40 protein-coding genes, 3 tRNA genes and 1 pseudogene (2 of these 44 running past the window's edge) are annotated in these 57,671 nt (G+C 38.7%); 24 read left to right on the top strand and 20 right to left on the bottom strand.

Going from position 1 to position 57,671, the window contains the following annotated elements; all coding sequences use genetic code 11:
• Positions 1 to 1,866: the 3' portion of a TonB-dependent ferric acinetobactin receptor BauA gene (gene bauA, locus J655_RS09530; protein ID WP_032005229.1), read on the top strand. Its footprint begins 435 nt before the window's first position; 1,866 of the gene's 2,301 nt are visible here — the last part of the coding sequence; its start codon lies off the left edge, out of view; its stop codon occupies positions 1,864 to 1,866.
• A 64-nt stretch (positions 1,867 to 1,930) separates the two neighbouring features.
• On the opposite strand, the gene basC is transcribed toward bauA, so the two are convergent.
• Together basC and basD are read right to left on the bottom strand one after the other, a co-directional pair.
• Positions 1,931 to 3,241 carry a putative histamine N-monooxygenase gene (basC, locus tag J655_RS09525; RefSeq protein WP_032005231.1) on the bottom strand — a complete coding sequence of 437 codons (1,311 nt, stop codon included), beginning with the start codon at positions 3,239 to 3,241 and terminating at the stop codon, positions 1,931 to 1,933.
• 47 nt (positions 3,242 to 3,288) lie between these two features.
• Entirely contained in the window at positions 3,289 to 6,231 is a 2,943-nt protein-coding gene (gene basD / locus J655_RS09520; protein ID WP_032052299.1) for an acinetobactin non-ribosomal peptide synthetase subunit BasD, read from the bottom strand.
• Between the two features lie 161 nt (positions 6,232 to 6,392).
• Between basD and basE the strand changes: the two genes are divergently transcribed.
• The 8 genes from basE to basJ all read left to right on the top strand — a co-directional run bounded on the left by basE (position 6,393) and on the right by basJ (position 16,492).
• A complete protein-coding gene (basE, locus tag J655_RS09515; RefSeq protein ID WP_032052298.1) occupies positions 6,393 to 8,021 on the top strand; it encodes a (2,3-dihydroxybenzoyl)adenylate synthase BasE in 1,629 nt (542 codons plus the stop codon).
• 17 nt (positions 8,022 to 8,038) lie between these two features.
• A complete protein-coding gene (gene basF / locus J655_RS09510) occupies positions 8,039 to 8,908 on the top strand; it encodes an acinetobactin biosynthesis bifunctional isochorismatase/aryl carrier protein BasF (protein ID WP_017480700.1) in 870 nt (289 codons plus the stop codon).
• A 117-nt stretch (positions 8,909 to 9,025) separates the two neighbouring features.
• Entirely contained in the window at positions 9,026 to 10,177 is a 1,152-nt protein-coding gene (gene basG / locus J655_RS09505) for an acinetobactin biosynthesis histidine decarboxylase BasG (protein WP_017480701.1), read from the top strand.
• Between the two features lie 245 nt (positions 10,178 to 10,422).
• Positions 10,423 to 12,033: an acinetobactin export ABC transporter permease/ATP-binding subunit BarA gene (gene barA / locus J655_RS09495; protein ID WP_017480703.1), complete on the top strand. Its 1,611-nt coding sequence runs from the start codon at positions 10,423 to 10,425 to the stop codon at positions 12,031 to 12,033.
• Entirely contained in the window at positions 12,030 to 13,625 is a 1,596-nt protein-coding gene (barB, locus tag J655_RS09490; protein WP_032005237.1) for an acinetobactin export ABC transporter permease/ATP-binding subunit BarB, read from the top strand. The genes barA and barB overlap by 4 nt, the downstream gene beginning before the upstream one ends.
• A gap of 71 nt (positions 13,626 to 13,696) precedes the next feature.
• The gene (gene basH / locus J655_RS09485; protein ID WP_032005239.1) at positions 13,697 to 14,431 is read left to right on the top strand and encodes an acinetobactin biosynthesis thioesterase BasH; all 735 of its coding nucleotides are present in this window, start codon (positions 13,697 to 13,699) and stop codon (positions 14,429 to 14,431) included.
• 10 nt (positions 14,432 to 14,441) lie between these two features.
• Positions 14,442 to 15,197: a 4'-phosphopantetheinyl transferase family protein gene (locus tag J655_RS09480; protein ID WP_032005241.1), complete on the top strand. Its 756-nt coding sequence runs from the start codon at positions 14,442 to 14,444 to the stop codon at positions 15,195 to 15,197.
• A 125-nt stretch (positions 15,198 to 15,322) separates the two neighbouring features.
• Positions 15,323 to 16,492, top strand: coding sequence for an acinetobactin biosynthesis isochorismate synthase BasJ (basJ, locus tag J655_RS09475; RefSeq protein ID WP_032005243.1), 1,170 nt, complete (start codon positions 15,323 to 15,325; stop codon positions 16,490 to 16,492).
• Between the two features lie 118 nt (positions 16,493 to 16,610).
• Here basJ and J655_RS09470 read toward each other — a convergent pair whose 3' ends face one another.
• Positions 16,611 to 17,852, bottom strand: a complete 1,242-nt coding sequence (locus J655_RS09470) for a L,D-transpeptidase family protein (protein WP_017398631.1) — start codon at positions 17,850 to 17,852, stop codon at positions 16,611 to 16,613.
• A gap of 301 nt (positions 17,853 to 18,153) precedes the next feature.
• Between J655_RS09470 and hemE the strand changes: the two genes are divergently transcribed.
• The 4 genes from hemE to J655_RS09450 all read left to right on the top strand — a co-directional run bounded on the left by hemE (position 18,154) and on the right by J655_RS09450 (position 22,598).
• Positions 18,154 to 19,227: a uroporphyrinogen decarboxylase gene (hemE, locus tag J655_RS09465; RefSeq protein ID WP_032052297.1), complete on the top strand. Its 1,074-nt coding sequence runs from the start codon at positions 18,154 to 18,156 to the stop codon at positions 19,225 to 19,227.
• Positions 19,228 to 19,233: 6 nt separating this feature from the next.
• Entirely contained in the window at positions 19,234 to 20,028 is a 795-nt protein-coding gene (locus tag J655_RS09460) for a DUF817 family protein (protein WP_002118932.1), read from the top strand.
• Between the two features lie 145 nt (positions 20,029 to 20,173).
• Complete coding sequence (locus tag J655_RS09455; RefSeq protein WP_002118800.1) at positions 20,174 to 20,644, top strand: DUF3015 family protein; 471 nt, start codon at positions 20,174 to 20,176, stop codon at positions 20,642 to 20,644.
• A 61-nt stretch (positions 20,645 to 20,705) separates the two neighbouring features.
• Positions 20,706 to 22,598 (top strand): DUF4105 domain-containing protein, encoded by a 1,893-nt coding sequence (locus J655_RS09450; protein ID WP_032052296.1) that lies wholly within the window; start codon positions 20,706 to 20,708, stop codon positions 22,596 to 22,598.
• Positions 22,599 to 22,666: 68 nt separating this feature from the next.
• Here the strand turns inward: J655_RS09450 and J655_RS09445 are convergent, their stop codons facing one another.
• The gene (locus tag J655_RS09445) at positions 22,667 to 23,818 is read right to left on the bottom strand and encodes an extended-spectrum class C beta-lactamase ADC-245 (RefSeq protein WP_032005249.1); all 1,152 of its coding nucleotides are present in this window, start codon (positions 23,816 to 23,818) and stop codon (positions 22,667 to 22,669) included.
• A 151-nt stretch (positions 23,819 to 23,969) separates the two neighbouring features.
• On the bottom strand, positions 23,970 to 24,518 hold the full coding sequence (gene folE, locus J655_RS09440) for a GTP cyclohydrolase I FolE (RefSeq protein WP_002118643.1): 549 nt from the start codon (positions 24,516 to 24,518) through the stop codon (positions 23,970 to 23,972).
• A gap of 261 nt (positions 24,519 to 24,779) precedes the next feature.
• On the opposite strand from folE, the gene xdhA reads away from it, so the two are divergent.
• The 3 genes from xdhA to xdhC are packed head-to-tail and all read left to right on the top strand — an operon-like array spanning position 24,780 to position 29,646.
• Complete coding sequence (gene xdhA / locus J655_RS09435) at positions 24,780 to 26,279, top strand: xanthine dehydrogenase small subunit (RefSeq protein WP_032005251.1); 1,500 nt, start codon at positions 24,780 to 24,782, stop codon at positions 26,277 to 26,279.
• A gap of 1 nt (position 26,280) precedes the next feature.
• Entirely contained in the window at positions 26,281 to 28,656 is a 2,376-nt protein-coding gene (xdhB, locus tag J655_RS09430; protein ID WP_032005253.1) for a xanthine dehydrogenase molybdopterin binding subunit, read from the top strand.
• Positions 28,657 to 28,662: 6 nt separating this feature from the next.
• The gene (gene xdhC, locus J655_RS09425; protein ID WP_032042320.1) at positions 28,663 to 29,646 is read left to right on the top strand and encodes a xanthine dehydrogenase accessory protein XdhC; all 984 of its coding nucleotides are present in this window, start codon (positions 28,663 to 28,665) and stop codon (positions 29,644 to 29,646) included.
• Between the two features lie 10 nt (positions 29,647 to 29,656).
• Here xdhC and J655_RS09420 read toward each other — a convergent pair whose 3' ends face one another.
• From J655_RS09420 to trpD, 3 genes are read right to left on the bottom strand one after another with little or no spacing between them, the layout of a single operon-like run.
• Positions 29,657 to 30,352, bottom strand: a complete 696-nt coding sequence (locus J655_RS09420; RefSeq protein WP_005068085.1) for a Smr/MutS family protein — start codon at positions 30,350 to 30,352, stop codon at positions 29,657 to 29,659.
• Between the two features lie 9 nt (positions 30,353 to 30,361).
• Positions 30,362 to 31,168, bottom strand: coding sequence for an indole-3-glycerol phosphate synthase TrpC (gene trpC, locus J655_RS09415; RefSeq protein WP_017480714.1), 807 nt, complete (start codon positions 31,166 to 31,168; stop codon positions 30,362 to 30,364).
• Positions 31,169 to 31,177: 9 nt separating this feature from the next.
• Positions 31,178 to 32,227 (bottom strand): anthranilate phosphoribosyltransferase, encoded by a 1,050-nt coding sequence (gene trpD, locus J655_RS09410; RefSeq protein WP_002118605.1) that lies wholly within the window; start codon positions 32,225 to 32,227, stop codon positions 31,178 to 31,180.
• A gap of 357 nt (positions 32,228 to 32,584) precedes the next feature.
• On the opposite strand from trpD, the gene J655_RS09405 reads away from it, so the two are divergent.
• Both J655_RS09405 and J655_RS09400 read left to right on the top strand, forming a co-directional pair.
• Positions 32,585 to 35,317: a TonB-dependent receptor plug domain-containing protein gene (locus J655_RS09405; protein WP_032052295.1), complete on the top strand. Its 2,733-nt coding sequence runs from the start codon at positions 32,585 to 32,587 to the stop codon at positions 35,315 to 35,317.
• A 7-nt stretch (positions 35,318 to 35,324) separates the two neighbouring features.
• Positions 35,325 to 38,095: pseudogene (locus J655_RS09400) on the top strand (M1 family metallopeptidase).
• Between the two features lie 96 nt (positions 38,096 to 38,191).
• Here J655_RS09400 and J655_RS09395 read toward each other — a convergent pair.
• The 3 genes from J655_RS09395 to J655_RS09385 all read right to left on the bottom strand — a co-directional run bounded on the left by J655_RS09395 (position 38,192) and on the right by J655_RS09385 (position 42,427).
• Positions 38,192 to 38,776, bottom strand: coding sequence for an anthranilate synthase component II (locus J655_RS09395; RefSeq protein ID WP_000925675.1), 585 nt, complete (start codon positions 38,774 to 38,776; stop codon positions 38,192 to 38,194).
• Between the two features lie 292 nt (positions 38,777 to 39,068).
• Positions 39,069 to 40,871 carry an aminopeptidase P family protein gene (locus J655_RS09390; protein WP_032005261.1) on the bottom strand — a complete coding sequence of 601 codons (1,803 nt, stop codon included), beginning with the start codon at positions 40,869 to 40,871 and terminating at the stop codon, positions 39,069 to 39,071.
• A complete protein-coding gene (locus J655_RS09385) occupies positions 40,868 to 42,427 on the bottom strand; it encodes a peptide MFS transporter (protein ID WP_080759597.1) in 1,560 nt (519 codons plus the stop codon). Before J655_RS09385 ends, J655_RS09390 begins: the two co-directional genes overlap by 4 nt.
• A gap of 762 nt (positions 42,428 to 43,189) precedes the next feature.
• On the opposite strand from J655_RS09385, the gene glnA reads away from it, so the two are divergent.
• The 5 genes from glnA (at position 43,190) to J655_RS09360 (ending at position 47,836) form a co-directional block, all read left to right on the top strand.
• Positions 43,190 to 44,605, top strand: coding sequence for a type I glutamate--ammonia ligase (gene glnA / locus J655_RS09380; protein ID WP_002052696.1), 1,416 nt, complete (start codon positions 43,190 to 43,192; stop codon positions 44,603 to 44,605).
• Between the two features lie 125 nt (positions 44,606 to 44,730).
• On the top strand, positions 44,731 to 45,240 hold the full coding sequence (locus tag J655_RS09375; protein ID WP_032005265.1) for a chorismate--pyruvate lyase family protein: 510 nt from the start codon (positions 44,731 to 44,733) through the stop codon (positions 45,238 to 45,240).
• Positions 45,237 to 46,115 (top strand): 4-hydroxybenzoate octaprenyltransferase, encoded by an 879-nt coding sequence (gene ubiA / locus J655_RS09370; RefSeq protein ID WP_000205468.1) that lies wholly within the window; start codon positions 45,237 to 45,239, stop codon positions 46,113 to 46,115. The genes J655_RS09375 and ubiA overlap by 4 nt, the downstream gene beginning before the upstream one ends.
• A gap of 109 nt (positions 46,116 to 46,224) precedes the next feature.
• The gene (locus J655_RS09365; protein WP_032052294.1) at positions 46,225 to 47,532 is read left to right on the top strand and encodes an alpha/beta hydrolase; all 1,308 of its coding nucleotides are present in this window, start codon (positions 46,225 to 46,227) and stop codon (positions 47,530 to 47,532) included.
• 103 nt (positions 47,533 to 47,635) lie between these two features.
• Entirely contained in the window at positions 47,636 to 47,836 is a 201-nt protein-coding gene (locus tag J655_RS09360; protein ID WP_000082753.1) for a hypothetical protein, read from the top strand.
• Between the two features lie 4 nt (positions 47,837 to 47,840).
• Here J655_RS09360 and J655_RS09355 read toward each other — a convergent pair whose 3' ends face one another.
• The 6 genes from J655_RS09355 to J655_RS09330 all read right to left on the bottom strand — a co-directional run bounded on the left by J655_RS09355 (position 47,841) and on the right by J655_RS09330 (position 50,434).
• Positions 47,841 to 48,284, bottom strand: coding sequence for a DUF2726 domain-containing protein (locus tag J655_RS09355; RefSeq protein WP_005068176.1), 444 nt, complete (start codon positions 48,282 to 48,284; stop codon positions 47,841 to 47,843).
• 56 nt (positions 48,285 to 48,340) lie between these two features.
• A tRNA-Asn gene (locus J655_RS09350) sits at positions 48,341 to 48,416 on the bottom strand.
• 181 nt (positions 48,417 to 48,597) lie between these two features.
• A tRNA-Asn gene (locus J655_RS09345) sits at positions 48,598 to 48,673 on the bottom strand.
• Between the two features lie 8 nt (positions 48,674 to 48,681).
• A tRNA-Asn gene (locus J655_RS09340) sits at positions 48,682 to 48,757 on the bottom strand.
• Positions 48,758 to 48,903: 146 nt separating this feature from the next.
• On the bottom strand, positions 48,904 to 49,530 hold the full coding sequence (locus J655_RS09335) for a superoxide dismutase (protein ID WP_000208083.1): 627 nt from the start codon (positions 49,528 to 49,530) through the stop codon (positions 48,904 to 48,906).
• A 145-nt stretch (positions 49,531 to 49,675) separates the two neighbouring features.
• Complete coding sequence (locus tag J655_RS09330) at positions 49,676 to 50,434, bottom strand: Nif3-like dinuclear metal center hexameric protein (RefSeq protein ID WP_001284932.1); 759 nt, start codon at positions 50,432 to 50,434, stop codon at positions 49,676 to 49,678.
• A gap of 194 nt (positions 50,435 to 50,628) precedes the next feature.
• Here J655_RS09330 and J655_RS09325 point away from each other — a divergent pair, with 194 nt between their 5' ends.
• Positions 50,629 to 51,804, top strand: coding sequence for a S1C family serine protease (locus J655_RS09325; RefSeq protein ID WP_005068179.1), 1,176 nt, complete (start codon positions 50,629 to 50,631; stop codon positions 51,802 to 51,804).
• Between the two features lie 42 nt (positions 51,805 to 51,846).
• On the opposite strand, the gene J655_RS09320 is transcribed toward J655_RS09325, so the two are convergent.
• The 3 genes from J655_RS09320 to J655_RS09310 form a co-directional block, all read right to left on the bottom strand.
• Positions 51,847 to 53,085 carry a multifunctional CCA addition/repair protein gene (locus tag J655_RS09320; RefSeq protein ID WP_017480721.1) on the bottom strand — a complete coding sequence of 413 codons (1,239 nt, stop codon included), beginning with the start codon at positions 53,083 to 53,085 and terminating at the stop codon, positions 51,847 to 51,849.
• Between the two features lie 91 nt (positions 53,086 to 53,176).
• The gene (locus tag J655_RS09315) at positions 53,177 to 55,447 is read right to left on the bottom strand and encodes an NADP-dependent malic enzyme (protein WP_002118176.1); all 2,271 of its coding nucleotides are present in this window, start codon (positions 55,445 to 55,447) and stop codon (positions 53,177 to 53,179) included.
• A gap of 236 nt (positions 55,448 to 55,683) precedes the next feature.
• On the bottom strand, positions 55,684 to 57,671 hold the 3' portion of the coding sequence (locus tag J655_RS09310) for a putative bifunctional diguanylate cyclase/phosphodiesterase (protein WP_017480722.1). It continues 865 nt past the right edge of the window; 1,988 of the gene's 2,853 nt are visible here — the last part of the coding sequence; its start codon lies off the right edge, out of view; it ends in the stop codon at positions 55,684 to 55,686.

The raw sequence follows: 57,671 nt of genomic DNA, 5'->3' as shown, positions 1-57,671 counted from the left end.
GCAACTGATCCATCGATATATACCAACGGTGCAAGTGGTGGTTGGAGTGAAAACTATTATATTCGTGGATATGCTTCGAGCACGAATGATATGTCAATGAACGGACTTTTTGGTATCACACCGTTTTATCGAACTTCTCCGGAAATGTTTAGCCGCGTTGAGGTGTTGAAAGGTCCTTCCGCTTTGTTAAATGGGATGCCGCCAGCAGGATCGGTGGGTGGAACGGTAAATCTAGTGACCAAATATGCGGCTGATGAACCGTTTGCACGATTGACTACGACATATATGTCGGATGCTCAGTTTGGTGGACATGTCGATGTTGGAAGAAGATTTGGTGAAAATAAAGAATTCGGCGTTCGTATCAATGGGATGTATAGAGATGGTGATGCAGCAGTTAATGATCAATCGAAAGAAAGTCGTTTATTTTCGCTTGGCTTAGATTGGCAAGGTGAAAAAGCACGTGTTTTTGTTGATGCTTACGATGCCTTAGATCATGTTGATGGTGTGACACGTGGTGTTAACGTCTCTACAGCAGTTGGAATTCCGAAACCACCGAAAGCGGATACCTTGCTTAGTCCGGATTGGGGCTCTGTGGAAACCAAAGATAAAGGTGCCATGATTCGTGGCGAATATGATTTTTCTGATCAGTTGATGGCATATGCGGCTTATGGACAAAGTACAACCAAATATAAATATAATGGGGCAAGTGCAGGGACGATTACGAGTAGCACTGGAACACTGAGTTCAATGCTTGGACAACTTGCTTTTGAAGTCGATAAAAAATCAGCAGATGCAGGTTTTAAAGGCAAGTTTGAGACGGGGCCTGTGAAACATCAATGGGTCGCCAACGCAACTTACTATAATCATGCACAAGATGATTATGGTTATAGAATTATCCCAGGTTTTAGTAAGCCTGTTATTACGAATATTTATGATCCAAATCCAAATTGGGGGCCTAAACCGGAGTTTACACCGCCGTTTCTATTTCATTCGACACTCTCTACCTCTAGCTTCGGTTTAGCCGATACATTGTCGTTTGCTCAAGATAAAGTACAGTTGACTTTAGGACTTCGTCATCAGACTGTAAAAGCAACAAGTTCTGTTAATACATTACCTGAAAATGCTAAATCAGCAACCACGCCTGGTGTCGCGTTACTGATTAAAGCGAATGATAAAATTTCTGTTTATGCAAACTATATTGAAGGTTTGACAAAGGGTGATCAGGCGCCTGCAACTGCATCAAATGCGGGGACAATATTTCCTCCTCAAAAAACTAAACAACAGGAACTTGGTTTGAAGGTTGATTTGGGGACATTTGCGCATACATTGAGTGCATTTGAAATTACCAAACCAAGTAGTTATTTAGATGCTTCACAGCTTGTGGATAACTTACCTACCTTTGTTTCGGATGGAGAACAACGAAATCGTGGTATTGAATGGTCATTCTTTGGTTCACCAATTGAACATGTGCGTTTAATGGGTGGCTTTACCTATCTTGATCCTGAACTTACTAAGACTAACGGTGGAGGAAACGATGGTCATACAGCAGTTGCTGTGCCAAAAAATCAGGCTAAGCTTGGAGCAGAGTGGGATACTCAAGTAGCACAAGGGACTTTAACCTTATCAGGAAATATCAATGCAGTTTCCAAGCAATATATTAATGCAGAAAATACCTTGTCCGTACCTGGACGTACGCTCTTAGATGTTGGCGCACGCTATAGCACGAAAGTCGAGAACCACCCAGTTACTTTCCGTGCCAATATCTATAACTTAACCAACAAAGCGTATTGGGCACAGCCACAATTGACGAATTTGGCTTTAGGCGCACCAAGAACGTATATGCTATCTGTATCATATGACTTTTAATTTGTTGTAATCTTCAACCGAATAAAAAAACCCGCAATCGCGGGTTTTTTATGATATTCATATTTTATTCTGGCAAACCATAGTGCTGGAAAGAAGACTGTTTAGGAATTCGATAAGCATTACGCCCTAGTAATTGATTAATAATGACTGAGTTTCGGGTTGCCCCGATCCCTAAGTCAGGAGAACCTACACCTTGCTGAAAAATCTCGGCATTCTGAATGAAAATACGACCTTTTCCTTGATCACAACGTAAAGCGGTAAAGTCTTCTTGAACAATACAATCATTTTTATCATCAACAGATAAAATAGAACCTTTCATATTTTGGAACCATTCAGGCCAATCATGAACATAGCCTGTAGCTGCGACAAGGGCATCAGTTTCTAATTCGCATCGTTGATCGAGTTGGGTATGCAAACAGTTTAAACGCAGAGAACCCGATTCAAGTTCTTCAACCGATTCAACCTCACAGCTTGTGTATAGGCTTAAACCGGATTTTTCACCTGCCACTGAACGCTCATAAAGTACATCATATATATCACCAATGGTTGAGAAACTAATTCCTTTATAGATCAGGCCCTGACTAGCAGCAATATCGCGGCGTTTATCTCTAGGCAGGCTTTGGAAATATTGCATATATGCAGGGGTAAAACATTCTTGCCCAAGTTTAGAATATTCCATTGGGTGAAAGCCAGCAGAACGTGTGATCCAACGAATAGATGCACCTGCTTTTACTTGTTCTGGTGTAAGTGAATTAAATAAAGCAAGTACACATTCTGCTGCACTCTGGCCCGAGCCAATAACCGTGACTTGTTTACACTGTTTGAGTTGTTCCTGAATTTTTGCAAACTCCGCAGAATGTTTTACTAAAGGGTGTTTGCATGTTTCAAGCCACGTAGGAATTCGAGGTTTAGTCCCAATACCAATCGCCAGATTTTGGCTTATATATTTTTGTTTTTCGCCCGAGGCTGATTCACTTTCTATAATAAATTTATCGAGCTTGCCGTCATATTCCACATGACTTACGTTTTCTCCAAATCGACAATCCGGCAATTGTTTTGAAGCCCAACGGCAATAATGGTCGTATTCACGGCGTGGAATTAAAAAACTGTCGTAATAATAAAACTGATGTAAGCGATCATGTTGATGTAAATAATTAATATAGCCTAAGGGATGGCAAGGGTTGGCCATAGTAACCAAGTCGGCAAAGAAAGGAACTTGTAATGTCGTACCTTGCAATAGCAACCCTTCATGCCATCGAAATTCTGGTTTACGTTCTAAAAATACGCTTTTGATTTCGGGATGATGAGACAAAAGAGCAGCTAAACCTAAGTTGAATGGTCCAATACCAATTCCGGTAATATCTATTTTTTTCATGTTTATACTTTATCTGTTTCCAAAATGATGAAAGTTAAAAAGACGAATTAATGTGGTGTTAGTAATTTCTCTACATCAGCAATATTGCGACATTGAATAAGTTGAACAGGTGAGAGCTGAATCGCGTATTTTTCATTAATACGTTCTGAAACGACCTTTAAATGATGTGGACGCAGCCCGAGATGAGTAAAATGAGTTGAGTTGTCCACTTTCTTATTTGGCGTGTGGCCTATCACTTCTAAATAAATGTCGAGTAATTGATTTTGCTGTTTAGCATTATTTTCAAGTGGTATAGATGAGTGGTCAGACTCATTATTCTTAAAATATAGTCGTTTATTTTGAAGCTCACTGAAAAAATTACTGAGATCAAAACTGAATATTTCTGAACCAATAATTTGCTTGATTGCTAATTGTAGTGCATTCAAGAAATCTTCAATCATGTGAGGTGGAAATGCTTCTTGAGCATAATCAATATCGAAAATTAAAGCGCCGTCATTTCTTGTGCTAAAGCGAATATCAATTGCAACTTGAGGTGTTTGAGTAAGGCCATCTTGTTGCTGAATAGGATGAGATTCAGATAATACAGGCCATGATAAACCATTTGTAATTACAATCGGTAATACTGGAGCAGTGCCAACTTTTTCAAATAATAGCCGAGCGAGATCAACGCCTGAAAATGAAAGATGCTGTAAACCCTCTAAAACTTCAGTTTGCAAACGGTTTGCTTGTTCAACAAGTTGATCTGAAGTTTTCCATTCAACAGCAATAAACGTAGAGCTATTGGAAAATGGTCCGGCATAGAGGGGAAGTGTAGGGACAGCAACGCATAGAGATTTGTCCGTGCTCCAATGAGATAGCACTTCCAAAATAATCGCCATGATGATTGAGTTTTTAAACAGCGAATGTTTTGCACCTATTTTAGACAACTGTTTAAATTGAGCTTTCTCTATAACCAGACTATTACGTTGGTAACGTGAAGTCGGTAAATGCTGTAAGGGTGTTTTCCACGGAAGCGCTGGAATGTTAGATAATTTAGCAAATTTTCTTTCCCAGTAAGCCATATCTGTCTGATGAACAGATAAGCTATTTTCAACTTCATTTTTTTCTATTTGTGTTTGGATATCATTTTGTTGTCCATCAAACAGCTCTAACATAAGTGAAGCTATAGATCGGCCATCTAAAATTAATGCATCAAAGCGGACAAAAATCGTTAATAGATTATTTTTTAATAAAAATACAGTGATATTCCAAGGTGACTGATTTAAATCAAATAGCTCATGCGTATAACTATTTTTATAGGACTGGATGTGGTGAGAAGCACGTTCAGGTTCCCATGTAGTTAGGTCTATTTCTTTTAAATTGACACTCACTTGATCGCTTACATATTGTACTAACCTATTTTTATCAATATAGGTTCGTAAGCTGTCATGCCGCCGTACCATTTCTGTCAATCGTTGTTTTAATAAAACAATATCCATTTTGCCGTGATACTGCCTAAACTCTTGCATGGCAACACCACCTAAAGGAAGGGCTTGAGTTCGGCCTAATAGGTAGGCTTGCTGTAATGCATTTAATGGTTTTTGAGACGTACGATCTGATGGAGTATTTTGGGCTGGGCTTATAATTTGTGTATTAAGTTGTTCAGGGTGCACTGCAAGATTTTTAAGTAAATGAATGAAAGATTCAAATAAATTCGTAATCCATTCTTTGGGTAGAGCATCTAAACGGATGTCCCAGTTAACTAAAATACCGTCATCTACATGAGCAACTTGTGCATCAAGTGCAACTTGCGGCCCTTGTGAAATGACCCAATTCATTGAGCCAAAAACACGGCGGACACGTTCGGAAAGTAAATTATCATTTTCTAAGTCGAGTGCCGCTGTAAATACCACGGGAGCAATCTGTGCACTACCATGATAACGGGATAAGTCACGTAGAACATTAACACCCGAATAATGTGAATGCTCTAATAACTCAAACATTTGATTTGCTATTTGTTTGCAGAATGCGGCTAAGGTAGTCGTCTCATTCATATCGACATCAAGGATGACTAAATTAGCAAAATCACCAATAGTGCCTTCGACATTTTTTAAAACCGGCTCACGCCAAAAAGTAGGAATATTTAATCGGAAGCTGTGATCTTTGGTTGCATCACCAAGCGTATAGGCAAATAAACCTAATATCAGGTTAGTCACAGTAATGTGTTGTTCTCTAGCAAGTTGTTGTAATGCTTTTCGTTCTTCCGGCGATAACCACGTACTTAAACGATCACTTTTTGCTGTTTTGAATTCTTGATGTATGAAAGGTAGAGACGGAGCAGGGCTAATATGAGGCAGACGTTGTTTCCACCATAAGCGGTCTCGTTGGTTTAATTTTTTTAGGTCAGGGTCTGTCCGTTTTTTTTGATACCAGTCAAAAAAATTAGGCGGACGGGAGAATGATATTTCTAGGTCTTCATAAAACAAAGAAAGATCTTCCATTAAATTCAAGAAGCTGGACGGATCTATAGCAATCATGTCCGTATCTACATGAAAACGAAAAATATTCTTTTTAAGAACACTTACAGAAAATCTTACAGTCTGGCCCTGACTTAAATCAAGTTTTTGATGGGTCCATTGCTCCCGTTTTTGCATGAGCATTTGCTCAATTTGATGATCGCTAAGCTTTGAAAAATCATCGACTTCTAATATCTGTTGAGCCTTCTCAGCCATGATGTTTGCGATGCCATCGGCACTCAAACTTAATCTCAAAATAGCGTGTTCTTTATAAAGTCGTTGAAGTGCTAAATGTAATTTTTGTAGATCAATAAATTGACCGTCAAATTCTGCATAGAGGTGGGCAGCAACCCCACCTAAAGTTGCGTTGCCAGAGCGACCAAACCAGCAGGCCGCTTGCATCGAAGTTAATTCACACATTGAACGATAACTCGGTTGACAAATTAATTTTGTTTCAGCATCATACAAACAAATGAAAATGATTACCAGTTGCATTTGTTAATCATTTCCAATTTTGCTGTGAATATATAGCTTGTCCGTCTTAAGAGTTTTCTTTTGTCGGTATTCAAATTAAATATTTATGCCGATATGTAAGAAAATTTACGAAGAATCAATAGCTTGATAACCATTAAATTAAATTGAATATTTAGAATGTCATGAAAAAACAGTTGATTGAGTTTGTTCGCTGGTCTCCAGAGAGAGCGCAACACTATCGAAATAAAGGTTATTGGATTGACCAACCTTTGACGCGCATTTTAACGGTAGGGGTTCAATCGCATCCGCATTCGCCGGCAATTATTTGTGGTGAGCGTCAGTTGAGTTATATCGAGCTGGACCAGCTATCAACAAATTTAGCTTCTCGACTAGCTGAGAAAGGCTTGGGCAAGGGTGATACTGCTTTAGTACAACTTCCCAATGTTGCAGAGTTTTATATTGTCTTTTTTGCCTTGCTTAAGGCTGGTGTGGTCGTACTCAATGCGCTATATAGCCATCGCCAATATGAACTAAATGCCTTTATTAAACAGATTCAACCTAAGCTTTTAATTGGTTCGCGTCAGCATGAAGTCTTTAACAATAATCAGTTCATTGACTCACTTCATGATGTAAATTTAAGTCCTGAAATTATTTTGATGCTCAATCATCAAGCTACCGATTTCGGACTATTAGACTGGATTGAAACACCAGCAGAGACCTTAGTCGATTTTTCATCTACACCTGCTGATGAAGTTGCTTTCTTTCAGTTGTCAGGTGGAAGTACGGGAACACCAAAACTTATTCCAAGAACGCATAATGACTACGACTATAGTGTGCGGGCCAGTGCCGAGATTTGCGGTTTAAACTCAAATACCCGGTTATTGTGCGCTCTGCCAGCTCCGCATAACTTTATGTTGAGTTCACCCGGTGCATTAGGCGTTTTACATGCAGGTGGATGTGTTGTGATGGCACCAAATCCTGAACCGCTCAATTGCTTCTCTATTATTCAAAGACATCAAGTCAATATGGCATCTTTAGTGCCGAGTGCTGTCATTATGTGGCTAGAAAAAGCCGCTCAATATAAAGATCAAATCCAGTCTTTAAAGTTGCTTCAAGTAGGTGGAGCTAGCTTCCCTGAGTCTTTAGCGCGTGAAGTTCCTGAAGTCCTCAATTGCAAATTACAACAAGTATTTGGAATGGCCGAAGGCTTGGTCAATTACACCAGACTAGATGACTCCGATGAGCAAATCTCTACGACACAAGGGCGTCCTATCAGTTTTGATGATGAAATCAAAATTGTGGATGAACAGTATAAAGAGGTTCCAGAAGGTGAAATAGGGATGCTTGCGACTCGGGGACCTTATACCTTTTGTGGTTATTACCAAAGTCCTGAACATAATTCACAGGTCTTTGATGAGGACAACTATTACTATTCGGGCGATCTCGTACAGCGTACTTCGGATGGTAATTTACGTGTAGTAGGAAGAATTAAAGACCAGATTAACCGTGGTGGTGAAAAGATTGCTTCGGAAGAAATAGAAAAACTTATTCTTCTACATCCGGAAGTTATGCACGCAGCTTTGGTCGCAATTGTTGATGACCAATTCGGTGAAAAAAGTTGTGCCTTTATTGTTTCTCGGAATCCTGAACTTAAAGCTGTTGTGCTCAGACGCCATCTCATGGAGTTGGGTATTGCACAATACAAACTTCCAGACCAGATCAAATTAATCGAAAGTTTGCCACTGACTGCAGTCGGTAAGGTGGACAAAAAACAACTTCGCAGCATTTTAAATACATCTACAACATCTTAATAAATATTGAGCAGCATATGGCTATTTCAAAAATTTCTACTTATCTCATGCCCGAAAGAGAGAGTTATCCAAATAATAAAACAGACTGGCAGTTAGATCCTTCTCGAGCAGTTTTATTAATTCATGATATGCAGCGTTACTTTTTAAATTTTTACGATGCTGAAAGTGAATTAATTAAAACGGTTGTTAATCATTTAGTTCAACTAAGAACTTGGGCACATCAGAACAATGTTCCTGTTGTCTATACAGCACAGCCTTATGAGCAACCAGAGGCAGATCGTGCATTACTGAATGCGATGTGGGGACCGGGTTTGCCAGCCTCAACAATCGATCAGCAAAAAATTATTGATCAACTTTCTCCTGCTGAACATGACATTGTCTTAAAGAAATGGCGTTATAGCGCGTTTAAACGTTCGGATTTGCTTGAAAGAATGCAAAACTGGAATCGTGATCAGCTCATTATTGGCGGTGTCTATGCCCATATCGGTTGTATGGTTACGGCAATTGAAGCTTTTATGAGCGACATACAACCCTTTCTGGTTGGGGATGCAGTTGCCGATTTTTCAGAAGAAGAACACCGCTTAGCTTTGAAATATGTGTCTTCACGTTGTGGTCAAGTCATTGATACCGAATCTGTAGTGGGGCAGGTGGCAACAGGCATTACACGACCTTGGCTAGAGCAAAAGGTCCAGCAACTGATTGAAGAAGATGAATTAGATCCCGAAGAAAACCTGATTCTTTATGGATTGGACTCATTACGAATTATGCAGTTTTCTTCGGAACTCAAAGCACAGGGAATCAATATTAGTTTTGAAGAATTAGGACGCACACCCACTTTATCAAATTGGTGGTCATTGGTTGATGCACGGCAAAGGATTGCAGGGTAGAGGGTTGCCATCATAAGGCATACGACAAATCCTGGTCGCTAAATTTATACATAAAATTTATATCTTTGATAGCGACTCCTTAGACGACTTGTAATCGTCATATTAACGGAGCAAAAAATGATTTTATCGCCTGCTGATCAAGAGAAAATAGAGACATTCTGGAATTACTGTTTAAAACATCAATACTTCAATATTGGGTATCCTGAATCTGCAGATTTTGATTATTCCGCTTTATTTCGTTTTTTCAAATTCTCTATTAATAATTGTGGTGATTGGAAAGACTATAGCAATTACGCATTGAATTCTTTTGATTTTGAAAAAGATGTGATGGCATATTTTGCTGAAATTTTTCAAATTCCTTTTGAGGAAAGCTGGGGATACGTAACCAATGGTGGCACAGAAGGTAATATGTTTGGCTGCTATCTGGCGCGTGAGCTATTTCCAGATTCCACATTATATTACTCAAAAGATACGCATTATTCGGTGGGAAAAATCGCCAAATTATTGCAGATGAAATCTTGCGTGGTTGAATCATTGGATAATGGTGAAATCGACTATGATGATTTAATCCATAAAATAAAAACCAATAAAGAAAGTCATCCCATTATTTTTGCAAATATTGGTACGACCATGACCGGCGCAATTGATGATATTGAAATAATTCAAGAGCGCTTAGCGCAAATCGGAATCATGCGCCGAGATTATTATATTCATGCCGATGCTGCCTTGAGTGGCATGATTTTACCTTTTGTTGATCATCCTCAAGCGTTTTCCTTTGCTCATGGCATCGACTCGATTTGTGTGTCTGGTCATAAAATGATTGGCTCACCGATTCCATGTGGCATTGTTGTGGCCAAACGTCAAAATGTAGAGCGTATATCGGTAGATGTTGACTATATCTCTACACGTGATCAAACCATTAGTGGTTCTCGCAATGGCCATACTGTCTTGTTGATGTGGGCGGCAATACGTAGCCAAACCAATTTACAAAGACGGCAGAGAATTCAACATTGCCTCAAAATGGCCCAGTACGCAGTTGATCGCTTTCAGGCTGTTGGGATTCCTGCTTGGCGGAATCCGAATTCAATCACTGTGGTATTTCCATGTCCTTCTGAACACATCTGGAAAAAGCATTATCTGGCAACCTCCGGAAATATGGCTCATTTAATTACTACGGCACATCACCGAGATACACGTCAGATTGATAGCTTAATTGACGACGTTATTTTTGATCTACAAGGTGCCTCTAAACGTACAGTTGGTTTTTAGTCATATCAAACAAGATGATTTAGACAAATCCCTATTAATTTTTACAGTCTAGAAAATGATCTAAAAATATTTTGATAGGGTGGTTAGGAAGTTTTTGATGCAATTAAAGTTTTTTAAAAAATACTTTTTATACGATTTTCTTATTCATGCTTTTTTAAAGCCGAAAAAGGCAATTCTTGCTGGTCAATTGAAGCGAGATTTCATTTTAAGTACCGCTTTTTTTATGAATATAAAGAGAGATAAGCATGTCTGATTTAAAGTTATCTCATCTGATGACAGACTCTTCCTTGGCACCTGCACTCAAGCCAGCATTTCCTAAATTATTTGCAGGAACACTTGCTGCCGTATTTTCTGGTTTAGCCATTTTAACAGCCCTGTGGGGCATGATTCAGTTGATTGGTTATTTATCTTCTTATTGGGTGATCTTTTCAGCGGTTTTTTGGATAGTCGGGGCAGCATTGGCAGCACTGGCTTCATGGTTAGTACATGATGCAGAGGCTGGATTTTCGGCACGATTACGTCGTCAAATTGCTCATCATTTAATTCGGTTACCGACCACAACCCTATCAAAACAGGGTGACCAAAGCTTAAAACGACTGGTTTCAGACGATATCGCAACTTTACATCATATGGTGGCGCATTTACCGTCGGAAATTGCGATTTTTGCTGTAATCCCTTTAGTTTCTATTGTTTTATTAGTTGTGTTAGTTGGCCCGATGGCTCTTTGGGTATTATTACCTGGGGCAATTGCTTCACTTTATTATTTAATTATTGTCCCCCATGTATCAAAACGGGATGGTGCTGCACGTATGCAGGTCATGTTAGATATTATTGGTTCTGCTGATGATTATGCGCGCGGCATTCGTGATAATCGAATATATGGGCAACAATCAGGCGCTTTAACTGCCTATACCCAATCAGCACAAAATTTCACTCAAAATATGGTGTCTTGGGTGAGTAAAGTCGCAACACTCGCTGCTGTTGCCACTGCATTACTACAAGCTGCTGCAACCTTTGCCATAGCCTATCTCGTGGCTTATCAATACGACAGCATGACCTTGGCTGCAACACTTTTCTTTAGTTTGGCCATCGTGACACCTTCACTACGTTTAGGGCATGGTCTTGATTATGTTGCTGCTGGGCGAGCTGCAGCTAGTCGTTTATCTGCATTCTTAAAAGAGCCAGTACTCTCATCGGGCAATCTACAACAGATTGAGCAAGATGTAACACTCGAAATAGTTAATGCAAGCTTTACAATTGAAAATCAAAAAGTATTGGATCGATTAAGTTATTCATTTCCAAAAAATTCAATGACTGCAATTACAGGGCCAAGTGGAGTTGGGAAAACAACCTTACTGCGAGCACTTGCTGGGTTCGCTGTATTGCAAGAAGGTGTCGTTCAATTAGCAAAAACAGATATTTTGCAATTACATGAAAAACTAAGACATGAAAAGGTTTTGTTTATTCCACAAGGTGGAGATGTATTACCGGCCACAGTAAGAGAAAACTTATCCTTATCTGCCGTTAATGCAAATGATGAACAACTTGAGCAGGCATTACTCAAGGCCCAATTAAAAGTAGATTTAAATGCAGATGCAACTTTACTTTCAGGTGGTGAAAAACAGCGCATAGGAATAGCGCGTGCGTTTTTATCCTCAGCTCCTATTATTTTATTAGACGAGCCAACGAGCGCACTCGACCAGACCAATGCGACAAAAATAATATTGGAATTAAGCCACTTAGCTAAAAACCAGAATAAAACCATCGTCATGGTCACTCATGATCTTGCCTTAGCTGCTCATGCCGACAACAGGTTAGTGCTTAAAGGCCCAACTGACTCAGGGAAATCTTTATGAATACTCCTGCTAAATTAAATAAAGATCAGATTTTTTCGATGCTTCCTCGTGCAGCCAAGCAAAAATTAATTATTGTTGGTATCGGATGGATCATTGTTGCCGCAATTGAAGCAATCGCATATACCGTCTTGGCATTTGCAATTGTCAATCAATGGTCTCCAAGTTGGGTTCTCATCAGTGCAATTGCAGCAATATTAGTGACAGTTATAGTCACTCGTGCTGGCTTCCTTACTGGTGTGCGTTTAGCAGGAGACCTATTTGCTGAGTTAGGCAAATCTTTAGCTCGTGCCAAGCTCTCTTGGTTTACCAATGAACAGCGTGCTCAGATTAAGACAATTGCTGGACAGGGAATTCCTGGGTTTATGAGTATCCCTGCTCATCAATTGCAAACCTTTTTACATGCGCCTTTTATGCCTTTATTTCTAACAATAGGAATAGGCCTGCTTGCTGGAGCAGGCGTAGCATTTGTCGCTTTAGGCTTACTTTTACTCTCTTTATTTGCTCAATTCCTAGCACAACGTGCACTCATGCATATTGATAAAAAACGTAATACTGCCGATTTAGCTGCTTCACAAGCAACGTTGGAATTGGTTGATCATGTTGAGTTATTACGCACAGCCTCGGGACCAGAACGTGCGGTCCAAAGGCTAGAACATCGTTGGGAAGAGCAAGAAGAGACTTTAGTACGGATTAATCGTGCTGCTGCATTTGCAAGTTTTGTTGCAACCTTGGCAAGTGTTTTACCGATTGCTGGGATGGCAACATATCTGGTGATCGCTGGAGTCAATCATGCTGCTTTGGTATTGGCATTACTCGTCTCAATTGGACGTGCAGCAGCGCCGTTAGGTGAACTTGCTACCGCAGGGTTGCATATCAATGATTTGTTTGCCGCACTGCGCAATTTTAATCAGATCACCCATCCACCTGAGTTGCCTGAGCCATTACACCCTCAAATTCCTACTGGCCATCATATTTCGATACAAGACGTTAGCTATGCGCCAGCAATTGAAAATATATCTCTCGACATCGCATCGGGGAGCAGAGTATGGGTTACCGGACCAAGCGGTAGTGGTAAGAGTACTTTACTTGAATTGCTTACAAGGTTTGATGATCCACAAAGAGGAAAAATTACCCTTGGTAGCATAGCTCTTGATCAAATGAAATATGAAGATTTGGTTTCGAATATCGCTTATGTCACACAAGAACCTATTTTGTTCACAGGAACACTGGCTGAAAATATCCGTTTAGGAAAACCTGATGCAACTGATGATGAAATAGAAAAGGCTGCAAGAGATGCCGCATTAGGCGCAATGATTGACCGTAGTTCAGAAGGAATTAATCAATCGGTGGGTAAGCAAGGCACCGCATTGTCTGGTGGTGAACGTCAGCGGGTCGCAATTGCGCGAGCATTACTCAAAAATGCGCCGATTTTAATACTTGATGAAGCTACCTCTGCTTTGGATGAAGAGACTGAGCAGGAAATCGTTACAACGATACGTACTCTTTCTTCTACGGTTATTTTTGTGACACATCGTGATTCAGCCATTTGGCAACCGACTCAAACTATAAATTTAGCTTCAATTTCTGTTTAAAAAATAGCGCAGAAACCTGATTTAAGCATTTTTTATAAAAGAAAAATGCTTAATATTTGGAGAATTCTTAAATGAATAAACCTCAATATAATATGTTCTGTTTACCGCCTGCGGGGAGTAGCGCGAGTATTTATCATCCATGGAAAAAGCAGATCTCTGACAATATTCGTATTATTCCCATTGAATATTCGGGGCATGGTATAAAAATAAATGAACCACTGATCGATGATCCTGATCTATTGGCTATGCAAATTGCCAATGAAATACAAGCTTATTCAGACACACCGTTTATTTTATTTGGACATAGTGTAGGAGGTGGCTTGATTTGGAAAGTACTCAATTATTTGAATGGAAAAACCATAATTGATCAGTTGAGATTAATCGTTATAAGTAGCCGACCTGAGCATCACTATATTCAACATATGCGGTACAAGCATGAGTTAACTGATGAAAAAATTATTGATGAATTAAAACGATACAATAATTTTCCTGATGAAATTTTAAATAATCAGGATGCACTCACATTCTTTCTCAAAATCATTCGTAACGACTTCTATCTTAGTGATCAATTGCTTAGCGAGAACATACACAAGACTGAGGTTCCGATCGTTGCATTTTATGGCAAACAGGACCCTGATATTCCTAACAAAAGAATAATGGATGCATGGCAACAACACACAGAAAATTGGTTAGGAAGTATTGAGTTTGAAGGGGACCATTTCTACTTTCTCAATCCCGAGACCCGACTAAAGATGCTTAAAAACATTGCTGCCATCGTTGAAACATTGACCGTGAATATTGAATAAAGTACAGGCTATGAATACGGAGAAGCAGTTAAGTAGAAGGGCTAACTCATGTCTGGATGAAATAAATATTCAATATGAAAAGCTAACAGCTTTCGGGCTAGATATACATAAAGTCCAGCTCAGTGAAATCAAAGAAATACCTCAGCTTGATCATATCTATCAGGAGCTGAATATATTTCTTCCACCGAAGATAAAAAACTCACGCTTCATTCGACAATTAGAATTCTTGACGGGACGCTTAGCAGCAAAATATGCATTACAAAGCCTCAATTTAGAACATTCTATTGTCTATCAAGGTAGACATGGGGAACCCCTATGGCCCGAAGGAGTGATAGGTGGGATTAGCCATGTTGGATCAAAAAAATCATGTCATGCCATCGCATATGCTAGAAATACCACGGCTAAAGAAAAAATATTTGGAATCGATATAGAGTCTCAAAAACATCATATTTTTTTTCAAAAGAAAGATGAGTTTTATGATGTTTTTCTAAATAAAAATGAACAAGCAGAAATTGAAAAGCTGCAAAAAAAACAAGCATATTTATATTTGGTAATATTCTCTGCTAAAGAAAGTATCATTAAAGTAATTTATTTAAAATATAAGCAAATTATTGATTTTAAAAATATAAATTTTAAACAACTAGATGGCGAGTTTCTTTATTTTTATCTTAGTCAAGAAAGTTCAATCGGGATAAATCTAGAGATTAAAGTTCAATTTTTTTATACAAATAACGAGATAATTACAATTTCTTGCATTGAAAACTAATTTTATTATTGATAATAATAATCATTTGCATTAATGTGTGTTTCAGTATTTTTATACTCCTATATTTAAAAAGAAGTACTACAGAATTTGCTTGAAAAAAAATCAATGTGAGAGGTGATATACAGATGATGCAGACTCAAATATCAGTAGAGCAAAATTTAGATCATATCGGTCAAAAGAAATTTTCATGTTTCTCTACGAAAAATTATTATCTCGAAGTGAACGAATTCGTTAAAACGCTAAATACACCTGCAGCAAATACCGCACTATTTAATGATGAGATTGCAAAATGTTTTGAAGAAATTAAAAAGCAAGGCCATCAAAATCCAGTTTTAATTGGTGCTATACCTTTTGATATTACAAAGAAAAGTAGCTTAAATTTTTATGCTGATCATAAAAAAATAACACAAGCATCTTCTACGATTAACTCATTAAAAAAACGTAATAACATTGAGGTAATTAATAAATCATTACTCATTCAACGCCAAAAATTTGAAGGTACAGTACAGTTAGCTTTAGATGCTTTTGAAAAAAAGAAGGTAGAAAAAGTTGTTCTTTCTCAGGCTGTTGAATATGAGTTTAACCATCATCAAGAGCCAGAAAATTTATTGGCTGCTTTATTAAAACAAAATCCAAATGCTTATAATTTTGTGATTCCAGTAGAACATAATAATTATATTCTAGGCGCAAGCCCAGAACTGCTTTTATCAAAACAAGGTCGTATTGTAACCAGTAATCCTTTGGCCGGTTCTAGGCCCAAATCACCGATTTCTGAAAAAAATTTCGTCAGCCAACAAGAATTAAATCATTCTGAGAAAGACCAACATGAACATCGAATTGTGGTTGAAAATATTATTAGAAATTTAGCCACTCATTGTGTAGAGCTTAAGGTTTCTGAATTTCCAGATATTTTAGAAACATCAACAATGCTGCATTTATCATCAGAATTCCAAGGTATGCTCAAACAACAGGCACCGAATGCATTAAACCTTGCATTAGAATTACATCCAACACCAGCGGTTTGTGGTTCACCAACTCATGTTGCTAAGCAGTTTATTTTAGATCATGAAGGTTATGACCGACATTATTACACGGGGTTAGTAGGCTGGATGGATGCCGAGGGTAATGGAGAATGGGTAGTGACGATTCGATGTGGTCTACTCAGTGAAAATAAAATGCGCTTATATGCTGGTGCGGGGATTGTGGAAGGATCAGATGCTGAAGCTGAATGGTTAGAAACAGAAGCTAAAATGCAAACCATGTTGAATATTCTAAATACAAAAATTGCTGTGTAATTAGTAAACCTAGGCTGGTTTTATTTTTATAATCAAAACAATAACTAAGTATTCTAGTGAGATATAGTAAAAATTTAATAAAAAAGCCTGCGTAAAGCAGGCTTTCTTTTTAGATGGATTACTCAAGGAATTTAACAGTTACGCCTGAACGTACTTTATTACCTAAATCGTTAGCATCCCAGTTCGTTAAACGGATACAACCGTGAGAAGCTGTTTTAGAAATTAAAGACGGGTTTGGTGTTCCGTGAATACCAAAAGATTTTTTACTTAAACCAATCCAGATATTACCTACAGGTGCATTTGGACCAGGTGGTAAAGAAAGAGGTTTCAAGTTTTTACCTTGAATAAAGTTTGATGGTGAGTAGCTATACCAAGGATTACGAGCCACACCAACTACCTTGTAAGTACCGGTCGGAGAAGGCGTATCAGTACTGCCAATTGTTGCAGGAAATGACGCAATCATTTGGTTACGGCTATTGAAGAGATACAATTGTTTTGCACCTTTATGCGCAATAATCAAATGAATGTCTTCTGGTAAATCATTGCGTACGTTTGGAACAATGATTTTTTCACCCGCTTTTTTGAATGTTGCTGTTGGATTGATTGTTTTTAAGAAAGCTTCATCGATATGAAACTTTTCGCCCAACATTTCGCTAACACGAGTGTAATACAAACCTTTCATTTTAGCCTGTAAAGCATAATCAGAAGGAATTGATTGTGCATATGGGCCTTTTAAATCAGCATCAGTAATGGTGTATTCAATAAATGAAGGTTTTGTTTGCTTAGCAACTAATGCATCCCAAGTTTCTTTAGTCAGTTCACCAGTAGGTGATAAACCATTCATTTGCTGGAATGAAGAGATTGCTTTTAAAGTGTTTTTGCCACTCATACCGTCAATTGCACCTGGTGATGCATGTGCATTATTTAGCATGACGTGAGCACGAGCGTAAACTGGAAACTGGCCTTTACCAATATTTTCATACCATTCAGCCGAATTTAAGCTATCTAATGTCCAAGAAACTGCTGGAGCTGAAGTCTTTGCAGTTGTTGTGGTCGTTTTAGCTACGGCTACCGGTGCTGAAGCGGCAATACCTGAATCAGCATTTTGGTCTTCAGTTTTTTGCAAATTTTGTAATGTTGTTGACGCTCGATTTAAGTCACTTTGTTCTTGAGCGGTAATTTGTGTCGAAGCTTGAGCTTTTACAGTTGAAGCTGCATCTACTGCTAAAGGATCAATCGGATCTTCTACAGGAGCTGATACCTTTTTAGGGTTCAGGGGTTGCTCAGTTGTTGAAGCAGCAAAAGCAACATTAGCAATAATACAACTTAAACTCATAGCGAGTAATGAGCGAACAAACATGTAATTCAACCTTAAGAATTTTCATATAAGCAATAGGGGCATGATCTAATCTAAAATTGCATAAAATTACCAATAACTCATCTCTATGAGCCCAAGATTGGCAATTTAGTGGTTAAAAGAATATCAATAGACCCGATGTAACATGTTGCAAGTATTGCAGAAAACCTTGCTGCTTGCAGTAGACTTTTGTGTAAATATGCATTTTTTAGTAGATTGACGAGTTTTTTGTGTGAAATTGAAATTATAAAAATCTCTATGTTTTTGATATGATGCTGCCACATAAAGAATATAGAGATTGGTAATGACGACTTTGAAAAATGATCGTTTCCTACGAGCTTTGTTACGCGAACCTGTAGATACCACACCGGTATGGATGATGCGTCAAGCAGGACGTTATTTGCCTGAATATCGTGAAACACGTTCAAAAGCAGGCGACTTTCTATCTCTATGTAAAAATACAGAATTTGCTTGTGAAGTGACTTTGCAGCCTTTACGCCGTTACGATTTAGACGCAGCAATTTTATTTTCAGATATTTTAACAATTCCTGATGCATTAGGCTTAGGGCTTTATTTTGAAACGGGTGAAGGCCCTAAGTTTCAAAAAACTGTTCGTACTGAACAAGATGTCGCGAATTTACCCAAGCTAAATGCAAAGTCAGACCTTGATTATGTGATGAATGCAGTAAGCACAATTCGCTCTGCTTTAGGTGGCCAAGTTCCACTGATTGGTTTTTCTGGTAGTCCTTGGACATTAGCAACGTATATGGTTGAAGGGGGTTCAAGTAAAGAGTTCCGTTTTACCAAGCAGATGATGTACGCGCAACCAGAAATTTTGCATGCTTTACTTGATCATCTAGCAGATTCAGTTACTGACTATTTAAATGCTCAAATTGATGCAGGTGCTCAGGCTATCCAGATCTTTGATAGCTGGGGTGGGGCATTAGCACATCGTGAATATGTCGAATTCTCTTTAAACTACATGAATAAAATCATTGCTGGTTTGCAACGTGAGAAAGATGGTCGCCGTATTCCTGTTATTGTTTTCACTAAAGGTGGCGGTCAATGGTTAGAGCCAATGATTACGACTGGTGCAGATGCATTAGGTTTAGATTGGACTACTCCACTTAATACAGCTCGTAATATTGTGTCGGGACGTGTAGCGCTACAAGGTAATCTTGACCCTGCTGTTTTATATGGCTCGGCTGCTTCAATTGAAAAAACTGTAAAAGCAATGTTAGACGATGCTTATGCAAACGGTGAAAAAACAGGTTACGTTGCTAACTTAGGCCACGGTATTACCCAGTGGGTAGACCCTGCGCAACCAAAAATCTTTTTAGATACAGTACATGAGTATAGTGCTAAATATCTAGGATAGTTTTTTGTGCGCCATCTCACTTTACCAATTCATTTTATCGGCAAGGCTGTTTCGGCAGCCTTGTTTGGTATTCTACTTTTAATTGCTTTTGCTTTAACAGCACCGATGGGAAGCCATGAATATATGGGTTTTTATCGTTATGATTATTTACTCATCTATGCAGTGCTGATTCAGATCTGTCTTTTATATTTAAAACTTGAATCATGGGCAGAAGCTAAAGTTATTGCTTTATTTCATGTCATGGCGATGGTCATGGAAATATTTTTAACGCATCCTGCGATTGCATCATGGCAATATCCTCAGCCTGCGGTATTTAAAATTTTAACTGTGCCTTTATTTGCAGGCTTTATGTATTCGGCTGTAGGTAGTTTTTTTGCGCGATCACTCCGATTATTTAAGGTTTCTTTTGAAAAACTTCCAAGTTTTGGAACGATGCTTTTACTCGCATTTTTCTCATATATAAACTTTATGAGTAAATTTTTTGTACCTGATATTCGCTATATTTTATTTGCGATCAGTATTTTTATTTTTTGGAAGACCAAACTTTATTTTCAGCTAAATGAATATAAATTTAAAATCCCGATGTTACCTGTATTGTTGACCCTCGCTTTTCTAATCTGGATTGCTGAAAATATTAGTACTTTTTATAAAATCTGGCTCTATCCAAGTCAGGTAGATGCTTGGCATATGGTAGGTTGGGGTAAACTGGGGTCATGGTATTTATTATTACTTTTAAGTTTGGTTCTCGTGCTTAAAATATTAGGTCATCGAGATAATCAAGGTAACTGGAATCTAAGGTAAATTTTTTCGTTAGCACTTTTCATCATATTATTTATTTTTTAATTGCTAAATCACAGCCTTCTCGCTATCTTTAATATCGTGTAATAAGAATTACACATAACAATACATAAGAAACAATCAATAATGATTTTGGAGATATACATCTATGTTAAAAAAATTAGCTTTAGCTGCTTTGTTAGCAGCTGGTTCAAGTGTTGCTATGGCTGATAACGATGTAGGTTGTGGTGTGGGTACGCAAGTATGGGCTGGCCAAAAAGGAGTGGTGCCTAAAATTCTTGCTGCAACAACAAATGGTATTTTTACTAACCAATTACTAGGGATTACTTTTGGTACTTTAGGCTGCCGTCAAGGCGGAACAGTAACTGCGCAAGTGGTTACATTCACAAATGAAAATGCTGAAGCTTTAGCACGTGATATGGCAGTAGGCCAAGGTGAAAGCCTGAACGTACTTGCTGAGTTAATGCAAATCAAACCTCAAGACAAAGATCGTTTCTTTAAAGTTTCAAAAGCAAACTTTGGTGAAATCTATTCTGCAAATAATCAAAATACGCTTCAAGTTTTAGCATCATTACAAACAGTAATGGCTAAAGATGACGTTTTAAAAGCTTACGTATAAGTTTGAAACTGAAAACCCTGTCGTATGGCAGGGTTTTTCTTATATTTAATGATAAAAATTGATGAGCTTAATGAAGTCAGTTGTTTTAGTTTTTGCCTCTTTGGCAGTGAATATTGCTTATTCAGCAGATATAAATCCATCTATTCAAAAATATTGGTCAATTGCAGAACAACAAAATCTAGATCAAGACATTACATGGCAAAGGCTGATGTATGCCAATAAAAATCAGAAAAGTGAGGTTACTTATTCTGGCTATTTCTTATCAGAAAATGGAAAAAATAACTTAAAAGAAGAACTAAAAGCTGACATTTCAGCATTATTTGTGCCTGCTCAAGATAATCAGTCGATTCGTTGTAAGTTTCCGGCACGTAGTCAATGGCTCATGCAAAAAGTCGGCATTCAAGAAAATGAATTGCCTCAAGTAAAGTGTACCGAATTTGAAAACTGGATTGGGCAGATTAAGCCTCATAAAGCGACCTTAATTTATGCGACCGATTTTATGGGCAATCCTAGCTCAATGTTTGGTCATACGTTATTGCGTTTGGACCCAAAAGATCAACAGCAGTTAAACCTTGTCTCTTACGCCGTAAACTATGCAGCAACTGTGGCAGGCAACGACAACTGGTCATATGCATGGAAAGGTTTAACGGGGCAGTATCCAGGCGAATATTCATTGATGCCTTATTATCTTAAGGTAAAAGAGTATGGTGATTTTGAAAGCCGCGATTTGTGGGAATATGAGTTAAATCTATCACCTGAAGAAACTCGGTTTTTAGTAAGCCATATTTGGGAAATGCAACATGTGAGCTTTCCTTATTATTTTGTGAGTGATAACTGTGCCTATCGATTGTTGGGGTTAGTGGATTTAGTAAAACCTGAATCTAACTTGCAAGAGAAATTCACCTATGCATCGATTCCAATGGAAACCATTAAATCGATGCAGCAGCAGGGGCTCACCAAAGCTCCTGTATATCGACCTGCTTTAGAAACCCAATTATTGGCCCAAGCTCATCAGCATGGCGCCTCACTGGCGAAGGTGGCTCATCAAATTGCGATGCTGCCTATACAGCAGTCTTCTCAGATTTTAAAATCATTTACTGAGCAGGATCAGGCTAAAATCCTCGAGATGGCTTACGATGATTTATATCTACAGTTTATTGGTCGTAAAGTTGAAGAAAGCATTGCTCAGCCGCAGTTACGTCAGCTTTTAGCACTCAGAAGTCAGATTGATTTAGATAAGCAACGTCAAGAACCAAAAAGACCAACAAAGGAGCCGACTCAAGGCCATAACGCACGTAATCTTTCATTAAAAGCTGGTGAGGTTCAAGGCGATAAGTTTATCGAACTTGGTCATCGCCAAGCCTATCATGATTTAATAGATCCTCAAGGAGGCTATCGTGCAGGTACTCAATTACTATTTTTAAATGGTAATGCACAGTGGCGAGATGACCATTTAAAACTAGAACGTCTTGATCTGTTAGAAGTGAACTCTTATAACCCGATTCAACCATTTAAAACACCACTGAGTTGGGGTTTTAACTTAGGTTGGCGTCAAGAAGCTATTCATGATGGAAGCTTTAGTGAAGACAAACAACACGGCGTAGCAAGCTTTAATGCTCAGGTCGGTTACAGTCTTGCAGACTATGGGCGAAAGCATATTTGCTATGGACAAGTACAGACCTACGTACAAACAGGTTCAAATCTAGATAAAGGGTGGCGCGTAGGTATGGGGCCAACTTTAGGTTGTATGAATCAATGGTTTGAGCGTTTCAACTCTGTGGTGCAAATTGAATTGCCATATTGGGAAGATCAAAACCAATGGAATTTGAGAGTAAATACTCAGTGGCAATATGTGATTAATCGCAATAATGCTGTTCGATTGAATTGGGACTATGAGCAACAAAACCATCAAGACTGGATGAAATCAAGTCTAGGATATGTTTGGTTCTTTTAAAGAATAAATGTATAAAAAAAGAGAAATGAGTTTATTCATTTCTCTTTTTTTGTTTTTAAACAAGACGATTATTTCTTTATTGCATTTAATACTGCATACGCTGCCTTAATGCGTTCTTCATTTGGAATACGTTTATTGGTTAACATGACTAAGCCAATATTTTCTTTAGGAATGAACACGACATAAGTTCCGAAACCATTGGTTGAACCAGTTTTGTGGAACATCTTAACTGAAGGTTCTTTTGAAATGGCAGTCACTTTATTAGGCTTCATCACAATTTGTTCTGAATTACTGTCTAATAAAGTTTGTAAAAGCGCTGGATAAGAAAATTCTTCCCAACCAAGTGCCTGATACATCGTGCCGACTTGGTAGAAACCTTGATGTGTTTCATTAATTGCACGTTGAATATCTTTCGGATATTTCTGTGGGTTGAGGTTGGCATTAATAAACTTAAGCATATCGGGTAGCGTCGATTTAACCCCATATGCTGGAGCATCTAGTGGACCAGGGTTAACACGAATTGGCTGATTTTCTTGGTTATAGCCAAAAGCATAGTTTTGCATCTGAGTTTTAGGAACATTTACATAGCTATGTTTTAAGCCAAGATCTGGAAAAATTGTTTTTTCTAAGACTTGGTCGAAAGGTTTATTCATAGACAATGCCACAACTTTTCCAAATAAACCAATGCTTGGATTTGAATATTGTCTATATTCACCGATTGAGTTTTTAGGTTTCCAGTCTTTGAAAAAAGTTAAAACTTGTTGGTCTGTTTGTACTTCATCTGGGAACTGCAAGGCAAGGTTACCACTTGTATACGTTGCGAGTTGAAGTAAGTTAACTTGGTCAATCGGTGTGTTTTTTAGTTTTTTCCAATATTTACCAGGCGTATCGTCAAAAGAGATTTTTCCTTTATTTTTTGCATATCCACCTGCTGTTGCGGTAAATAATTTACTAACTGAACCTAGCTCAAAAATGGTACTGCTATTTACAGCTTTTTTATCTTGAACAGATTGAAGACCATAATACATTTCATACTTTTTATTATTTTGAATAACACCCACAGCCATACCTGGCACATCATATTTTTCTAATAACGGTTTAAAGTTCTGATCTACCAGTTTTTTAATTTCTTGTTCTTTTGATGTATTGCCCGCATAAATTGATGTATTAAAAATAAAAAGAGGAGATAAAAGTAAGCAAGAAATCTTGTTAAATCGCATGATTAACTCATAAATTATTTAAAATTAAAGATGCGTACTTTTATAACAAAAATCACCTAATTTAATTGTTATGTTTTATAGGTTAAGTACTTTAAATAGATATAAAAAAAGCCCAACTTCGGCGGGCTTTTATTTTGGCAGTAAAACCGGATTAATAGCTTTCTGGTACTGCACTTAAAAATTCACGACGCGCTTCTTTGTCGGTTTTAAAATCGCCGACAAATGAAACTGTACGGGTTGTAGATTCTTGTTTACCTACACCACGCATCATCATACACATATGTGCTGAATCGATGACTACAGCAACACCGCGAGCACCAGTCACTTCTGCGACAGCTTCTGCGATTTGTTGAGTCAGATTTTCCTGAATTTGCAAACGGCGAGCAAACATCTCGGTAATTCGTGCAAATTTAGATAGACCGAGAACTTTGCCTTCCGGTAAATAGGCAACATGAACACGGCCGTAGAATGGGAGGAGATGATGTTCGCAAAGCGAATAGAATTCAATATTCTTCACCAATACCATTTCATGGTTATCTGATGGGAAAACAGCATTATTGGTGACTTCTTCTAAAGTTTTACTATAGCCAGAAGTTAAATATGAAAAAGCTTTAGCCGCACGCACAGGCGTATCTTTAAGGCCGGGACGATCAAGATCTTCACCGACGGCAGTCAGGATATTTGCGTACGATTGCTGCATTGACATAAGACGTATAAATTTACTCTATTAGACAAGCTCGGCATTGTATCAGAAACATGACCTGATGTTCATAAATCCTCGCACTATATTTATTTTGGTTTTGCGCAAGCTTAATAAAAGATGAATAAATTTCATGTTTTTTATCGTTAATAGTCAAGTGTTTGGACATGAAATGTGCGCTTAATATTGGTAAGTTCTAAATGATCGCGTAATGGCATCATATTTGCACAGAAGCATTATTATAAAGCATAAGGATAAAACATGTTAGAACGTCCAATCACCTTCTTTTTCCGTGGTGGTCAGCAGCAAGTAGAAAATGTAGTACCCACAATGACGGTTTTACAATTTCTACGAGAATATACCCAAACTGGTAAGACTAGGCAGACTGGTACAAAAGAGGGATGTGCTGAGGGCGATTGTGGTGCATGTACAGTAGTGATTGGTGAACTGGTCAATGACAACCTGCAATTACGCAGTGTGAATGCGTGTATTCAGTTTTTACCGACTTTAGATGGTAAGGCCCTATTTACAGTAGAAGACCTTCGTAGCTTATTGCCTGTACAAGATGGGACACTTCATCCGGTACAACAGGCAATGGTCGATATGCATGGCTCACAATGCGGTTTTTGTACACCCGGTTTTATCATGTCGTTATGGTCAATGTATGAAAATGAACAAAATTCTCCAAGCAAAGATAAAATCAGTGATTATCTTTCTGGAAACTTATGTCGCTGTACAGGCTATCGCCCTATTTTAGATGCAGCACAAAAAGCATATGACTATCCGCGCGTTTTATTAAACCGTCAAAAAATAATTGATGTATTAAAAGAGATCAGAACATTACCTGCATTGCATTTAAATGATCATGGTCAACAATTTTTTGCACCAAAGACTTTGCAAGATTTTGCCGTATTGCGCTTGCAGTTGCCGCAAGCGCGTATTGTTGCGGGTAGCACAGATGTCGGTTTGTGGGTAACAAAGCAGGGCCGTGATTTGGGCGATATGCTTTATATTGGCCAGGTTGAAGAACTCAAAAAAATTGTAGTCACAGATAATGCTTTAACGATTGGGGCAAACGTCAGTTTGAGTGATGCACTCATTAAAATTTCAGATTTTTATCTCGACTTTCAAGAATTGCAGCGCCGTTTTGCTTCCATGCCGATTAAAAATGCAGGAACTCTAGGTGGAAACATTGCCAATGGTTCGCCTATTGGCGACTCAATGCCAGCATTAATTACGCTAGGTACACGATTGATTTTGCGTGTAGGTGTGCAGACCCGTGAAATTGCCTTGGAAGACTTTTATTTAGATTATCAAAAAACAGCATTACAACTTGGTGAGTTTGTTGAGACGATTGTTATTCCGCTTCGCGAAGGGCAGACGCGTTTTAAATTTGCTAGCTATAAAATTGCCAAACGTTTTGAGCAAGATATTTCTGCGGTATGTGCGGCCATTTCATGTGAGTTAGATATTCATCATGTCGCTCACAATGTCAGAATTGCTTTTGGTGGCATGGCGGCTATTCCCAAACGTGCAAAATATGCAGAAACCATATTGGAAGGTCAGCAAATTACAGCAGAATTGATCGTTCAGGCACAGCAGGCCTTGTCGCAAGACTATCAGCCTTTAGATGATGGACGTGCTAGCTCGGCATATCGATTACACGTCGCGAAAAACTGTTTACAGCGTTTTTATGTAGAAAAAGTTCTGTCTCAAACGATCACTCGTGTGAATGACTTGATTGCTATGGTGGAGATCTAAGATGAATCAAACCATTGACTTAAGTGTTTCTAAAAAATCTGCTAAAGCAGGCGACTCGATTCCACACGAAAGTGCACATTTACATGTGACTGGGCAAGCAACCTATATTGATGATTTACCCGAGCTTGAAAATACCATGCACCTAGCTGTCGGATTTTCAAATTGTGCCAAAGGCAAAATCAGTAAGTTTGATTTGGATGCAGTACGTCAGGCTGATGGTGTCTATGCAGTTTTTTCTGCAAAAGATATTGAGGTTGAAAATAATTGGGGGCCAATTGTTAAAGATGACCCAATTTTTGCCGAAGAGCAGGTCGAATTTTATGGACAAGCCTTGTTTGTGGTTGTGGCCGAGAGTTATCAGCAAGCCCGTCAGGCAGTTTGCTTAGCAAAAATTGAGTATGTGCCCGAAACTCCAATTTTAACGATTCAAGATGCGATTGAAAAAGAATCGTGGGTGTTGCCACCTGTTGAATTTAGCCATGGTGAAGTTGAACAGGCTTTTCAAAACGCAGCCCATCAACTTTCAGGAGCGATTGAGCTGGGTGGGCAAGAGCATTTTTATCTTGAAGGACAGATTTCATATGCGATTCCACAAGAAAATCAGAGCTTAAAAATTTATTGCTCGACACAACACCCAACCGAAATGCAGTTACTGATTTGTCATGCATTAGGCATGAATATGCATCAGGTCAGTGTGGAAAGCCGTCGTATGGGCGGTGGTTTTGGTGGTAAAGAGTCGCAGTCGGCACAGTGGGCATGCATTGCATCTTTGGCAGCGAAAAAAACAGGTCGTCCGTGTAAATTACGCTTGGATCGTGATGATGACATGAGTGCTACAGGCAAACGTCACGGTTTTGCTTATGAGTGGTCTGTAGCTTTTGATGACAGTGGTGTTCTGCAAGGCTTAAAGGTACAACTGGCTTCAAACTGCGGTTTTTCGGCTGATCTTTCTGGGCCAGTGAATGAACGTGCGATTTGCCATATTGGCAACGCTTATTATTTAAATGCAGTTGAGCTACGTAACTTACGTTGTAAAACCAATACTGTTTCTAATACCGCATACCGTGGTTTTGGTGGACCGCAAGGCATGTTTGTCATCGAAAATATTATTGATGACATTGCTCGTTATTTAGATTGTGATCCGGTTGAAATTCGGCAACGTAATTTCTTTGCCGAACAGCCTGGCGCTGGACGTGACCGTATGCACTATGGGGCAGAAGTCCGTGATAATGTTGCACCAAAATTGGTAGCCGAATTATTGCAAAGTAGTGATTATGCGAAACGCAAACAAGACATTTATGCCTTTAATCAGAACAATGACATCATTAAGCGTGGTATTGCGTTAACCCCATTAATGTTTGGTATTTCGTTTAATGCCGTACATTACAATCAGGCAGGTGCACTGGTGTATGTGTATATGGATGGCACTGTTGCGATTACGCACGGTGGTACAGAAATGGGACAGGGGCTATATACTAAAGTACGTCAGGTTGCTGCGCATGAGTTGGGTTTACCAATCGATAGCGTTCGTTTAATTGCAACCGATACTTCTCGTGTGCCAAATACTTCGGCAACTGCAGCATCGAGTGGCGCGGATTTAAATGGTAAAGCTGTTCAAAATGCTTGTATTAAAATTCGTGAGCGTCTGGCAAAACTTGCAGCTGAAATAAGTGACAGTGACGCTAACCAAATCCACTTTGAAGATAGTATGGTTTCAACAGTGAATGGTCATTCATGGACTTTTCCTGATTTGGTTCAACGGGCATATATGGCACGTGTACAACTATGGGACAGCGGTTTTTATAAAACGCCAGAAATTCACTATGATCAGGTCAACCATTTGGGGCGTCCATTTTTCTATTATGCCTATGGTGCAGCAGTCAGTGAGGTCGCAATAGATACGCTAACTGGGGAAATGAAAGTATTACGTGCTGACATTTTGCATGATGTCGGGCAGTCAATTAACCCTGCAATTGATATTGGGCAAATTGAAGGTGGTTTTGTTCAAGGGATGGGATGGCTTACGACAGAAGAGCTGTATTGGCAGCCGCATGGACCACACGCAGGCCGTTTGTTTACCCATGCGCCTTCAACTTATAAAATCCCGACGAGTGTAGATATTCCTCATATTTTTAATGTCAAACTATTCAATAATCAAAATCAGGCAGACACCATTTACCGCTCCAAAGCGGTAGGTGAACCCCCATTTATGTTGGCATTATCTGTTTTCTCTGCAATTCGTCAGGCGGTACAGGCGGCTATTCCCGAAAAAGCTCCGCTCGTGCTCAATGCTCCAGCAACTGCCGAAGAAATTTTACGTGCAATTGCTATTGGACGGGGACAAGCTTTGGCTGCTCGCCCACAGGCTAAAATGTAGAAGATTATGCAACATTTACAATGGTGGACTGATTTTGTAGCGTGGCAAGTTGATGCTCTGCCTATGGTATTGGTCACAGTAGTCCGCGCTGATGGTTCAACCCCGCGAGAGGTTGGTGCATCCATGTTGTTGCGGTTTAATTTGCAAAAGCAATGGCAGCAGTCAGATACGATCGGTGGCGGGCATTTAGAGTTTCAGGCGATTGATATTGCTAAAGCAATGTTAAAAGAAACGGAAACTTGTGTGAGGCGTATTGAACGCTTTAACCTCAGTGCTCGGTTGGGGCAGTGTTGTGGCGGAGTAATGTGGTTATTGTTTGAAAAAATATCACCCGCTACGGTCACATCGGATTTATCCGTGAGTTTGCAAGCATGGCGAGTTGGAAAGCGTATATCGCGTACCGTCTCACATCAATATGCATCCACTTGGCAGACTATGGATATGAAGCAACAACCAAGTTTCGAGTTTGATTCTGACAGTAGTGAGCAATGGCAATTTAGCCAGCAGATTCAACCAAATACCATGCAAGTACTGATTTGTGGTGCAGGGCATGTGGGGGAATCAATTGTCCGTTGTTTATTACCTATTGGTGTTCGGGTGAAATGGATTGATCCACGTGATGATATTTTTCCACCAGATTTACTGCAACAGGTGCAATGCTTAACGACTGATACCTTAGAAGCCGAGATCGAGCATTTTGACCGTTTAGGCGCAATTTTAATATTAACTCATGACCATCAATTAGATTTGCAACTATGTTTTTCAGCCTTGAAACCTGCGGCAAAACCATTTGCTTATGTTGGGATGATTGGCTCAAAAAGTAAAAGGGCTATTTTTGAAAAGCGTATGCAAATACGTGGTTATACTCAGGAAACATTACAACGTTTGGTTTGCCCGATCGGGGTAGAAGGAATTTCATCGAAACAACCTGCAATGATTGCCATTGCAGTAGTTGCTCAATTATTACAGGTATTTGATGTAAAAAAATGATCCCAAAGGATCATTTTTTTTGTTCGAACTTAGGATTTTTTTCTGCACGTTTAAGCAGTACGAGAACGGCACCTGTACCACCTTGATTTTCAGGGGCACTTACAAAGGCCAAAACATCGCGGTGCTGACGTAACCATCCGTTGACATAGGTTTTTAAGACCGCTTCTGGGCCTTTACCATGCACAATTTTGATGACATTTTGATTTTCATCTTTTGCCATCTGGATAATCTGTAAAACTGCGTCACGTGCTTGTTCAATGGTACAGCCGTGTAAATCTACAGCTTCAAACCAACGCATCTTGCCTGCTTTTAAGTCTTCAAAAACCTTATGTTGCAGAGTCGCGATGCGATAGCTTAGCGTTGCTTGGCTTGCGACCGGATTTAAAGCAGCTTGCGTATCTGATAACTCGGCATGTTCGGTATCACGACCACCTTCAGCAGCTGCACGTTTCGCTAGCGTTTGTGCGTCGACTTTTCTGGCACGAGGTGTTTTTACATCGGCAACATTGCTATTGTTGATGCGTTTAACACCTGCAACAGCCTGTTGAAACAGATGGGTATCTTCCAATTCTTCAGGCTCAGCCTGAGATTTTTTAGTCTCAGGCTGATTTGTGATTTTGCTTGAATGAGGATTGGAGATTTGCTTTTTAAATTGCTTCAATAACTTTTGTTGCTCTTTAGAAAGCGATGAATCTTTATTACTCATATATCTTCATTAAACCGTTTGAGGTTGTCCAAAAAGGGCAGTAAAAGCTTGATCTGGACGTGGTTGTTTCATAAAACTTTCGCCGACCAAGAAGCTGTGAATATCATGCTCTTGCATCATGCGCACATCATCTGGTGTCGCTATACCGCTTTCAGTAATTAATAAACGTGAGGCCGGAAGTAATTTTTTCAATCGAATGGATGTATTTAAATCTACATCAAACGTTTTTAAATTACGGTTATTCACACCTAATAAACATTGCTCAGAAAGCTTTAAAGCGCGTTCCATTTCTTCTTCATCATGAACTTCAACTAGTACATCGAGTTGATGTTCAAACGCAGTTTTAGACATTTCTTCGAGTTGCTGGTCAGACAAACATGCAACAATTAATAAAATACAGTCAGCATGCAAAGCACGTGCTTCAACTACATTATATGGGTCAATCAGAAAGTCTTTACGTAAAGCAGGCAGGGCACAATGACTGCGGGCAATCGCAATATTTTCATCTGCACCCTGAAAGAAATCAACATCGGTCAGTACCGATAAACATGCTGCTCCAGCTTGCTCATAATGCTCTGCAATTTCAGCAGGATTAAAATCTGCGCGAATAATCCCTTTTGATGGAGACGCTTTTTTAATTTCAGCAATCACACCCGGACGTTTATGTTTTAAAGCATTTGCAAAGCCACGCACTGGAGTCGCAGCTTTTGCTAATTCTTCAACATCTTGCAAATTACGTTGTTTTAAACGCGCAGCAAGTTCCTCATGTTTACGGTCAACAATTTTACCTAAAATGGTATTTTGAATATTAATCATGAGAAATCCTTAATCTGCCTGAGATTGCTTTAATGTTTTGGTAAATTCAGCCAAAACACTCATTTTTTCTAAAGCCTGTCCGCCATAGATAATATCTTGAGCGAATGTAACAGCCTGAGCATAAGTTTTGGTAATGCCCGCCACATAGATGCCTGCACCTGCATTAAGCGCAATCATGTTTGCTGCTTTTTCACCAATATCGGATTTATTTTTGCTTAAAGCATCTTTAATTAACTTTAGACTTGCTGTTGCATCAGCGACAACCAAACCACTTAAAGTTTGCGACTCAATTCCCACATCTTCAGGATTAAGCGTCCACTCAGTAATTTCACCATCTTTGAGTTCGGCAATAGCAGTAGGAGCAGCAAGACTGATTTCATCAAGACCGTCTTTTGAATGAACAACCATCACGTGTTCAGCACCTAGTTGTTTCATTACTTCGGCAATTGGACGGCAAAGTTCATCTGAAAATACGCCAATCACAAATCGCTTTACACCAGCCGGGTTGGTCAGTGGGCCAAGTAAATTAAAAATACTTCGAATACCAAGTTCACGACGTGGGCCAGCAGCATATTTCATGGCTTTGTGATGGTTTGGTGCAAACAAGAAACCTACACCCATTTCACGGATACAGCGCTCGGTTTGTTGCATATCTAAATCAAGATGAATACCTGCTTGTTCAAGTAGGTCTGATGAACCTGATTTACTTGAAACGCCACGGTTACCATGTTTTGCAATGGTTGCGCCTGCTGCTGCAATGACAAAGCTTGACGCTGTAGAGACGTTAAATAAATTTTGGCCATCACCACCAGTACCCACAATATCAACTAAATGTTTGATATCACTAACATCGATCTTGATCGCAAATTCGCGCATGACACGTGCAGCAGCTGTCATTTCGTCAATGCTTTCACCTTTCATGCGTAGGCCCATCATCAAAGCACCAATTTGTGCTTCGGTTGCCTCACCTTGCATGATGCTGCGCATAATTTCTTCCATTTGAGGCTGAGTCAAATGAATGTTCTTGGTAATGTGGTTGAGCGCCTGTTGGATATTCATAGTCATGATTTACAGCATTAATGATTAAAATTTTTAGGTGAAGTTGATCAAGAGTGGGATGTTCAGCTTGTTGCGTTCCATGTTTCACTAGCTACGGGGAGCTATGTTAGCAGAAAATAACCAAAGATTTTTGTTGTTCGATACGAGTTTTAAAAAATTTGCTGGTTTATTACTTTAGTTTGATTAATAAACAGAATTTATTCATTGAAAAAGGTTTTAGTTTGTTGTGAGTTTTTATGATAAATAATTAACCATTTGGTATATCTTAAACATAAATATATCTAGGAAAAATGCGTATAAATCAGTCAAATAAAAGTGGATATAGTAGGGCGATCTTTATTTTGTCTATTAATAAATATGTATTTAAATAACTTGAAATATGTAGGAGCTTTAAAAAATAAGCGCTCATTTATTTTTGTATTTGTTGCACTGTTTCATCCACTGGAAAGCTATGCGCAAGAAGCTGTAGAGCAACCACAAAAGCAAGCTAAAACAGATAAAGTAGTCCGTGTTGCTGTGACAGGGTCTCGGATTTCAAAAGCACAAAAAGATGGCCCGACGAGTGTGACCGTAATTACCGCAGCCGATATTGAAAAACAAGGTTTTAGTAATGCATTTGATGCACTCAATAATTTGACGCAGAACACGGGTTTTGTACAAGGCGCCGATTATGGAAATACTTTTACGCCTGCGGCTAATGCTATTAGTTTACGGGGCTTAGGACCGAATCATACTTTGACTTTGATTAATGGACATCGGGTTGCAGACTATCCTGTACCGTACGATGGGTCTGTCAATTTCGTGAATTTAGCCAATATTCCCACTGCCATTATTGACCGTATTGAAATATTAAACGGTGGTGCCTCTGCAATTTATGGTTCAGATGCAATTGCAGGTGTGGTAAATATTATTCTGAAAAAGAAAACAGACGGCACACAATTTAATATTAAGGCAGGCGGAACAAAAGAAGGTGGTGAAAACTTACGTTTACAACTGAGTGGTAGTAAAACTTTAGACAAGCTCAGCCTTGTTTATGGGGTTGAACTCAGTGGCCGTGAACCGATTTGGGCAGCCGATCGAGATTTTATGTCGAGCCGAACTCGTTTGGGAGAAAAACCAGATACGGTTGTAGGTCGTAAAAATGCCAATACTGGAAAATATCTTTCCATTGGTGGGTGTCAGGCCTTTAATGGTTTATTCAAAGGTTCAGTCAGTAATATAGGACAAGCTGGTGCAGACAATTGTGCTAGTGGTTTGGCACGACCAACCTATTGGACGGTCCAAACCCAAAACCGCAGTCAAAATGGTTATCTCGGTTTAGACTATGAGTTAAATGATAAAACTCAATTGTTTGCCGATTTTTTAATTGGCGCCAATCAAATTGAAAACAATACGCGTGGTCCGACATGGACATCTTTAGGTGGATCAAGTGGTTATTTCCTCAATCAAGATTCGGGAAATTATGAAATTTGGAATCGTCGTTTTGCACCTGAAGAATTAGGCGGGGTAGAGCGAGTAAATAAAAAATGGAAAGAACTTTCTTCAAACTTAAATTTTGGAATTCGAGGCGATATTGGGGAGACGAGCTGGAGTTATGAGGCGGCCTATAATGGTTCCATCTATACCAGTCAGCTACGCCGCCAAGGCTTATTACGTTCGAATGTTGATGAATATTTCTTAGGTCAGCAACTTGGTACAGATGCAGATGGTATTCCTATTTATTCCCCTCATTTAGATCGTTTAAGTCGACCACTAACAGCAAGTGAATTTGAAAGTATTTCGCGCACAACAAAAGAAAAAGATAAATCGTGGGCACAAAGTTTAACCTTAAGTGCGAATGGTGATGTGTTTAAGTTACCTGCGGGAACTGCCAAACTTGCAGCAGTGGCTGAAATTGGGCGTCAAGGCTTTTCGATTAAGCCAGATCAGGCACTTGAAAATGGTGAGTTTTATAATGCGAGTTCTACTGGCGAATATAGCGGCACACGTACACGCCAAGCACTTGGTGCAGAATTATTCTTGCCTTTAGCAAAACCATTAAATTTAACGCTGTCTGGACGTTATGACCGTTATGCTTTGTCAGATAACAGTATTGATAAGTTAACTTTCGGTTCGGGTCTCGAGTTTAGACCACATCCGACTTTATTGGTGCGCGGTAACTACGCGACTAGCTTTCGTGCACCAGATATGAACTATCTGTTCTTAAATAAGCAAAAAGGTTATTTCGCAAGCACGACCGATTATTTACGTTGTAGCCAAACGGGACAACCTTTAGATAAATGTAGCTTTAAAGATTACTCGCCTGAGGCAAACTACACTTTAACCGGAAACAAAGAATTGAAACCTGAAGAGGGTAAATCTTATGGTGCAGGTTTTGTTTGGTCGCCAACCAGTAAGTTTGATATCAGCGTCGATTACTGGGATATCAAAATTGATAATCTTGTGACCAACTTAAGTGAGGACAAAATTCTACGTTTAGAAGCAGATTGTCGTTTAGGCAACCAAGATATTAACTCTGCGGCTTGTATTGATGCATTAGCACGTGTGGAGCGTAACCCTGCAAATGCAGTTGTCGACCCAAATGTGATTAAGAATATAAATATCGTTCCGATTAATGCTGCATCAGACCATACCCGCGGGATTGATTTCACTAGCAGATGGCGCTGGAAAACAGAGAGCTTTGGTAACTTTCTCTGGACGATCAATTATAGCCGTGTACTAGAACATGAATATCAACAATCAAAAGATGGCGAGAAAGATGACTACTTAAAAGATTTAACTATTCCAGATTGGCGTGACCGTTTTAATACCAGTCTCAGCTGGAGCTTTGGAGATTGGGCATCAACAGTATTAGTTAATCGTTATGGCAAAATTCCAAACGGTGACCAAACTGTCTACCTAAGCCCAACCTATTTAGTGAACTGGAGTGGTACTTATCAAATCTCTCCAAAAGCGTCTGCTTCAATCATTATTAATAACTTGTTTGACAAAGTGAAACGAGATGACACGGGCGGTTGGCCGTATTATCCAGTAGGATCATATTCACCATTTGGCCGTCAAGGTTGGTTGGAGTTTAACTATAAATTCTAAGAATGATGTGTGGATGCAGCGAAGTGGTACAGCATTTGCTGCATCTTTTTATTTAAAACTACAGAGGATAAATCCCTTATGTTGGTCAAGCCTTCATTTAAAAAAAGATTACTACTTACAACATTATTATCTTTATCGGCGACACAGATTTTTGCATCGAATAACAGTGAACAAATCCCGATTGGTAAATTACCCGAGTGGGTCGTACCCGAATCTTATGATTTAGATTTTAAGATTGATCCCGCACAAAAAGGCTATACCGGTAAAACCACTATTCATTTAAAGCTGGCTCAAGCCATAGATCACATTTGGATTCATGGTAAATCTTTGATGGTGAAAGATGTGAGTATTACATCGGCAGAGGGCGTCAAAACCAAAGCAAAATATGAGCAAGCCTCCGAGGTAGATGGGGTGAGTAAAATTAAATTTGCCAAAACCTTGCCCGCAGGACAGTATCAACTCGTTCTAGATTTTAATGCAGCGTATGACCAGCAACTTGACGGTATTTATAAAATTGAGTTTGAGGGTAAACCTTATGTGATGACTCAAATGGAAGCAATTAGTGCACGCCAGTCATTTCCGTCATTTGATGAGCCACGTTTTAAAACGCCGTTTAATATTCGTTTGACGATTCCAAGCAAATATTCAGGTTTTGCCAATACTCAACAAACATCTGAGCAAGCAGATAAGTCAGGTTGGAAAACACTCAGTTTTGCACAAACTAAACCACTACCCACTTATTTACTTGCGTTGGCTGTCGGTCCTTGGCAATTACAAAAAGGGCCTGATATTGGTGCAACTTCATGGCGTAAGCAGCCGATCCAGTTACGTGGTATTGCACCCGATGCAAAAGCTGAAAAAATGCAGCATGCCTTATCTGAAACGCCAGCCATTTTAAAAACTTTAGAAGATTATTTTGCCTTTGGTTATCCATTTGACAAGCTAGATTTACTGGCAGCACCAGACTTTGCTGCTGGGGCAATGGAGAACCCGGGGTTAATTACTTTTAGAGACTACTTGATGTTGCTAGATAAGGACTCGCCAGTCTCTTTTGTACAGAATTCATTTAATGTCAATGCACATGAGCTTGCACATCAATGGTTCGGTGATGTCGTCACGATGCCGTGGTGGGATGATTTGTGGCTAAATGAATCTTTTGCCACATGGATGCAAAGTAAAATTACTCAAAAATTACATCCCGAATTTAATGCTGACCTAGAACGTATTACAGACACTGCAGATGCGATGAAAAGTGATAGCTTGGTGAGTGTGCGCCGTATTCGCCAGCCTATTTTAAGTAATGCCGATATTCAAACTGCTTTTGATGGTATTACTTACCAAAAAGGTGCAGCTGTTTTAAATATGTTTGAAAGCTATTTGGGTGAAGAAAAATTCAAACAAGGGGTGCGCAATTATATTAATAAGCACCAATATGGTAATGCGACAGCTAATGATTTAATTAGCGCTTTAGCAGAGCAGTCTGGACAAGGTGAGCGCTTTACTAGAGCGATGAAAAGTTTTCTTGATCAACCAGGTGTGCCTTTAATTAACACCGCATTACAGCAAGAAGACAATAAAGTCTTTTTAAATGTGAAGCAAAGCCGTTACTTACCTGTTGGCTCAAAAGGTGATGCAAGAAGCCTGTGGGGTGTACCATTATGTGTACGTTATGAAGTTCCAAATGCAGGTAGTAAAGTGCAATGTGAATTGGTAGACCAAGCAGAAACCAAGATTGAACTCAAAGGTGCCAGCCTTGGCAGTTGGTATATACCAAATGCAGATGCGGCAGGATATTACCAATTTAGTTTGCCACAAAAAGAGTTTACTCGTCTGACTGCCGCTACAGAAAAGCTTTCTAACACTGAACAGTTGGCTTACGCCTACGCGATTTCAGCGGCATTTAACCACGGTGATATTAATTTATTGGCTGTCGTAGATGCTGCGAAGAAATTTGCCAATTCAAATAGCCGACAAATTAGTACAGCGCTGTTTTCCCAGTTAAGTACGATTTATCGTCATGTATTGAAAACAGAAGCTGAACGTGAACATTTTAGAAAAGTCTTAGCTAATTTATATTTACCTAAATTAAATCAGTTGGGTTATGTCAGCAAAACAGGTGAACCAGCTGAAGACAGTTTATGGCGTAGTGAGTTGGTTAGATTTCTTGCTTTAGATATTCAAGTTTCAGAAGTTCGTACACAACTGTTAAAACAGTCAGATGCTCTCTTTGCTCAAAAGCAGCTTAATTTTGCGCAAGTAACACCTGAATTATTGCCAACTATTTTGGCTGTACGTGTACAAGAAAAAGGTCAACTAGCTTTTGATCGTTTATCTGGAGAGCTACAACGCGTGACTCAACCGACACAACGTCTTGCAATACTTACAGCTTTGGGTTCAGCAAACCAAGAAGCAACACGCCAACAAGCACGTCAGTTGATTTTGAACCCTCGTGTTAAAGTCGGTGAAGTTCATACCGTGATTAACTCCATCAATAATTATGGAGATGAACAAGGTGGCTTATGGTCTTGGTTTAAGGTAAATCATGACGCCGTGTTTGATCGTTTAGGTAAATCTTCGGCTGGGCGTTTTCCTGCAATGTTCAGTGGAGCAGCATGTAGCCAACAAAAAGCGGCACAGTTAAATGACTTTTTTGCACCACGAACTAAAGAATTGGTCGGGGTTGAAAGAGGATTGAAACAAACCAAAGAACGTATTCAACTCTGCGAATCTTTGGTGGCAAAACAAGATGGATCGATTGTGCAGCAGTTAAAGTTGTAATTGATTCAGCCATAAAAAAAGCCAACTGATCGTAGTTGGCTTTTTTATTAAGGATTCTTATCAAATTACTTTTAAAACAATCTATTTACGGCTGGCTTATGCGTAGATCTCTAAAAAGTTTTTAAAGATTTGATGGCCATGCTGACTCAAGATTGATTCAGGATGGAACTGCACGCCTTCAACAGGCAATGTCTTATGTTTAACACCCATGATTTCTTCTATTGAGCCATCTGCTTCATTAGTCCAGCACGTTACTTCAAGGCAATCAGGCAGTGTTTGCTGATCAATCACCAAAGAATGATAGCGAGTTGCCGAGAATGGGCTAGGAAGATTACTGAAAATACCCTTATTGCTGTGGTACATATCAGATAAACGCCCGTGCATCACCGTTTTGGCTCTTACAATTTTTCCGCCAAAAGCTTGCCCAATACTTTGATGCCCTAAACACACGCCAAGCAAAGGAATTTTTCCGGCAAAATGATTAATTGCAGGAATTGAAATACCTGCTTCACTTGGAGAGCAAGGGCCAGGACCAATCACAAGATATTTTGGTTGCCATCGTTCAATATCCTCTAATGTGACTTGATCATTGCGAACTACTTTTACTTCCTGATTCAACTCGCCAAAATACTGGACGATGTTGTAGGTAAAAGAGTCGTAATTGTCGATCATTAGAAGCATGATGAACTTAACCTCATGATAGTTAATATATATTTAATAAGTGACTAGAGTATTACTCAAAATGTTACTCACTTTTTAAAAAGTACTTTTATTTGATCAAATAAAAAGCCGCTTTCTAAACGGCTAATATAACAAAAAAAGAAGTAACCAGTTTAACTATTTCATTCGTTAGAAATTTGCAGAAAAAAGGCTTTGTGAAGGGGAGCTTTTTAAAATTACAGATAAGTACAAATTAGGCAGAATAAGCTTCTATTGGAAATAAAAATTATTCTGCCTTGTTCGTAAAAGAAGATTAAATCTTACGTGTGTTATAAATCAACCAATCTAAAACATCGCCAGACAAATGTTCAGCTAGTCTTTCTTGAACAGTTTGATGATAACTATTTAACCAGTCTTTCTCTTCATTCGTTAGCAGATCAACAACGATACAATCTAAATGAATCGGACAAAGGGTCAGCGTTTCAAACTCTAAGAAATCGCCGTAGGTTTTCACAAAGCCAGAGTGAAGTTTGTTTGCAACCAGATTCTCAATACGAATACCGTATTGTCCCTCATGGTATAAGCCCGGCTCGTTGGAAAGAATCATTCCTTCACGCAATTTACTGTAGGCATGTACAGGCGCGTAATAAGAAAGAACTTGTGGACCTTCATGAACATTAAGCGCAAAGCCTACACCGTGGCCTGTTCCATGTCGATAATCTAAACCATGTTGCCATAAAGTATGGCGACAAATTGAATCGAGTAGAGGAGCAGCTAAACCTTCCGGATAAATCGTTTTTGCCAAGGCAATGTGACATTTTAAAACCAATGTGTAGTCACGTTTTTGTTGCCCTGTTGGCGTGCCTACAGGAACAACACGAGTAATATCCGTTGTTCCATCAACATACTGGCCGCCAGAGTCAATGAGTAATAGACCATCACCTTCGATAAATGAATAGTGCTCTTCAGTTGCACGGTAGTGGGGTAGAGCACCATTAGCATTAAAGCCAGCAATCGTTGAAAAACTCGGTCCTATAAATCCATCTTGCTGAGCACGGAAAGCCGTAATTTTCTCATCAATAGTCAATTCTGAAATGCTTTCACCATGATGAAGCGTTTTTTCTAACCAGTGAAAAAAGTGACAAAGTGCAACACCATCTTTAAGCATGGCATGACGGATATGAGCTATTTCACTTTCATGTTTACGCGATTTAAAAAGTGTACTTGGGTTGATGTCGTAGACAACCTGAATATCTTTTGCGATAGCTTGCTCATGAAAAATCGAGACTTTGGCTGGATCTAAAAGTACAGAGGTATCAGAGATATTCGATAAAAACTTAGCGGTATCTTCGTAGTTACGAATTTCAATACCATCGGCTGCTAAAGCTTGTTGAATGCTTACATTAACTTTTTCAGCATCAATAAAAAGAATAGCTTGCTCTGCATTAATATATAAATGAGAAAGAAAAACAGGGTTATATTCTACATCTTGCCCGCGTGCATTTAGGACCCATGCAATATCATCTAAAGATGAAATAAAATGACCCGCAATATTCTTGTTAGCTAAGCTTTCGCGAATTGCCTGAATTTTTTCTTTACGAGAGAGGGCATTTAATCCTTCAGGCATCAAATGGATTTTTTCTGAGGGAAGTTCTGGACGGTCTAACCAAATCTCTCCAACTGAATCTTGCTGGGTTTCAAGTTTATAGTGATTAAGTCGTGCAGTATGTTCGAGCGCCTTAAATTGTTGAATGGATAATGTTTGGCCATTTACTGAAATGACTGAACCAGTTGGTAGATTTTTCTCAATCCATGCGAGATGTGTAGAAGTTTGATCACTGGTCAGTTTTTGTAATTGAAAGCCAGTTCCAGCGAGTTGTTGTTCTGCTTGTACCCAATAGCGACCATCCGCCCATAGACCTGCAAACTTTTGGGTCACAACAAGCGTACCAACCGAACCACTAAAACCGCTTAACCACTGCCTTGCTTTCCAGTAGTCTGGTAAATATTCTGACATATGGGGATCGGCACTCATCACAATCAAAGCATCAATATGCTGATTGCGCATGAGTTGACGAAGTTTCTCAAGTTTTTCTGGAACAGTTAAAACGCTCATATAGTTTCCAACTCAGGTTGAACTTTACTGGTACTTTTGTTCATTAATCTATTAATAGGTTTCTTTAATAAAAATAACACGATTGCACCAACGACTAATGCCAAAACGCATCGCATAAAGAGATTCGGTAAATGATCAATATTATCTGCTGATACATTCCCGCCAATTAAGCCAGCGATAAGATTACCTAAAGCTGTGCCAGTAAACCATAGCCCCATAATTTGACCGCGTATAACATCAGGTGCAAGTTTAGTCATGGTTGATAATCCAATTGGGCTTAAGCACAGTTCTCCTATGGTAAGTAAAAATAAAGTTCCTACTAACCAAAATGGTGAAACTAGGCCGCCAGCAATTGCGAAACGACTAGCAAAAGACATAACAAGAAAGCCACCTGCTGCGAATAACAATGCAATAATAAATTTGCTGATATAGCTTGGGTCTTTATTTGATTTACCCAGTCTTGCCCAAAGCCATGCTGCAACTGGGGCAAAAATAATAATAAATAGGGCATTAATTGATTCAAACCATACAGTTGGAATCTCAAATCCAAAAAACATACGATTTGTATAGTCTTGTGCAAATAAAGTAAAAGTTGTGGGCTTTTGTTCGAAAGCTGACCAGAATAGGGCAGAGGCTGCTAATAAAACAAAACAAATAATAATTTTAAATTTGTCATGCTGCTCTAAATTCAGGAAAAGCAGTAAATATGCAAAATAAGCAATAATCCCAATACCAATCCCAACTGTTAAATAAGTTGCTACCTCGACTGGATTGATATGAATGACACCAAATAAGGTAAGAACAATAACGACTGCAACAGATAGTAAGAAGGAGAAAGCAATTTTTGGTGCATTTTTGTTTTGTACGACAGGTTTATTCCAATTGTCATTTTCTTGACGCAACTCATTAAAAGTTTGTAGCTGAGGAACAGCCAATACACGAAAAATAAGTAATGCAACTAACATCCCAAGGCCACCGATTCCAAAACCTAAGTGCCAGTTATGATCACGTGCTAATAAGCCTGTTAGAAGAGGAGCAATAAAAGAACCTAAATTAATTCCCATATAAAAAATGGAGAAACCAGCATCTCGTCTACTATCCTGAGCTTTATATAATGTTCCGACAATCACTGAAATACAGGTTTTAAATAATCCGGTACCTAAAACAATAAGGACTAAACCGAAATAAAAAAAGAATTGATCAAAAATGGTAGTGAGGGCAATAGATAAATGACCTAGTGCAATAATAATAGAACCATACCACACCGATCGTGCCTGACCTAACCAGTTATCGGCAATCCAGCCACCAAAAACGGTCATTAAATACATAGATCCAGCGAATAACCCAACAATTGCGGCTGCAGTTGGACGGTCAAGACCTAAACCACCGTCATTAACCATTGCAATCATATAAAGAACGAGTAAAGGCCGAATACCATAATAAGAAAATCTTTCCCAAAGCTCTGTAAAAAATAAAGTTTTTAATGGTTTTGGATGGCCGAAAAAAGCTCTGTCATATTGTTCGAGTTCATGCTTCATTTCAAATCCTTTGAACATATTTGTAGTTTAGATAAAACAAAACTTTTAGTTTGTTTAATTATAAAAAAAAGTTATGTTTTATTTTTTAGATTTTTTAAAATGAAAAAGCAAGTTGGTCATGTATAAAAAAGGTATATAACAAATGGTAAAAAATTAGAAAGTTGAAATTATCAGTTGAAAAGATTTCTCTTGGCGCACCAAAGCTGATCAGACCAGCCCTAGCGTAAAACTACGATAAGAAAAATTAAATTAACACTTTAAAACCTCAACCTTTCTATGGATGGGCAGTGAAGAGTAGTAATTGATATTATTTAAAAAAATTGTGTAGAGTTACTTAGAAATCGTATTTATGTTCAAAATTTTTTGGCAAGGGCATACTGTAGATACCATCGTCTAATTTAGAGATTAATAGTTCTATCGGGAATAGATTATTATTTTTAAGGATTACAGTAAGAAAGTCAGATTTCTATATAAGAAAGTATTATGATCACAAATTACTGTTAGATATTGATGCGGTGATTCATATTGGCGCAACAATTTTGCACTAAATTAGGGCGATTGCGAGCTATTCTTGTATGCCATAATTTGAAAATGTCTGAATATGGTGCATTTAACAATGCAAACAGTATAATGGGTTCAAGACAAGGGGCCTAAATCATGGATAGTTATAAGCAATTCAATGTTTTAGGTAAGTCTTATAAAGTTGGTATGAGAATTGCTATATAAATACCAGCAACTAACACGCACTTAACAAGTGCAACAAAATTTCATTGGAGCAAAATGAGCATGGCGAACAAGGTCCTTCAACTCATACAAGAAAGTGGCGCAAAATGGGTCGATTTTCGCTTTACTGATACTAAGGGTAAAGAGCAGCACGTAACTTACCCAGCTGATTCTATTGATGAAGATACTTTTGAAGACGGTAAAATGTTTGATGGTTCTTCAATCGCTGGTTGGAAAGGCATTGAAGCATCTGACATGATTTTACGTCCAGATGCGGAAACTGGTTTTATCGACCCGTTCTTTGCTGAACCAACTGTAGTTGTGACTTGTGACGTTATTGAACCTTCAACTGGTCAAGGTTATGAGCGTGACCCACGTTCGATTGCTCGCCGTGCAGAAGAATACTTAAAATCTACAGGTATCGGTGATACTGCATTCTTTGGTCCAGAACCAGAATTCTTTGTATTTGACGAAGTGAAGTGGGACATCGATATGTCTGGCGCTCGTCATACATTAATCGCTGAAGAAGCTGCTTGGTCTACTGGTAAAGACTACGAGTCTGGTAACTCTGGTCACCGTCCACGTGTTAAAGGCGGTTACTTCCCAGTTCCTCCAGTTGATTCTTCACAAGATATGCGTGCAGAAATGTGTGCAAAAATCGAAGACATCATGGGCCCAGGTCGTGTAGAAGTACATCACCACGAAGTTGCTTCTTGCCAGTTAGAAATTGGTGTGAGCTTCAATACTCTTGTTCGTAAAGCTGACGAAGTTCAACAGTTCAAATATGCTGTTTGGAACGTTGCACATCAATATGCAAAAACAGCTACGTTTATGCCTAAACCAATGGTAGGCGATAACGGTTCTGGTATGCACGTTCACATGTCTATCTCTAAAGATGGCAAGAACTTGTTTGCTGGTGATGAATATGCAGGCCTTTCAGAAATGGCGTTGTACTTCATCGGTGGTATCATCAAGCACGCTCGTGCATTGAATGCAATCACAAACCCATCTACAAACTCATACAAGCGTTTGGTTCCTCACTTCGAAGCACCAATTATGCTTGCTTACTCAGCGCGTAACCGTTCTGCTTCTATCCGTATTCCATACGTTTCTAGCCCTAAAGGTAAGCGTATCGAAGCTCGTTTCCCAGACCCAATGATGAATCCGTACTTAGGTTTCGCTGCATTGTTAATGGCTGGTATCGACGGTATTCAAAACAAGATCCATCCGGGCGAAGCTGCTGATAAGAACTTGTATGATCTTCCTCCAGAAGAAGAAGCAAAAATCCCAACAGTTGCTCATAGCTTAGATATGGCTCTTGAAGCACTTCAAGCAGATCACGAGTTCTTGTTAAAAGGCGGCGTGTTCACTAAAGAAATGCTTGATGCATACATTGAACTTAAAACTGAAGATGTACGTCGTCTTAACACGACTACTCACCCAGTTGAATTTGATATGTACTACAGCTTGTAATACATATTTTGTAAAAAAGCCTGCTTATGCAGGCTTTTTTATTGCTTGGAATGTTGATTGAATTCTCTACGTTTTTTATCAAAAATTTGGAGTAAACTAGGTGCGAGTTTTCATGTGAGCAGATTATGCGTAAACGACAACCAGTACTTAAACAGGAAAAGACTTTAAATCCTGAGTTGAAAACATGGTTGTATGCTTCTGGTTCTCTGACTCAACAACTCACTGAGCTTGGTGGTGGCCAGTTTAGTGTGAAGCCCTTTAAAGAGCACTTTCAGCGTTTAACTTTGGCAGATAGTCAATGGATGAACATGCCTCATGCTCATACTTCATGGGTTAGGGAAACCTATTTATATGGCTGTGAAGCAGAGCCGTGGGTGAAAGCAAAAAGTATTTTTCCAATTCAAAGTTTACAAAAAAAAGCGCGTATATTTCAGCGCATCGGTTCTAAACCGATTGGCTTTTTTCTATTTCAAAGAACAACTCCGCTTTGTGACCGTCGTGTCATTCGTTTGCCAGAAGGCTGGACGCGACAAAGTTGCTATACTTGGCATGGATGTAAATTTATCGTCCAAGAAACATTCTTACCGGCTTTTGAAGCTTTTTTAAATCAGCAGCACGACAAGGAATTACTATGACGACTGCAACAGGCACAACATGGCGTCAGCGTTTAGAAGCTTATTATTATCTATGTCGATTTGATAAGCCAATTGGTACTGAACTGGTGTTTTGGCCAACCATGTGGGCACTTTGGGTTGCATCAAAAGGAATACCTGATTTAGGTATTTTATTTGTCATGATTTTAGGCGTCATTTTTATGCGCGCTGCTGGATGTGCGATTAATGACTTTGCTGATCGTAAAGTAGATGGTCATGTAGAGCGAACAAAAACGCGCCCTTTAGCAGCAGGAGTGATTCGCGCAAGGGAAGCCGTATACGTATTCTTGGGCCTTGTTTTAGCAAGCGCATGTCTTTTGTTCTTTTTACCTATAGAAACTTTTTATTGGTCATTTGGCGCATTATTTTTAGCGTTTATTTATCCATTTATGAAACGCTATACCAATTTACCCCAAGTATTTTTAGGCGCAGCATTTTCATGGTCAATTCCTATGGCTTTTACCGCGGTAGGTAAAACTCCAGATTTGACTTGCTGGTTGCTCTATTTTGGTAATTTGGCTTGGACTGTGGCTTATGACACTCAATATGCAATTACAGATCGTGAATATGATTTAAAGATTGGCGTGAAATCTACAGCTATTCTTTTTGGTCGATATGACATCCAGATTATTGCTCTTTTACAAGCAGCTAGTCTTGTTTTGATTGGTACTGCACTATATTTAGAAAATATTTTATTCCCCTGGGCAATTATTGCTTTAGTTGTAGTGGCTTTTGATTTTGTATATCAAACAATTAAAACCAAAGACCGCAACCCTCAAGTATGTTTTTGGGCATTTCGTCACAATCGTTGGGTTGGATTAATCATTTTTCTAGGAATATTTTTAAATTTCATATAGTAAAAATGACCGTGAGGTTGAAAAGTGTTCTATGCAGAGCACTTTTTTTATGTCTTAATATTTGTGCATAAAAATATGCGGAATAAATAACACATAAAAAGGATATTCTATGAAACGGTCAAAAATTGCTTTAGCTATAACATTATCAATTTCAGCACTATTTCTTACAGCGTGTAATGACGATGATGATGACTATATTGGTGTAAATCCTGATAAAACTTATGTTTCTGAAAAATCCTATTCTAAGGATACCTTAAGTGGTGCTTCATCTATAAAAGTGATGACATATAACATGGTGAATGTACAAGGGAAAACAGCTGAAGCAACTGCTTTAGTCATGTTCCCTAAAGTTGCTCAACCGAAAGATGGTTATCGCGTAGTGGTATGGGAGCACGGCACAGTAGGTGTAGGGGATAGTTGTGCACCAAGCAACAATACGATTAATCCACGTTTTAAAATTCTAGCGGATACTTTATTAGCTGCTGGTTATGTGATTGTGGCACCTGACTATGAAGGTTTAGGTACTAGAGGCATGCATCCATACCCTAATTTAGGAAGTGAGGCTAAATCTGCAATTGCAGCAGTTAAAGCTGCTAAAGATCATTACGGTAGTCAGTTAAATAGTTCATGGATGTCAATTGGGCAGTCTCAAGGAGGCCATGCTTCATTAGGAACAGCTGAATTTGCTAATAACGACACTAACTACAAAGGAGCTGTTGCAACAGCACCAGCTTCTAGCCTTGGCGATATTATTTCTAAAATTGCTCCGCAAGCAATTAGAGACATTCTTCAGAAAGAGCAGGCTGGTACCGCACCTGTTGGTACGGCTGTGGAAGTGTATGCCGAGCTACTTGCATATGCTGCATATACCACAGTGGGTATTACTGCTTATGAACCTAAATTTAATTATCGTGCAATCTTTCAACAACGTTCTCAAAGTATAGCTGAGTTTGCAGAAGGCACTACGGGTGAAAATGGAGTCTGTTTAACTGATTTGCATAATAAATTTGCAGATGATATTCGAGATTTTCTTGCGACTAATACTGGTAAAACAGTTCTAGATTATCCAGGCCTAGCTGGTAATTTTCAGGAGAATCCAACGGTACAAAAATTCTTGGTAGATAATCAACCTGCTACCAAAAAAATTAATTCACCAGTCATGATTGTTCAAGGTACTGCGGATATGGCTGTACCATATCCTGTTACTAATGCCTTACAAGAGGGACTTAAAAAAATGGGAACTGATGTGACATTTGTACCTGTTGTTGGAGCTACCCATACTCAGGCGATTGTATGTAGAAATGCTGAAATTTATCAATTTGTTCAATCTAAGATGCCAGCTAAAACAAATATAGTGCTTGATCCATCAGTAATAGATGCTAGTAAGAATGTTGAATGTACTGGAATAGCACAATAATTTTTTGTATTTAAAATCTTCAAATTAAAAAGGTCCTGAAAAGGGCCTTTTTTGTTATATTGTTACACAGTTTGATTTGATACTATTTGAGTTTGAAGAACTTATGAGCCAGCAACCTGTTGAAAAAAAATCTGTTCCTTGGTTATTAATGGGATTAGGTTTACTTATTCCTTTTCTAATTATTGGAATACTTTTCTTGGCTGCAAAAAGCGATGCTAAGAATAAAAAACAATATGAACAACAGCGTTTAGAGATGGCAAAAAGAATAGCTGAGAAAGAAGCTGCAAATTCTGAATCGAAATAGCTTGTTAATGAATATCCTTTTGTAATTGGCGTACAGTAGGAATATTTGTGTAACGCTTTACAAGGTAGCCTGCTTCAGTAAGCATTTGATCACGAATACGGTCTTCTTCTACTTTTTCAAGATGGGTAGGGTCATCTAGTTCAATGATGGCCATGACTTCCATCTTGTCGTTGAGCACAACAAAGTCAGTAACTTTACGATTGAACTGACTACGAATTTTATAGTCATTACTGGTAATTAATGCGCTAAACGCCACTTGTGCTAACACATGATAATTTGGAAAACTTTGTTTTAAACGTATAAACATTTGAGTTTCAAAGTTTGTAATGACAGGGCGAGCAAAGAATTTTTGTTTTGGAAATAAATAAGGGCGTAAACAAACAAGAAGAAAAATACAGGTGCTTACGCAACCTAAAACAATAAAAAATAAGTGACTCGATTCGAACATGTGAAGGCATCATACAAATAAAAACCCACTCATGATGAGTGGGTTTTTAAGAATCTTGGCTCTCCCACCTGGGCTCGAACCAGGGACCTGCGGATTAACAGTCCGTCGCTCTACCGACTGAGCTATGGGAGAATCTGGAAAAGGATTTTAGGCAGGAAAGAGGGCTGGGTCAAGCCTTAATAACAGAATTAGAGTGAATATCTAATCGTTTGGTTTAAAAATACTCGAAACATTGATTTTATTCAAAATAATGAAAAATTATTAAATCATTAGAAAAGAAAAAACCCGCAATAAATGCGGGCTTTTAGAATCTTGGCTCTCCCACCTGGGCTCGAACCAGGGACCTGCGGATTAACAGTCCGTCGCTCTACCGACTGAGCTATGGGAGATTAGTAGATGGCTCTCCAACCTGGGCTCGAACCAGGGACCTGCGGATTAACAGTCCGTCGCTCTACCGACTGAGCTATTGGAGAATCTGATGCGCATTTTATGGATGAAATCTAAAAGCGTCAATAAGAATATTAAAGAAAATGAATCGTTTGCTTGATTAATATGCTTTTGCTGTATTAAAAATAAAAAAACCACCCCAAATGGGGTGGTTTTTCATAAAGAAATAAAATTATTTCTCTACACCAGCTGGTTGACCTGCAAGTTTTGCATTTGCATAGTCCCAGTTCACAAGGCTTTCTAGGAAAGTTGCGATGTATTTAGGACGTAAGTTACGGAAATCGATGTAGTAAGCATGTTCCCATACGTCAATTGTTAATACAGCAATTTGGCCATGTGCAAGTGGAGTGTCTGCATTAGAAGTTTTAGTAATAGATAATTTACCGTTTACTTCATCAGCAACTAACCAAGCCCAACCTGAACCGAATTGAGTTGTTGCAGCAGCAGTAAATTCTTCTGCAAACTTTTCGTAGCTACCAAAAGCTTCGTCAATTTTAGCAGCGATTGCGCCAGTAGGCTTACCACCACCATTTGGCTTCATGCTGTTCCAGTAGAAAGTGTGGTTCCAAACTTGAGCAGCATTGTTGAAAATACCAGCTTTAGATGCATCACCAGCAGTCGCTTTAATGATTTCTTCTAAAGTTTTACCTTCAAGGTCAGTCCCTTTGATTAAGTTGTTTAAGTTAACAACATAGGTATTGTGGTGTTTATCGTGATGGTATTCTAAAGTTTCTTTACTAATATGTGGCGCTAAATCATCATAGCCATATGGAAGTGCAGGTAAAGTAATGGTTGTCATGTTCCTATTCCTTGCATTTGCTGGGTTATACAATTAAGTGGCTCTATTGTAAATGATTCTGGTCACAATAGGGCATCGTTTTAAAGAACTATACACAATAAAGATCTAATTAATACGCATAACACAGATTGAAAAAAAGACTTAATTAAATCGGATTATTCAATTCAAAATATTCAGCTTCAATTGAAAACTGTTTTGAGATCGCTTGTGCCAAACGCTGAACTCCATAACGCTCAGTAGCATGGTGACCACAGGCGAAATAGTGAACCCCTAATTCTTTTGCTTCATAAAAAGTTCGTTCACTGACTTCACCTGAAATATAAGCATCACAATTTTGCAAAGCAGCTTTAGCAATAAAATCTTGAGCGCCGCCTGTACAGAAGCCTACTTTTTGAATGCTTTGCTTTTCTGCTGGCAAATGAATCACTTTAAAATCAAAACTGTTTTGAAGCTGTGCTTTAAACTCATCTACAGAAACTGCTTGCTCTAAATAACCAATATTACCAATCGGATGTTTCTCGGTTAAATCGAGTGGTTCTAAATTCTTCAAGTTTAGTTTTTCTGCAATCGCTACATTGTTGCCCAAAGTTGGGTGTGCATCTAAAGGTAGATGATAAGCGACTAATGAAATATTATTTTGAATGAGTTTTTTAATGCGGTTGCCTCGCATTCCAGTAATTGGATACGGTTCACCCTTCCAAAAATAACCATGATGTACGAGTAATAAATCTGCATTTTGAGCAATTGCTGCATCAATCGCATCTTCAGAAGCAGTAACTGCACAAACGATACGCTTTACTTCAGTTGAACCTTCAATTTGCAGGCCATTTGGTGCGTAATCTTTAAATTCTGCAGCTTTTAAGGTTTGGTCGCACCACTGAATAATTTCATGCAAATTTGCCATGATATTTCCTGAATTGAGTAGTAAATAATTGCTAAAGCTATAGAAACATATTTTGTTGTGTAACTAAAGCTAGACAAATCTTTTTTGACTTTTTTATGTATATCGACATATTTAATTTAAAATGCTTAACTGAAAACTCTTTTTGTTCAATATATTAATTTAATTAAAAACTTCTTTGCGTAGAGGATATGAACGTGCGCCGCACCTTTACATGGTTACCTTGGGTGTTACTTATTATTGTAATTGCCAGTTTTATTGCATGGCAAAAATACCATCAGCCGAAACCAACTGTTGCAGTTGATGGGGTGCAAATGCCTGCTGAGAAAGTTGAACCACTCGTTGATACTTCGCGAGCGGGCGGGGTGGTATCTTATAGCGCTGCAGTAAAAGTTGCAGCGCCAGCAGTTGTTAATATTTTTACGACCCAGAAAGTTAAACAAAATCATCCATTATTAAGTGATCCGGTCTTCCGCGAATTTTTTGGAAATCAGGTTCCAGAACAACAACAGCAAAATGAAAATAGCTTAGGCTCTGGGGTTATTGTACGAGCTGATGGTTATATTTTGACGAATAATCATGTGATTGCTCAAGCTGATCAGATTGTAGTTGCATTACATGACGGCCGTCGTGCAGAAGCAACCATTGTTGGAACAGACCCTGATACTGATTTAGCTGTAATTAAAATCGATTTAGATAAATTACCTGTATTGCCATTTAAACTCAGTGGTAATGAAGTAGGTGACGTGGTCTTAGCAATTGGTAATCCATTTGGTGTAGGCCAAACGGTAACTCAAGGTATTATTTCTGCGACTGAACGCTCTGATTTAGGCATTAATACCTATGAAGACTTTATTCAAACGGATGCCGCAATTAATCCAGGTAACTCTGGTGGAGCATTAATTGATGTGGCTGGGAATTTAATTGGTGTAAATACGGCTATTTTCTCTCAATCAGGTGGTTCTTTAGGAATTGGTTTTGCAATTCCCGCTAAAGTTTGCCAACAAGTTTTAAACTCAATTTTGAAAGATGGCCGTGTAGTCCGTGGATGGTTAGGGATTAGTTTAGTACCGCCTACACAAGAAGATGTATTAGCACCTAAACAGCAAATTGGTGTTGTGGTTGCAGATGTCTTGAAAAATGGTCCAGCTGCATCAGCAGGTATTAAGATTGGTGATAAAATTATTCAGGTGAATAATCAACAAATCACTTCAGCATCTCATTTGATTAATTATGTTGCATTACAAGCGCCTAACAGCGAAATTAATGTAATGGTCGAGCGAGATGGGAAGCAACAAAACTTTGTGGTGACAGTAGGGGAAAGAAAAAACCAAAATACTCAATCACAATTTATACCGCTGCCTAAACAGTAAAGATAAAAAAGCCTCGTAATGAGGCTTTTTTCTTGGTGTTAATTAAGTATGAGATAGTGCTTGATGCTGATGTTTGAACTCAGTTAAAGCATCAATACGGTACTGAATGAGCATTTCACCAATCTCAGCACCTTTAATGTTTTCAGGTAAATCCTGAACTTTAATAGAGCGAACGATTTGCATCGCATCCAAAATGTACTGAGCTTGTGGATAAGGTCGGTCTTCTAAACCTAACCTTCCTTTAGCATCACATTCACATGCTTGTACAAAAGCTTCTACTCTCTCAGGACGACGTAGTACGTCTAGACGCTGTAATAGGCGCCATACAGTTCCTGGTTTTAACGACATAATCTGATGACATTTTAGATGTTCTTTACATACTGATAATGCCAACTGTCGAGTTTGAGTTGGAACTTTTAAACGTTCACATAATTCGGTAACAGGTTTTACTCCACGTTCTTCATGCATGATGTGACGAGGAAGTTCGTTAGCTGGAGTCAATGCTTTACCCAAATCATGTACTAATACAGCAAATCGAACATCAAGCGAATAGTTTGACTTACAAGCTTGCTGTAAGGACATTAACGTATGTATGCCGCAGTCCACTTCTGGATGATATTCAGGGCGCTGTGGTACACCAAATAATGCGTCAATTTCAGGGAAAAGATGTTTCAACGCCCCACAGTCACGTAATGTTTGAAAATAAACATCTGCATGATCTTCTAAAAGTGCGCGAGAAGTCTCTTTCCACACACGTTCTGGTGTTAACGCATCAAGCTCACCTGATTTAGCCATGGTTTGCATAAGCTGCATTGTCTCTGGCGCAATCTGAAAACCATATGAAGAATAGCGAGCCGCAAAGCGTGCAACACGTAAAACACGTAAAGGATCTTCAGCGAAAGCTTCTGAAACATGACGCAAAGTTTTATTTTCTAAATCATTTTGACCGCCATATGGGTCGTATAGTTTGCCATCTTGATCCATTGCTATGGCATTGATGGTTAAATCACGGCGGATTAAATCTTCTTCTAAACTTACTGTGGTATCGGTGAAAAATTGAAAGCCGTGGTAGCCTTTACCAGATTTTCTTTCAGTACGTGCAAGTGCATATTCTTCTTTTGTTTCAGGATGAAGAAACACAGGGAAATCTTTGCCTACAGGTTGAAAACCTTGGGCGAGCATGTGTTCCGGCGTTGCACCGACAACAACATAATCTTTTTCTTGATAGGGATGCCCAAGTAAAAAATCACGGACGGCACCGCCTACTAAATACACTTGCATGAAAAAACCTCTATTCTTCAAGCAATCATGCTACAGAATAGAGGTTTTCTCAAGTCATTAGAGATGCTTTTCGTAAAAAGCAGTTTCTAAATTACTTTTCTTGTTGTTGAATTTCAGCAACAGTTAAAGCAGTCATATTGATAAGACGACGAGTTGTTGCTGTCGGTGTCAAAATATGAACAGGTTTTGCTGCACCAAGTAAAATTGGACCAATAGTAACGTTGTTACCAGAAGTCGCTTTCAATAAGTTAAATGAAATATTTGCTGCATCTAGGTTTGGCATAATGAGCAAGTTTGCAGAACCTTTGAAACGTGAGCCAGGGAATGCAAATTGACGAATGTTTTCGTCTAATGCTGCATCACCGTGCATTTCACCCTCAACTTCAAGCTCAGGAGCTTGCTCAGATAAAATACGATAAACTTCACGCATTTTTTGAGCACTTGAGTCAGTCTGGTCACTACCAAAACTTGAATGAGAAAGTAGGGCTACACGTGGAGTAATACCAAAACGACGTACTTCTTCAGCTGCTAAAATAGTCATTTCAGCAAGTTGTTCAGCAGTCGGGTTTGTATTTACGTATGTATCAGCAATAAACAAGTTACGATCTTCAAGCATTAATGCATTTAGCGTGAAGAAGTTATTCATACCTTCTTTTAGACCGATGACATTGCGTACAAAATCAAGGTGAATGTTATAGCTACTGTAAGTACCACATAACATACCGTCTGCTTTACCAAATTTAACCAGTAAAGATGCAATTAAAGTTGAACGGCGACGAGCTTCACGTTGAGCATATTCAACAGTAATGCCTTTGCGTTGCATTGTTTGATAGTAGTCTTTCCAAAACTCTTCATACATCGGGTTTTGTTCTTGATCTACAATCTCAATGTTTACGCCATGTTGTAAACGTAAGCCTAATTTTTTGATATTAGCTTCAATTACAGCAGTACGACCTACTAAAATTGGTTTAGCTAAATCTTCATCAACTGCGATTTGCACTGCACGTAATACGCGCTCATCTTCACCTTCAGCATATGCGATGCGTTTAGGATCAGTTTTTGCTTGAGCAAAAATCGGTTTCATCAAGAATGCAGAGTTATAAACGAACTCAGATAATTTTTGACGGTATGCAGAGAAATCTTCGATCGGACGAGTTGCAACACCTGAATCCATTGCAGCTTTAGCAACAGCAGGGGCAATTTCTAAAATTAAACGTTGATCAAGTGGACGTGGAATTAAGTAGTCACGGCCAAATGAAGCAGATTTTTCGCCATAAGTTGCTGCATCTGCTTCTACGTGTGCCATACGTGCAATTGCATGTACACATGCAATTTTCATGTCTTCATTAATCGTTGTTGCACCAACGTCAAGCGCACCACGGAAAATGTAAGGGAAACATAATGCGTTGTTTACTTGGTTTGGATAGTCAGAACGACCAGTTGCCATGATTACATCAGGACGTACTTCATGTGCATGTTCAGGTAAAATTTCTGGATCTGGGTTTGCCAAAGCAAAAATAATAGGGTTCTCAGCCATCTGTTTCACCATTTCTTTGGTGAGAATACCAGCAGCAGAAAGACCCAAGAACATATCAGCCCCAGCCATTACTTCATGTAACTGAGTTGCTTTAATGTCTTGAACATAACGTTTTTTCGATTCATCCAAGCCTTCACGTGAAGTAGTGAGTAGACCGCGAGAATCGGCAACAATAATATTTTCTTTATTTACGCCTAAAGCACAAAGTAAATCTAAACAAGAAAGGGCAGCAGCGCCTGCGCCTGAAGCTACAATTTTGATTTCATCAATTTTCTTATTTACAAGTTGCAATGCGTTAAGCAAAGCTGAACCTACAATGATACTTGTACCGTGTTGATCGTCATGGAATACAGGAATTTTCATGCGTTCGCGAAGTTTCTTTTCGATATAGAAACATTCTGGCGCTTTAATATCTTCGAGGTTGATACCACCGAAAGTTGGCTCAAGAGAGGCAACAATATCTACAATTTTATCTGGATCGTTTTCTGCAATTTCGATGTCAAATACGTCAACACCAGCAAACTTTTTGAAGAGTACGCCTTTACCTTCCATTACAGGTTTAGACGCTAATGGTCCAATATTACCTAAACCAAGAACAGCTGTACCGTTACTGACTACGGCAACCAAGTTTCCGCGAGCTGTATATTTAGCAGCAGCAGATGGATCACGTTCAATCTCTAAACATGGCGCAGCAACTCCTGGTGAGTAGGCTAGAGCCAAATCTCGTTGGTTGACAAGTTGCTTACTTGGGGTGACGCTGATTTTCCCTGGGTTTGGATATTCATGGTAATTTAAAGCGGCCTGTTTTAAAGATTGATCGTCCATCTGAGTCTCTATTTGATACAAAAAAGCAAACTAGTCAAATTGCTCATTTAGGGAGAGGCAACTCACTTCTTTAACTACGCTTTAATTTTTACCAATTAAGAGAATAGTAGACGAATTGCCAATAGCCCCGTGGTGAGCTAAATGCTAAAGAATATAACACTACTTCTTTATTTCTCACAGTCAAAAACGCTCATTTTTGGAAAAAGCAGCATAGGTAAAATAGATGATTGGAACAATTAAGAAATATGCGGATTTGTTTGTAGATAAGGAATAATCTGCTCGGCAGGAATAGGGCGACTAAAGAAATAGCCTTGTAAAAAATCACATTGCTGTTTTTGTAGATAGGTGACTTGTTCTTTTGTTTCTACACCCTCAGCAACCAGTTTAAGTCCCATACTTTTACCCATCGCGATCATTGCATTTACAATTGCTTCTTGTTTGTGATCACCAATTTTCGAAATGAAAGCACGATCAATTTTTAATACGTCAATTGGGTACTCTGTCAGATAGGCTAAAGATGAATAACCCGTACCAAAGTCATCTAAGGCAATGGAGATATCTCGTTGTTTTATCGCATGTAATAGCGTTTTTACATTGGCAGTATTGTCTAAAAGGGCTGACTCTGTAATTTCAAGTTCGAGATCTGAACCTTGAATATTATATTTTTGCAAAACCTCATCTAAGTCATTGAGTAATAAGCCTCGATGTATTTGTTGAGCGACAATATTTACAGAGACTTGAATATTGATATAACCCGCATTTTTCCACTCTTGGAGTTGCTTTCCAACCTTATCTAAAACAACTTTCCCAATATCTGAGATCAGGCTACTACGCTCAGCAAATGGTATGAACATATTTGGGAGGATTAATCCTTTTTCAGGATGCTGCCAACGAATGAGTGCTTCAAAACCAATAATTGATTGATCGTGTAGATTAATTTTGGGCTGGTAATAAATGACAAATTCATCATTTTGAATGGCTTTACGTAATTCTTGCTCTAAATCGGCAGTTTTATATGAGTGATTTGTTTTATTGCAGTAATAGCAAATTGTATTACCACCTAAACGTTTTGCCTCGGAAAGAGCTTGCTCTGCATGATTGTTGAGATGATCAATTTGTCTGCCATGTTCAGGAAAACATGCAACACCGATAGATGCAGTAATAAAATATTCGTGATTATCAATGTAAAAAGGTGCATTGAGTGCTTGTAAAATGTTTTGGCAATATTGCTCAACATTTGGATGAATTGGCGAAATTTCATAAATGATTGCAAAATCATCACTATTTAAATAGGCGACTAAAATTGCATTGATATTGATTAAGCGTAATCTTTGTGCGAACTGTTTAAGTAATTCATCACCACTATCATTATTTAAAAATTCATTGAAAGCTCGGAAGCGGTCAATATTTACCCGTATTAATGCTAGATTTTTAATGTTATATGAAGGGTTTACAAGATATTGATGTAATTGATTGTAGTAGTAAAGACGATTAGGCAGATGGGTGAGGCTATCGTAGTTTTTTAAGTAAGATAGATGTTGCTCTTGGCGCTTTTGCTCAGTGAGGTCACGTGCAAATCCAATATAATTGGTAATTTGATTGAATTCATCTTTGACCACATTGATATGCAACCATAAATATACGCTTTTACCAGAACTAAACTTTTCGTCAAACTGACCCATATATTCTCCTGTCTCCAGGAGCTGTTGCGTTATTGATGCATGAAACTGTTGTTGCAATTCTTTTTGATTAATTGTAATGCTAAATAGTTCTTTATTCAGAAGTTCTGACTTAGAAAATCCAGTTAATTTTTCATAGTATGGATTAATATCAATATAGTTTAGGTGCTCATCTAAAATAAATATTCCTTCCGCAGCTTGCTCGAGCACAATTGCAGATAGCCTTAGATGTTCTTGATCCTTTTTCTCTTGATGTATATCACGGGTCATTCCCACCATACGAAGCGCTTTTTGTGTCTTTGGATCTCTGGTGATGACACGGCCTACATCATGAATCCATCTCCAAGAACCATCTCGACGTAAAATTCGAAAGGTGATATTAAAATGATCTGTAACGCCTTCCAAATGTTGTTTTAAACGTTCATCAAAAAGTTTTTTATCGCTTGGGTGTATACGATCTAATATGGTATTGAGATGAATAACGGCGGTTTGAGTTTGTTTTTGTTGATCGAAAAATGTAATTTCCAATCTTTGACTTTCAATAT

Origin of the sequence: Acinetobacter sp. 1294243, from assembly GCF_000588015.1 — a bacterium.
Taxonomy (GTDB): Bacteria; Pseudomonadota; Gammaproteobacteria; order Pseudomonadales; family Moraxellaceae; genus Acinetobacter; species Acinetobacter pittii.
This window is presented reverse-complemented; position numbering and strand designations above follow the sequence as displayed.

Bases quoted from the DNA above. Each gene is read 5' to 3' on its own strand.
- basD (WP_032052299.1), bottom strand. From the start codon at position 6,231: ATGCAACTGGTAATCATTTTCATTTGTTTGTATGATGCTGAAACAAAA.
- J655_RS09335 (WP_000208083.1), bottom strand. From the start codon at position 49,530: ATGACAACCATTACTTTACCTGCACTTCCATATGGCTATGATGATTTA.
- xdhC (WP_032042320.1), top strand. From the start codon at position 28,663: ATGCAACATTTACAATGGTGGACTGATTTTGTAGCGTGGCAAGTTGAT.
- basH (WP_032005239.1), top strand. From the start codon at position 13,697: ATGAATAAACCTCAATATAATATGTTCTGTTTACCGCCTGCGGGGAGT.
- J655_RS09330 (WP_001284932.1), bottom strand. From the start codon at position 50,434: ATGGCAAATTTGCATGAAATTATTCAGTGGTGCGACCAAACCTTAAAA.
- J655_RS09470 (WP_017398631.1), bottom strand. From the start codon at position 17,852: ATGTTTGTTCGCTCATTACTCGCTATGAGTTTAAGTTGTATTATTGCT.
- basF (WP_017480700.1), top strand. From the start codon at position 8,039: ATGGCTATTTCAAAAATTTCTACTTATCTCATGCCCGAAAGAGAGAGT.
- basC (WP_032005231.1), bottom strand. From the start codon at position 3,241: ATGAAAAAAATAGATATTACCGGAATTGGTATTGGACCATTCAACTTA.
- basJ (WP_032005243.1), top strand. From the start codon at position 15,323: ATGATGCAGACTCAAATATCAGTAGAGCAAAATTTAGATCATATCGGT.
- J655_RS09420 (WP_005068085.1), bottom strand. From the start codon at position 30,352: ATGAGTAATAAAGATTCATCGCTTTCTAAAGAGCAACAAAAGTTATTG.
- J655_RS09395 (WP_000925675.1), bottom strand. From the start codon at position 38,776: ATGCTTCTAATGATCGACAATTACGACTCTTTTACCTACAACATCGTC.
- J655_RS09375 (WP_032005265.1), top strand. From the start codon at position 44,731: ATGCGTAAACGACAACCAGTACTTAAACAGGAAAAGACTTTAAATCCT.
- J655_RS09450 (WP_032052296.1), top strand. From the start codon at position 20,706: ATGAGCTTAATGAAGTCAGTTGTTTTAGTTTTTGCCTCTTTGGCAGTG.
- J655_RS09455 (WP_002118800.1), top strand. From the start codon at position 20,174: ATGTTAAAAAAATTAGCTTTAGCTGCTTTGTTAGCAGCTGGTTCAAGT.
- glnA (WP_002052696.1), top strand. From the start codon at position 43,190: ATGAGCATGGCGAACAAGGTCCTTCAACTCATACAAGAAAGTGGCGCA.
- basG (WP_017480701.1), top strand. From the start codon at position 9,026: ATGATTTTATCGCCTGCTGATCAAGAGAAAATAGAGACATTCTGGAAT.
- barB (WP_032005237.1), top strand. From the start codon at position 12,030: ATGAATACTCCTGCTAAATTAAATAAAGATCAGATTTTTTCGATGCTT.
- hemE (WP_032052297.1), top strand. From the start codon at position 18,154: ATGACGACTTTGAAAAATGATCGTTTCCTACGAGCTTTGTTACGCGAA.
- J655_RS09480 (WP_032005241.1), top strand. From the start codon at position 14,442: ATGAATACGGAGAAGCAGTTAAGTAGAAGGGCTAACTCATGTCTGGAT.
- J655_RS09385 (WP_080759597.1), bottom strand. From the start codon at position 42,427: ATGTTCAAAGGATTTGAAATGAAGCATGAACTCGAACAATATGACAGA.
- J655_RS09365 (WP_032052294.1), top strand. From the start codon at position 46,225: ATGAAACGGTCAAAAATTGCTTTAGCTATAACATTATCAATTTCAGCA.
- basE (WP_032052298.1), top strand. From the start codon at position 6,393: ATGAAAAAACAGTTGATTGAGTTTGTTCGCTGGTCTCCAGAGAGAGCG.
- trpC (WP_017480714.1), bottom strand. From the start codon at position 31,168: ATGATTAATATTCAAAATACCATTTTAGGTAAAATTGTTGACCGTAAA.
- J655_RS09405 (WP_032052295.1), top strand. From the start codon at position 32,585: ATGTATTTAAATAACTTGAAATATGTAGGAGCTTTAAAAAATAAGCGC.
- xdhA (WP_032005251.1), top strand. From the start codon at position 24,780: ATGTTAGAACGTCCAATCACCTTCTTTTTCCGTGGTGGTCAGCAGCAA.
- J655_RS09445 (WP_032005249.1), bottom strand. From the start codon at position 23,818: ATGCGATTTAACAAGATTTCTTGCTTACTTTTATCTCCTCTTTTTATT.
- J655_RS09390 (WP_032005261.1), bottom strand. From the start codon at position 40,871: ATGAGCGTTTTAACTGTTCCAGAAAAACTTGAGAAACTTCGTCAACTC.
- ubiA (WP_000205468.1), top strand. From the start codon at position 45,237: ATGACGACTGCAACAGGCACAACATGGCGTCAGCGTTTAGAAGCTTAT.
- J655_RS09355 (WP_005068176.1), bottom strand. From the start codon at position 48,284: ATGTTCGAATCGAGTCACTTATTTTTTATTGTTTTAGGTTGCGTAAGC.
- trpD (WP_002118605.1), bottom strand. From the start codon at position 32,227: ATGAATATCCAACAGGCGCTCAACCACATTACCAAGAACATTCATTTG.
- xdhB (WP_032005253.1), top strand. From the start codon at position 26,281: ATGAATCAAACCATTGACTTAAGTGTTTCTAAAAAATCTGCTAAAGCA.
- barA (WP_017480703.1), top strand. From the start codon at position 10,423: ATGTCTGATTTAAAGTTATCTCATCTGATGACAGACTCTTCCTTGGCA.
- J655_RS09315 (WP_002118176.1), bottom strand. From the start codon at position 55,447: ATGGACGATCAATCTTTAAAACAGGCCGCTTTAAATTACCATGAATAT.
- folE (WP_002118643.1), bottom strand. From the start codon at position 24,518: ATGCAGCAATCGTACGCAAATATCCTGACTGCCGTCGGTGAAGATCTT.
- J655_RS09320 (WP_017480721.1), bottom strand. From the start codon at position 53,085: ATGCAAGTGTATTTAGTAGGCGGTGCCGTCCGTGATTTTTTACTTGGG.
- J655_RS09360 (WP_000082753.1), top strand. From the start codon at position 47,636: ATGAGCCAGCAACCTGTTGAAAAAAAATCTGTTCCTTGGTTATTAATG.